General features: G+C 70.6%; 53 protein-coding genes and 3 pseudogenes (2 of these 56 running past the window's edge). 33 read left to right on the top strand and 23 right to left on the bottom strand.

The features are described from left to right. From AB0C27_RS28485 to AB0C27_RS28500, 4 genes and pseudogenes are all read left to right on the top strand, one after another. Positions 1-941, top strand: partial view of a LacI family DNA-binding transcriptional regulator gene (locus tag AB0C27_RS28485; protein ID WP_357849486.1) — the 3' portion only. The gene continues 76 nt to the left of window position 1, outside the view; only the last 941 of its 1,017 coding nucleotides appear in the window; the start codon falls outside the window, past its left edge; its stop codon occupies positions 939-941. A 583-nt stretch (positions 942-1,524) separates the two neighbouring features. Then, positions 1,525-2,109 (top strand): annotated as a pseudogene (locus AB0C27_RS28490) (LamG domain-containing protein); the annotation flags it as partial. 601 nt (positions 2,110-2,710) lie between these two features. Then, on the top strand, positions 2,711-4,795 hold the full coding sequence (locus AB0C27_RS28495) for a cellulosome protein (protein ID WP_357850279.1): 2,085 nt from the start codon (positions 2,711-2,713) through the stop codon (positions 4,793-4,795). Positions 4,796-4,859: 64 nt separating this feature from the next. Further along, a complete protein-coding gene (locus AB0C27_RS28500) occupies positions 4,860-5,375 on the top strand; it encodes a hypothetical protein (RefSeq protein ID WP_357849489.1) in 516 nt (171 codons plus the stop codon). A gap of 363 nt (positions 5,376-5,738) precedes the next feature. Here the strand turns inward: AB0C27_RS28500 and AB0C27_RS28505 are convergent, their stop codons facing one another. Genes AB0C27_RS28505 through AB0C27_RS28515 form a run of 3 tightly spaced genes read right to left on the bottom strand, consistent with a single transcriptional unit; the run spans position 5,739 to position 8,463 of the window. Further along, complete coding sequence (locus AB0C27_RS28505) at positions 5,739-6,710, bottom strand: pirin family protein (protein ID WP_357849492.1); 972 nt, start codon at positions 6,708-6,710, stop codon at positions 5,739-5,741. Beyond that, the gene (locus tag AB0C27_RS28510; RefSeq protein ID WP_357849495.1) at positions 6,707-7,384 is read right to left on the bottom strand and encodes an NADPH-dependent F420 reductase; all 678 of its coding nucleotides are present in this window, start codon (positions 7,382-7,384) and stop codon (positions 6,707-6,709) included. The genes AB0C27_RS28505 and AB0C27_RS28510 overlap by 4 nt, the downstream gene beginning before the upstream one ends. Beyond that, the gene (locus AB0C27_RS28515; RefSeq protein WP_357849498.1) at positions 7,381-8,463 is read right to left on the bottom strand and encodes an LLM class flavin-dependent oxidoreductase; all 1,083 of its coding nucleotides are present in this window, start codon (positions 8,461-8,463) and stop codon (positions 7,381-7,383) included. The genes AB0C27_RS28510 and AB0C27_RS28515 overlap by 4 nt, the downstream gene beginning before the upstream one ends. A 91-nt stretch (positions 8,464-8,554) precedes the next feature. Here AB0C27_RS28515 and AB0C27_RS28520 point away from each other — a divergent pair, with 91 nt between their 5' ends. Next, positions 8,555-9,025, top strand: a complete 471-nt coding sequence (locus tag AB0C27_RS28520; protein WP_357849501.1) for a MarR family transcriptional regulator — start codon at positions 8,555-8,557, stop codon at positions 9,023-9,025. A 17-nt stretch (positions 9,026-9,042) separates the two neighbouring features. Here AB0C27_RS28520 and AB0C27_RS28525 read toward each other — a convergent pair whose 3' ends face one another. Then, positions 9,043-9,801, bottom strand: a complete 759-nt coding sequence (locus AB0C27_RS28525; protein WP_357849503.1) for a CPBP family intramembrane glutamic endopeptidase — start codon at positions 9,799-9,801, stop codon at positions 9,043-9,045. A gap of 150 nt (positions 9,802-9,951) precedes the next feature. After that, positions 9,952-10,509 carry a hypothetical protein gene (locus AB0C27_RS28530; protein WP_357849506.1) on the bottom strand — a complete coding sequence of 186 codons (558 nt, stop codon included), beginning with the start codon at positions 10,507-10,509 and terminating at the stop codon, positions 9,952-9,954. 162 nt (positions 10,510-10,671) lie between these two features. Between AB0C27_RS28530 and AB0C27_RS28535 the strand changes: the two genes are divergently transcribed. Together AB0C27_RS28535 and AB0C27_RS28540 are read left to right on the top strand one after the other, a co-directional pair. After that, positions 10,672-11,919: a histidine kinase gene (locus AB0C27_RS28535; RefSeq protein ID WP_357849509.1), complete on the top strand. Its 1,248-nt coding sequence runs from the start codon at positions 10,672-10,674 to the stop codon at positions 11,917-11,919. Further along, positions 11,916-12,518 (top strand): response regulator transcription factor, encoded by a 603-nt coding sequence (locus AB0C27_RS28540; RefSeq protein ID WP_357849512.1) that lies wholly within the window; start codon positions 11,916-11,918, stop codon positions 12,516-12,518. The genes AB0C27_RS28535 and AB0C27_RS28540 overlap by 4 nt, the downstream gene beginning before the upstream one ends. 82 nt (positions 12,519-12,600) lie before the next feature. Here AB0C27_RS28540 and AB0C27_RS28545 read toward each other — a convergent pair whose 3' ends face one another. Continuing rightward, positions 12,601-12,756 (bottom strand): hypothetical protein, encoded by a 156-nt coding sequence (locus AB0C27_RS28545; RefSeq protein WP_357849515.1) that lies wholly within the window; start codon positions 12,754-12,756, stop codon positions 12,601-12,603. A gap of 429 nt (positions 12,757-13,185) precedes the next feature. Here AB0C27_RS28545 and AB0C27_RS28550 point away from each other — a divergent pair. Further along, positions 13,186-13,346, top strand: a pseudogene (locus AB0C27_RS28550) (IS5/IS1182 family transposase); the annotation flags it as partial. A gap of 453 nt (positions 13,347-13,799) precedes the next feature. Here the strand turns inward: AB0C27_RS28550 and AB0C27_RS28555 are convergent. The 3 genes from AB0C27_RS28555 to AB0C27_RS28565 form a co-directional block, all read right to left on the bottom strand. Beyond that, complete coding sequence (locus AB0C27_RS28555; protein ID WP_357849518.1) at positions 13,800-14,042, bottom strand: hypothetical protein; 243 nt, start codon at positions 14,040-14,042, stop codon at positions 13,800-13,802. A 432-nt stretch (positions 14,043-14,474) separates the two neighbouring features. Continuing rightward, positions 14,475-16,595 (bottom strand): GAF domain-containing SpoIIE family protein phosphatase, encoded by a 2,121-nt coding sequence (locus AB0C27_RS28560; RefSeq protein WP_357849521.1) that lies wholly within the window; start codon positions 16,593-16,595, stop codon positions 14,475-14,477. 777 nt (positions 16,596-17,372) lie between these two features. Continuing rightward, positions 17,373-18,284 carry an SDR family NAD(P)-dependent oxidoreductase gene (locus tag AB0C27_RS28565; RefSeq protein WP_357849524.1) on the bottom strand — a complete coding sequence of 304 codons (912 nt, stop codon included), beginning with the start codon at positions 18,282-18,284 and terminating at the stop codon, positions 17,373-17,375. A 60-nt stretch (positions 18,285-18,344) separates the two neighbouring features. Here AB0C27_RS28565 and AB0C27_RS28570 point away from each other — a divergent pair, with 60 nt between their 5' ends. Further along, positions 18,345-19,289, top strand: coding sequence for an AraC family transcriptional regulator (locus tag AB0C27_RS28570; RefSeq protein WP_357849527.1), 945 nt, complete (start codon positions 18,345-18,347; stop codon positions 19,287-19,289). Positions 19,290-19,467: 178 nt separating this feature from the next. On the opposite strand, the gene AB0C27_RS28575 is transcribed toward AB0C27_RS28570, so the two are convergent. Next, positions 19,468-19,644: a winged helix-turn-helix transcriptional regulator gene (locus AB0C27_RS28575; RefSeq protein ID WP_357849530.1), complete on the bottom strand. Its 177-nt coding sequence runs from the start codon at positions 19,642-19,644 to the stop codon at positions 19,468-19,470. Between the two features lie 155 nt (positions 19,645-19,799). Between AB0C27_RS28575 and AB0C27_RS28580 the strand changes: the two genes are divergently transcribed. The 12 genes from AB0C27_RS28580 to AB0C27_RS28635 all read left to right on the top strand — a co-directional run bounded on the left by AB0C27_RS28580 (position 19,800) and on the right by AB0C27_RS28635 (position 33,086). Further along, positions 19,800-20,759 carry an NADP-dependent oxidoreductase gene (locus AB0C27_RS28580; RefSeq protein WP_357849533.1) on the top strand — a complete coding sequence of 320 codons (960 nt, stop codon included), beginning with the start codon at positions 19,800-19,802 and terminating at the stop codon, positions 20,757-20,759. Between the two features lie 42 nt (positions 20,760-20,801). Further along, positions 20,802-21,566 (top strand): SDR family oxidoreductase, encoded by a 765-nt coding sequence (locus AB0C27_RS28585; RefSeq protein ID WP_357849536.1) that lies wholly within the window; start codon positions 20,802-20,804, stop codon positions 21,564-21,566. Positions 21,567-21,716: 150 nt separating this feature from the next. Continuing rightward, positions 21,717-22,061 carry a hypothetical protein gene (locus tag AB0C27_RS28590; protein WP_357849539.1) on the top strand — a complete coding sequence of 115 codons (345 nt, stop codon included), beginning with the start codon at positions 21,717-21,719 and terminating at the stop codon, positions 22,059-22,061. A gap of 35 nt (positions 22,062-22,096) precedes the next feature. Beyond that, positions 22,097-22,885: an alpha/beta fold hydrolase gene (locus AB0C27_RS28595; protein WP_357849541.1), complete on the top strand. Its 789-nt coding sequence runs from the start codon at positions 22,097-22,099 to the stop codon at positions 22,883-22,885. Positions 22,886-23,410: 525 nt separating this feature from the next. Then, positions 23,411-24,772, top strand: coding sequence for an MFS transporter (locus AB0C27_RS28600; protein ID WP_357849544.1), 1,362 nt, complete (start codon positions 23,411-23,413; stop codon positions 24,770-24,772). A gap of 81 nt (positions 24,773-24,853) precedes the next feature. Next, complete coding sequence (locus AB0C27_RS28605) at positions 24,854-26,494, top strand: AMP-binding protein (RefSeq protein WP_357849547.1); 1,641 nt, start codon at positions 24,854-24,856, stop codon at positions 26,492-26,494. Then, positions 26,491-27,270, top strand: coding sequence for a citryl-CoA lyase (locus tag AB0C27_RS28610; protein WP_357849550.1), 780 nt, complete (start codon positions 26,491-26,493; stop codon positions 27,268-27,270). The genes AB0C27_RS28605 and AB0C27_RS28610 overlap by 4 nt, the downstream gene beginning before the upstream one ends. 13 nt (positions 27,271-27,283) lie before the next feature. After that, complete coding sequence (locus AB0C27_RS28615; RefSeq protein ID WP_357849553.1) at positions 27,284-27,925, top strand: response regulator transcription factor; 642 nt, start codon at positions 27,284-27,286, stop codon at positions 27,923-27,925. After that, complete coding sequence (locus AB0C27_RS28620; RefSeq protein WP_357849555.1) at positions 27,922-29,784, top strand: GAF domain-containing protein; 1,863 nt, start codon at positions 27,922-27,924, stop codon at positions 29,782-29,784. Before AB0C27_RS28615 ends, AB0C27_RS28620 begins: the two co-directional genes overlap by 4 nt. Positions 29,785-29,845: 61 nt before the next feature. After that, the gene (locus tag AB0C27_RS28625; RefSeq protein ID WP_357849558.1) at positions 29,846-30,664 is read left to right on the top strand and encodes an enoyl-CoA hydratase/isomerase family protein; all 819 of its coding nucleotides are present in this window, start codon (positions 29,846-29,848) and stop codon (positions 30,662-30,664) included. Further along, positions 30,625-32,364 (top strand): class I adenylate-forming enzyme family protein, encoded by a 1,740-nt coding sequence (locus AB0C27_RS28630; RefSeq protein WP_357849561.1) that lies wholly within the window; start codon positions 30,625-30,627, stop codon positions 32,362-32,364. Before AB0C27_RS28625 ends, AB0C27_RS28630 begins: the two co-directional genes overlap by 40 nt. 8 nt (positions 32,365-32,372) lie before the next feature. Continuing rightward, on the top strand, positions 32,373-33,086 hold the full coding sequence (locus AB0C27_RS28635) for an enoyl-CoA hydratase/isomerase family protein (RefSeq protein WP_357849564.1): 714 nt from the start codon (positions 32,373-32,375) through the stop codon (positions 33,084-33,086). Here the strand turns inward: AB0C27_RS28635 and AB0C27_RS28640 are convergent. Continuing rightward, positions 33,060-33,413 carry a multicopper oxidase domain-containing protein gene (locus tag AB0C27_RS28640; protein WP_357849567.1) on the bottom strand — a complete coding sequence of 118 codons (354 nt, stop codon included), beginning with the start codon at positions 33,411-33,413 and terminating at the stop codon, positions 33,060-33,062. The two genes, AB0C27_RS28635 and AB0C27_RS28640, sit on opposite strands and share 27 nt — an antisense overlap. A gap of 333 nt (positions 33,414-33,746) precedes the next feature. On the opposite strand from AB0C27_RS28640, the pseudogene AB0C27_RS28645 reads away from it, so the two are divergent. From AB0C27_RS28645 to AB0C27_RS28655, 3 genes and pseudogenes are all read left to right on the top strand, one after another. Next, a pseudogene (locus AB0C27_RS28645) lies at positions 33,747-33,944 on the top strand (helix-turn-helix transcriptional regulator); the annotation flags it as partial. A gap of 459 nt (positions 33,945-34,403) precedes the next feature. Further along, positions 34,404-34,580, top strand: coding sequence for a hypothetical protein (locus AB0C27_RS28650; RefSeq protein ID WP_357849570.1), 177 nt, complete (start codon positions 34,404-34,406; stop codon positions 34,578-34,580). Between the two features lie 401 nt (positions 34,581-34,981). Next, a complete protein-coding gene (locus AB0C27_RS28655) occupies positions 34,982-36,637 on the top strand; it encodes an acetolactate synthase large subunit (RefSeq protein WP_357849573.1) in 1,656 nt (551 codons plus the stop codon). 65 nt (positions 36,638-36,702) lie between these two features. On the opposite strand, the gene AB0C27_RS28660 is transcribed toward AB0C27_RS28655, so the two are convergent. Continuing rightward, entirely contained in the window at positions 36,703-38,397 is a 1,695-nt protein-coding gene (locus AB0C27_RS28660) for a SulP family inorganic anion transporter (RefSeq protein WP_357849577.1), read from the bottom strand. Between the two features lie 219 nt (positions 38,398-38,616). Further along, a complete protein-coding gene (locus tag AB0C27_RS28665; protein WP_357849580.1) occupies positions 38,617-39,219 on the bottom strand; it encodes a helix-turn-helix domain-containing protein in 603 nt (200 codons plus the stop codon). 66 nt (positions 39,220-39,285) lie between these two features. On the opposite strand from AB0C27_RS28665, the gene AB0C27_RS28670 reads away from it, so the two are divergent. From AB0C27_RS28670 to AB0C27_RS28690, 5 genes are all read left to right on the top strand, one after another. Then, entirely contained in the window at positions 39,286-41,277 is a 1,992-nt protein-coding gene (locus AB0C27_RS28670) for an ATP-binding domain-containing protein (protein WP_357849584.1), read from the top strand. A gap of 84 nt (positions 41,278-41,361) precedes the next feature. Continuing rightward, positions 41,362-41,646 carry a hypothetical protein gene (locus AB0C27_RS28675; protein WP_357849586.1) on the top strand — a complete coding sequence of 95 codons (285 nt, stop codon included), beginning with the start codon at positions 41,362-41,364 and terminating at the stop codon, positions 41,644-41,646. 47 nt (positions 41,647-41,693) lie between these two features. After that, positions 41,694-42,290, top strand: a complete 597-nt coding sequence (locus AB0C27_RS28680) for a CoA pyrophosphatase (protein ID WP_357849589.1) — start codon at positions 41,694-41,696, stop codon at positions 42,288-42,290. Between the two features lie 377 nt (positions 42,291-42,667). After that, complete coding sequence (locus AB0C27_RS28685) at positions 42,668-43,327, top strand: lysophospholipid acyltransferase family protein (protein WP_357849592.1); 660 nt, start codon at positions 42,668-42,670, stop codon at positions 43,325-43,327. A gap of 49 nt (positions 43,328-43,376) precedes the next feature. Next, positions 43,377-44,978, top strand: coding sequence for a penicillin-binding transpeptidase domain-containing protein (locus AB0C27_RS28690; RefSeq protein ID WP_357849595.1), 1,602 nt, complete (start codon positions 43,377-43,379; stop codon positions 44,976-44,978). Here the strand turns inward: AB0C27_RS28690 and AB0C27_RS28695 are convergent. The 6 genes from AB0C27_RS28695 to AB0C27_RS28720 all read right to left on the bottom strand — a co-directional run bounded on the left by AB0C27_RS28695 (position 44,965) and on the right by AB0C27_RS28720 (position 49,654). After that, positions 44,965-45,936 (bottom strand): alpha/beta hydrolase, encoded by a 972-nt coding sequence (locus AB0C27_RS28695; protein ID WP_357849598.1) that lies wholly within the window; start codon positions 45,934-45,936, stop codon positions 44,965-44,967. The two genes, AB0C27_RS28690 and AB0C27_RS28695, sit on opposite strands and share 14 nt — an antisense overlap. Positions 45,937-46,106: 170 nt before the next feature. Continuing rightward, on the bottom strand, positions 46,107-46,754 hold the full coding sequence (locus tag AB0C27_RS28700) for a PadR family transcriptional regulator (RefSeq protein ID WP_357849601.1): 648 nt from the start codon (positions 46,752-46,754) through the stop codon (positions 46,107-46,109). Positions 46,755-46,851: 97 nt separating this feature from the next. Continuing rightward, complete coding sequence (locus tag AB0C27_RS28705) at positions 46,852-47,688, bottom strand: alpha/beta hydrolase (RefSeq protein ID WP_357849604.1); 837 nt, start codon at positions 47,686-47,688, stop codon at positions 46,852-46,854. Between the two features lie 159 nt (positions 47,689-47,847). Beyond that, positions 47,848-48,384: a hypothetical protein gene (locus AB0C27_RS28710; RefSeq protein ID WP_357849607.1), complete on the bottom strand. Its 537-nt coding sequence runs from the start codon at positions 48,382-48,384 to the stop codon at positions 47,848-47,850. A gap of 52 nt (positions 48,385-48,436) precedes the next feature. After that, positions 48,437-48,922: a DinB family protein gene (locus AB0C27_RS28715; RefSeq protein WP_357849611.1), complete on the bottom strand. Its 486-nt coding sequence runs from the start codon at positions 48,920-48,922 to the stop codon at positions 48,437-48,439. Between the two features lie 105 nt (positions 48,923-49,027). Beyond that, positions 49,028-49,654 (bottom strand): class I SAM-dependent methyltransferase, encoded by a 627-nt coding sequence (locus AB0C27_RS28720; RefSeq protein WP_357849614.1) that lies wholly within the window; start codon positions 49,652-49,654, stop codon positions 49,028-49,030. Between the two features lie 173 nt (positions 49,655-49,827). On the opposite strand from AB0C27_RS28720, the gene AB0C27_RS28725 reads away from it, so the two are divergent. Then, a complete protein-coding gene (locus tag AB0C27_RS28725) occupies positions 49,828-50,427 on the top strand; it encodes an XRE family transcriptional regulator (protein WP_357849617.1) in 600 nt (199 codons plus the stop codon). Between the two features lie 142 nt (positions 50,428-50,569). Here AB0C27_RS28725 and AB0C27_RS28730 read toward each other — a convergent pair whose 3' ends face one another. From AB0C27_RS28730 to AB0C27_RS28745, 4 genes are all read right to left on the bottom strand, one after another. Then, on the bottom strand, positions 50,570-51,040 hold the full coding sequence (locus AB0C27_RS28730; protein ID WP_357849619.1) for an OsmC family protein: 471 nt from the start codon (positions 51,038-51,040) through the stop codon (positions 50,570-50,572). Positions 51,041-51,395: 355 nt separating this feature from the next. Further along, the gene (locus AB0C27_RS28735) at positions 51,396-51,989 is read right to left on the bottom strand and encodes a hypothetical protein (RefSeq protein ID WP_357849622.1); all 594 of its coding nucleotides are present in this window, start codon (positions 51,987-51,989) and stop codon (positions 51,396-51,398) included. Between the two features lie 160 nt (positions 51,990-52,149). Then, positions 52,150-52,980: an alpha/beta hydrolase gene (locus AB0C27_RS28740; RefSeq protein WP_357849625.1), complete on the bottom strand. Its 831-nt coding sequence runs from the start codon at positions 52,978-52,980 to the stop codon at positions 52,150-52,152. A gap of 406 nt (positions 52,981-53,386) precedes the next feature. Next, complete coding sequence (locus tag AB0C27_RS28745) at positions 53,387-53,668, bottom strand: DUF3040 domain-containing protein (RefSeq protein WP_346112745.1); 282 nt, start codon at positions 53,666-53,668, stop codon at positions 53,387-53,389. Between the two features lie 134 nt (positions 53,669-53,802). Here AB0C27_RS28745 and AB0C27_RS28750 point away from each other — a divergent pair, with 134 nt between their 5' ends. The 3 genes from AB0C27_RS28750 to AB0C27_RS28760 all read left to right on the top strand — a co-directional run. Beyond that, positions 53,803-54,858 carry an Rv2578c family radical SAM protein gene (locus AB0C27_RS28750; RefSeq protein WP_357849629.1) on the top strand — a complete coding sequence of 352 codons (1,056 nt, stop codon included), beginning with the start codon at positions 53,803-53,805 and terminating at the stop codon, positions 54,856-54,858. A gap of 297 nt (positions 54,859-55,155) precedes the next feature. Beyond that, positions 55,156-55,278 carry a hypothetical protein gene (locus tag AB0C27_RS28755; RefSeq protein WP_357849632.1) on the top strand — a complete coding sequence of 41 codons (123 nt, stop codon included), beginning with the start codon at positions 55,156-55,158 and terminating at the stop codon, positions 55,276-55,278. A 337-nt stretch (positions 55,279-55,615) separates the two neighbouring features. Continuing rightward, a protein-coding gene (locus AB0C27_RS28760) for a PDZ domain-containing protein (protein ID WP_357849636.1) crosses the window boundary here: on the top strand, positions 55,616-56,306 show its 5' portion. Its footprint extends 2,420 nt past the window's final position; the window shows 691 of its 3,111 coding nt (coding positions 1-691); the start codon lies at positions 55,616-55,618; its stop codon lies off the right edge, out of view.

Genomic DNA, 56,306 nt, shown 5'->3' on the forward strand with positions numbered 1-56,306 from the left:
CGGTATCGGAGGAGACCAAGCGCCGCATCCAGACGGTCATCGACGAACTGGGCTACCGTCCCAACGCCTCCGCCCGGGCGCTGAAAGAGGGCCGCACCCGCACCATCGGCCTGGTCATTCCACCCGCCGGCCAGCGGCTGACCGACATGCAGCTCGGCTTCGTGGCCAGCGTGGTCGACGCCGCCGCGCGCGCCGATCTCGACGTCCTGCTCTCCCCCTCGGGCGGCGAACACGACCGCTCCTTCGAGCGCGTCGTCACGGGCCGGCGCGTCGACGGCGTCGTCCTCATGGAGATCCGGCTGGAGGACGAGCGCGTCACCCGGCTGCAGCACAGCGGGCTGCCGTTCGTCGGCATCGGCCGCACCAGCCGGCCCGAGGACATGTCCTGGGTGGACATCGACTACGAGACCCTCATCGCCAGGTGTGTCCATCACCTGGCCGACCTTGGTCATCGGCACGTGGCGCTGGTCAATCGCAGCGCCGAACTGGTCGCCGCCGGCTATGGGCCGGGTCATCGCGCGCAGGCGGGTTTCGAGCGCGCCGTCGCCGAACGTGGCCTGCACGGAGTTCAGGCATGCTGCGCGGACGACGCCCAGGCCGGGCAGTCCTGCCTGCGGCACCTCCTCGCCGAGCATCCGGAGCTCACCTCCGTGGCCACGATCAACGAGGCGGCGGTGTCCGGCATGTACCGCGCCCTGGCCGAAGCCGGCCTGAACGTGCCTCGCGACTTCTCCATCACCGGCGTTGCCGCACAACACTGGGCCGAGAACCTGCACCCGCCGCTCACCGCCGCCGACGTGCCCGCCGACGAGATGGGCGCCCGTGCCGTCGAGCTGCTCATCCAGCGGATCGCCGACCCCGCGACCGCTCACCGCCACCTGTTGCTCACCCCGCCGATCTCGCTGCGGGCCACGACCGGCCCAGCACGAGCAGGCGGCTGACCGCCGGAACCCCGACAGCGGCTGGATACGGGCCCAGGGCGCAGGCCGGGCTCGAGACTGTGGCGCGCACGCCGGCACGTTCGAAGAGCCTTCACGGCGCTTTGCCCCGAGTGACGAGCGCATGGCCGCGACATGTCGGCGGCGTTTCCGGCTCTTGACCACTGCGCCCGGAGCCGCTTATGGTCCAGTCGAATCGATTCGACCCCCTCCCGCACTCCCCGAATGGGAAAAGCGCATGGTCAAACCCTTGTCCCGGCGGGCACGGCCGCGCATGCCGCGCGCCATCCTCGCTTCCGCGATCGCCTTGACCACCATCCCGGCAGCCGCCATCCCAGCAGCCGCCTTACCGGCGGCCGCGCCGAACCTGGTCCTGCACTACGACTTCGAAGGAGACCTGTCGGGCGGCACCGTCACCGACCGCTCCCCCTCCGGCTTGGACGGCACGCTGGCCAATCCGGCGGCGGCGACCACCGCTGAGGGCGCCGACGGCACCCAGGCGTTGTCCCTGCCCGGCGGCGCGACCGGCTCCAGCACCGCTCCGTACGTGACGATCCCGAACGGGCTGTTCCGCGGCCGTCAGGCCATGACGATCTCGACCTGGCTGAAGTGGTCGGGCGGCCCCGACTTCCAGTGGGTCTACAACCTCGGCAAGGACGCCGGCACCGCCACCTTCGTCACCCCGTCCTTCGCCGGCGACGCCACCACCCGCTCGTCCATCAAGCCGGTCAACGGCAACGTCGAGGTGGGCGTGCCCGGCGCGCAGAAACTGCCGACCGGCCAGTGGGCCAACCTGGTCACCACGATCGACGGCAAGACCCTCACCTACTACGTCAACGGCGCCGCCATCGGCAGCACCACGGCCGAGATCGACCTGGCCGCGGTCATGCATGCCGACGGCAACACCACCTCCGGCTTCCTCGGCAAGCCGTTCTGGGGCGGGCACCCGTTCCTGGACGGCGAACTGGACGACTTCCGCGTCTACGACGCCGCCATGAACGCCGAGCAGGTCGCCGGCCTGGCCGGCGACCACCTGGCCACGATCACGAAGATCGACCAGACCTCCTTCGACGTCACCACCTACACCGAGGTCGCGCCGGAACTGCCGAAGAGCGCCAACGCGGAGTTCACCGACGGCATCCGCCGCGGCGTCCCCATCACCTGGCAGGCCGTCGACCCCGCTCAATACGCCAAACCCGGCCAGTTCACCATCCAGGGCACCGCGCACGGCACCGCCGTCGAGGCCACCGTGAAGGCGATCGACAACAACCTCACCATCGACCTCACCACCACCACCGGCGCCTTCCACGGCGGCGCGTCCGGCACTCTGTACGGCGTCTACGGCGAGGGCGTCCCCACCAGCAACCTGCTCGAAGGCATGAACCTGCGCACGGTCTCGACCAAGGCGCAAGACGGGCCGCAGCACCCGGGCGCCGACGCCCTGGAGGTGGTCAAGCCGCTGGCAGACAGCACCAACGGCGACGTGTACATCTACATGACCGACATCTACCGCGGTTTCCCCTACCAGTGGCCGGGCAGCACGCCCGAGGAACGGCTGAACGACTTCAAGGCCAAGATCGCCAAACAGGTCGACCAGGTCCTCAAGCTCGACCCGAAATACCAGGACAACATCGTCTTCGTGCCGTTCAACGAGCCCGAGGGCAACATGTTCGGCGACGGGCAGCGGCAGCTACAACGGCGTCAACTGGCTCAGCGACGCGCAGCACTACTTCAAGGCCTGGGACGAGGTCAACGCCCTGGTCAAGGGCAAGATGCCGAAGGCCAGGATCGCCGGCCCCAACTCCAGCGCCCTGTACGGCAAGGTGCAGGACTTCCTGCGGCACACCCACGACGCGGGCACCCTGCCAGAGGTCGTCACCTGGCACGAGTTGAGCGATCCCGCCAGCATCCGCACCAACGTCGCCAGGTACCGCGAATGGGAGCGCGCCATCCTCGGCGGCAAACAGTTGCCGATCAACCTCAACGAGTACGCGCACAACTACCACACCTCGGTGCCCGGCCAGATGATCCAGTGGGCCTCGGCCATCGAGGAGTCGAAGGTCGACGCCGACATCGCGTACTGGAACATCGACGGCAACCTGTCCGACTCCGCCGTCCAGGCCAACCGGGGCAACGGTCAGTGGTGGCTGCTCAACGCCTACGGCCAGATGACCGGCGACACCGTCAAGGTCACTCCTCCGCGGCCCGGCGTGAGCTACACCCTGCAAGGCGTCGCCACGCTGGACAAGCCCAAGGCGCAGGCGCGAGCCCTGTTCGGCGGCACATCCGGCAAGGCCGGCATCCGCTTCGACAACGTGGACGCCAAGCTGTTCGGACCCACCGTGCACGTGCTGATCCAGGAGATTCCGTGGACCGGCCAGATCGGCGACTCCCCCCAGCCCGACGTCGTCGCCGAACTCGACCTGCGGGTGAAGAACGGCTCGCTCACCTTCGGCTTCGGCCAGGCGCTGCCCCGGCTCAAGGAGTCCTCCGCCTATCAGATCATCCTCACGCCGGGCCGCAACGCGACCTCGTCGGCCGCGCCGTCCAAGCTCTGGCAGGCGGCATATGAAGCCGAGGACGCGGCGCACACCGGAGGCCCCTGGCGGCGTGAAGGGCCGCAGGGCTCGCCGTCCAACGTCGGTCAGTACTACACCTCCGGCGGCCACAATGTCGGCGGCTTCCACACTGGCTCCGACCTGGCCCTCGACTTCAAGGTCTCGGTCCCGAAGAACGGCACTTACGACCTGTCGGTCTTCGCCAACTCCCTCAACACCGCCGACGCCGTCAAGGAGCAAGGCCCCACCAACGTCTTCCTCCGCGTGGACGGCAAGGCCGAGCAGGAGCTCCGCCTTCCCCTCAGCTACCGCTGGCTGGCGTGGGACCACACCGATGCCCAGGTCCGGCTGACCAAGGGCGAGCACACCCTCACCCTGGCCGCCAAGAGCCTCGACGGCGCCCGCGCCACCAAGGGCGACGCCCTCGTTGACAAGATCGACCTCTCCCTCGCCAACCCCGCCGCGGCCGAGACGATCTACGAGGCCGAATACGCCACCCTCAAGGGCGCGAGCACCGACTACACCCGTAAGAAGGTTTCCGGCCCCGGCCACACGGAGATCGGCAAGAACCAGAGCGCCACCTTCTGGGTCTACTCCCCCGACGACGGCGAATCCACCCTCACCCTCGACACCCTCGGGGGCGGCCGCGCCTGGCTCGACGTCAACGGCCACCGCCTCACCGACGTCACCGCCCACACCAAGATCAAGACCGTCCTGTCCGGCGGCGTCAACCAGATCACCGTCACCGGCCAATCCGGCAAGCTTCGCCTGGACCGCCTGTCCGTCACCGACACCGACGGCGCTCTCAAGCCCACCTGGTACGAAGCCGAATCGGCCCGCGTCACCGGCAACGCGAAAATCACCGGCTACCCGCTGGCCGGCGGCGGCAAGGCGGTCACCGACATCGGCGGCGGCCCCGGCAACGCCAACACCCTCACCTTCGACGTCACCGCCCCCCAACACGGCACCTACGCGCTGACCGTCCGCTACTCCAACCCCGAGCAATCCCCGGCCTCCCACTACAACCCCGACCCGCTGGCCCGCCACGCCGAGATCTCCATCAACGGCGCCCAGCCTCAGCGTGCCTGGTTCCCGCACTCCTTCCACGCCGGCAACTTCTGGGAGCTGACCATCCCGGTCCAGCTCAAGAGGGGAGCCAACACCATCGCCTTCGCCTCGCACGAACTGCCGAGCTTCGACGGCGACTCCTACATCTCCGACGCCTTCCCCGACATCCTGCTGCGCTCGGCGTATGCCCCCATCGTGGACAAGATCGCGGTAACCCTGATCGCCAAGTGACCTTCACCTACGCGTGACTTGGATTCAGAGAGTCAAGGCGACGCATCGGGCGGGGGATCTGGTGATGCACCACCAGGTCCCCTGCCTGTGCGTCAGCAGCCGGCACTTCGCCACCCACATCGGCCCGCTGGCCGACCGACTCGGCGCGGTGCGACTGAGCGCCGACGACGCCGAGCACGTCACCGCCGCCGTCCACCAGGTCTTCGACGCGGCCGGACTGGCTGCCGGGCTGACCATCGGCCTCCAACGCCACACCCCGCAAGACCAGTGGGCGCACTACACCCTGCTCACCGACCCTGAGTGGGCACTCCTGGCTGGGGGCGCCAATGAGCGCAACACCTTCTACGAGTGCGCGCTTCGGCCCCGCCACGTCGGCCCGCACGTGGCGCACGTTCAGCTGGTGAGCACACCCCATCAGCCCGACCAGAACATATGGATCCGTTGGAACAGCCACATCCGGGAGATGGTCCCGCAGCTCTACTGCACGGCCGAGCACCCAAGCGAAGATCCCGCCGGCATCGATGATCCGCTGATGTGCATGCTCTTCGACGGGCATGCGGGGCAGCACGACTTCTCCTGAGCGCCCGGCATGGACGAGGCCCCTTTCGGCCGCGGGTATCGATAAGGGCCGCTCGATCATGCGTTGGTTGATGCGTTCGTCAGCCAGGTTGATCAGCTTTTGTTGCATGGCGGATGACGGGGCGCGGCTGGTGGTGATGTTGGGCATCTGCCAGTACGGGGGCCAGGTTGTCGGCCTGGTGCGGCGAGCTCAAGCGCGCGGTCGTGGCCGGGGGCTGGTCCGGGCATCGGGAGATCCTCCTGGGTCGAGACGGTCTGTTTCCACGCACAAGCGAACACCGTGCCCTGGGGGCACGCTCAAGCGAAGGTCCTGTCGGCCCCGCCAAGACCCGCGGCGATCAGACCCGGCCGGGACTCGCGGCGATCAGACCCGGCCGGGACCGGCGGCGGTGCGGCGCGGCGGGTTGCGGCGTGGCTTGATGATCACGTCCGGCACCGGCGGCGCGGGAAGGCGGTGCCCGTGGTAGCCCTCGACGCTTCCGAAGCGGCCGGAAGCGGCCTCCCAATCCCGGCGGGCCCGCAGGATCTCCTCGTGGTCGCGGACGACGAAGTTCCACCACATGACGATCTCCTCCTCGAACGGCGGGCCACCGAGCAGGACGGCGCGGGCCGGGCCGTCCGAGCGGTTCGTCACCGTCAGGGTGCCGGCACCCGGCGCCACGTAGCCGAGCTCCGCCGCGGGGACCGCGGTGCCGTCCAGGCGTACGTCACCGGCATCGACGAGCAGGCCGTGCTCGAATCCGGGGTCGATGGAGAGCGTGACCGTGGCGTACGGCTCGAGGTCGAGCTGCGCGCCCAGCAGGGGTGTGAACGTTCGCACCGGAGAGGTCTCGCCTTCCAGTGAGCCGAGGAAGACCCGCAGCTCGGCCCCGTCCAGCCGCACGGGCTCCGGTACGTAGTGCTGGAAGTCACGCCCGGCCTCCCGGTCCGCGTCGGGCAGGGCCACCCACAACTGGACACCGTGGAGGACTGTGGTGTCCGCGGTGGAGACCTCGGAGTGGGCGATGCCGTGGCCGCCGGTCATGAGATTGAGCTCTCCTGGCCGGATGAGCGAGTGGGTGCCGAGGCTGTCGCGGTGCTCGATGGTGCCGCTGAAGAGCCAGCTCACCGTCTGCAGCCCCGTGTGCGGATGCGGCGGCAAATCCATGCCGCCCGCCGGCACCTCGACCGGTCCGTAGTGATCGGCGAAGCACCAGGCGCCGATCAGCGTCCGGGCCCGCTGGGGAATCGTGCGCCGCACCCGCAGTGCCCGTGGTCCGCCCAGGGGCACGTCGCGGGCCGGGAGCACCTCGACCCCGGTGGCGCTTCCCGCCTGTGCCACTCGCGGATCGCTCACTTGGACCACTCCCCGATCGTGCGGTGCGCGGTTGTCTGGATCAGCAGCCGGAGCTCGGCGGCCTGGACGTTGGCGCCGAAGGCGGCGGTGCCCGGCTCGAGCCGGACGCCCTCGGCGAGGGGTCCGATGGGCAAGGGGTCGAAGCCCAGGTCGTCGACGAGCGCCGCGACCTCGGTGACGTCGGCGTCGCTGTCACCGGCGACCGCGATCGCCTTGCGGCCCGGTGTGCCGGCGGGCCGGCTCTCGTCCTCCAGGTCGTGGTACCCCATGTGGTTGAAGGCCTTGACGACGCGTGCGCCGTCGAGGAAGCGCCGCACCTCCTCGCTGGAGGAGACGCCGGGCACGAGCAACCGCTCGCGGGGCCCGTCGACCTCCCACCAGTGGTTCATGGCGTCGATGACGAGCTTGCCGCGCAGCTCGCCGGTTGGGAGCGCGCGGTACTTGCTGAGCGGGAGCGCGAGGATCACGACGTCGGCGTCCCGTACGGCCTCGACGGCTCGGACGGCGGTGGCGCCGGGCGTCAGGACCTCGATGGTGAGGGCGATCCTGGCGGGATCCCCCGACCCCGCGACGAGTACTCGATATCCGGCGGCGAGAGCGAGGCGGGCCAGGACCGTGCCCACCTTGCCGGCCCCGAGGACGCCGATCGTGCGTACGGCCGTGCGCCCCATCATCGGGCCGCCTCCACCGTGCCGGACACCGTGCTGGGCTGCTCGGCCAGCAGTTCGCGCACCATCGGGATCACCTTGGTGCCGTACAGCTCGACGGCGCGTAGCCGGTCGCCGGCCGCTACGGTGCCGGCGGCGGAGTAGATCAGGTCGAAACGCCCGACGTCGAGGGTGCGGATGGCACGGGCCATCCTGCGCGCGACCGTCTCGGGTGAACCGACGTAGAGGGAACCGTGCTCGACGTCGGCCTCGAATTCCGCACGCCGGAGAGGGGGCCAGCCGCGCAGGGCGCCGATGCGGTCGCGTATCTCCTTGTAGCCGGGCCAGAAGAGTCGCTTGGCCTCCTCGTCGGTCTCGGCGACGAAACCGGGCGAGTGCATCCCGACCGGGTAGGCGGTGGTCCCCAGCTGTTCCGTGGCGCGCCGGTACAGGTCGATGTACGGGGCGAAGCGGTCGGGCGCGCCGCCGATGATCGCGAGCATGAGCCGGAACCCGTACCGCGCGGTACGGATGACGGACTGGGGCGACCCGCCCACACCGACCCAGGTCGTCAGCCGCCCGGACTCCGTCTTGGGGAACACGTCGGCGTCCTTGAGCGCAGCGCGCGTGGTGCCCTCCCAGGTGACCGGTCCCTCGTCCAGCAACTTGTGGAACAGGTCGATCTTCTCCTCGAAGAGGATCTCGTAGTCAGCCAGGTCGTACCCGAACAGCGGGAACGACTCGGTGAACGACCCGCGGCCCAGGATCACCTCGGCGCGCCCGTTCGAGAGCGCGTCCACCGTGGCGAAACGCTGGAAGACGCGCACCGGGTCGTCGGAGGACAGGACCGTCACCCCCGAGGCGAGGTGGATGCGCTCGGTCCTGGTGGCGATGCCGGCCAGCACCGTCTCGGGAGTGGAGATCGAGTACTCGGGACGGTGGTGCTCACCGAGGCTGACGGCGTCCACGCCGACCTGGTCGGCGAGCACCGCCTCTTCCACGACAGCGCGGATCGCCTGAGCATGGGAGACGACCTTCCCCTGATCGTCGCGAGGCAGGTCGCCGAAGCTGTCTATACCGAACTGGACGGCGGCGCTGTCGGTCATGGGTTCGCTCCTTGGGAGATCCGCGTGCGATGGGATTGACGTGTCAATCCCCTAACGTATGTAGCTGACGTGTCAATTCCCAGGAGGTGCCATGGCTCAGAAGAAGCGCCGCACGATGCCCACGCGCGAGGAACTGCGCATCTGGCGCGACTACATCGAGACCGCCGAGACCTTGCGCACCCTCCTGGAGGGACGGCTCCAGAGCGAGTCGTCCTTGTCCTCCGCTGACTATCGAGTGCTGCTCGCACTGAGCGAGGCGGATCGAAAGACGTTGCGCTCCTCCGAGCTGGCCCAGCTGATCGGCTGGCAACGCAGCCGCCTGTCACACCACCTGGGGCGGATGGAGAAGCGGGGGCTCGTACGCCGGGCCCCGTGCCCCGACGACGTCCACGGCATCGATGTGCGGCTGACCGACCTCGGAGCGGAGTCGTTCCAGCGCGGCTCACGGCCGCACCTGCGTGACGTGCGCGAGCTTTTCGTCGACGCGCTCACCCCGGAACAGCTGGCACAGGTCGACGAGTTCACCGGGGCCCTACGCCGGCATCTCGACCTCGAGCCGTAGCACGCGCATCGCCTCCGTCAGCTCCCGGCGGGGATGGCGTCCTGGCTCGGCGCGCGCATGGGGGTGACCGCCGGCCCCTCGCGGCGGGTGCGGTACCAGACGACCGCGGTGATGACCGCCAGCAGCACGACCGGGATCAGGTGGAGGGCAGAGCCGGCACCGGACGAGCGGTCCGTCGAGGCGGCGAGGTCGGCGTGCAGCGCCAGCGCCAGCAGCAGCCCGAAGACGTTGTTGGCGGCGTGCAGGACGACTGCGGTCTCGATGCCGCCGGTGCGCCACGTGATGAGCGCGAACGCCACGCCGACAGCCAGGAACTGGAGGTTCAGCCAGACGTCGGTGGACAGGTGGATCGTGGCGAACAGGACGGCGGAGACCGCCCGTCTCCCCGCCGGGGATGGCTCCAGGGCGGCGAGAACCGTCAGGTAAATCGCCCAGACCGGTGCGAGGAAGAGGATCGCCCGGCCGAGGACCGCCGGCCGGAACGCCCCGGCGACGGAGTGCAGCCAGCCGCCCTTGACGCCGTACAACCAGCGCTGGATGAGCATGCTCCAGGGGATCAGCAGCGCGGTGGAGGCGAAGGTGGTGGCCATCGTGACCGGCGTGAACTCCGTACCGCCCGTCACGACGCTGTCCCGTCCGAGCAGGAGGTCGATCTGGCCCCCGAGCTGGGCGAAGGCAGCGCCGAAGCCCAGCAGGCCGGCGTGCAGCAGCACTATCGCGAGGATGCCACGGCCGATTCGGCGCTTCTCCCCCGCCAGCACCAGGTGATACGGCACGCCCTCAGGGATCGGTCTGGGTCGACCCTCCGGGCCGCCGGCGGACGAGGTCCCGGACAGATCAGGCATCGTGTGTCTCCTCAAGAAGGCGTACGCGGGGCGGGGAAATCCGCTGGATCGAGCGATCCGGCGCCGAACAGCGCGGGGTTCTCAGCCGACGGCGTTCATGACGCCACTGGCGATCAGCGCGGTGAGCGTGGTCCAGGCGATGATCGCGAGGGCCTGCCAGATCAGGACGCGGGTCTTGCCGACGCCGGAGGCGACGAGCATGGTGGCCGTGAAGTGGGTGGGCAGCAGCAGGGGTCCGAGCATGCTGACGCCCGGTACGCCGTAACGCTCGTAAGCCTGCTGGAACTTCGCGCGGCGCGCGGTGCGGCGGGAGCCGTCGGAGCGTTCGTCCGGCACCGCTGCCAGGGCGGGGTCGCCGGCGGCCGGCATGCCGGCGCGCGTCAGTGCCCTTTTGCGGCGGCCCGTCAAGACGGCGTCGCGCGCACCGGAGCTGAGCAGCACGAGCACGAGCACGGCGAGGAAGTTGCCGGCCATCGCGGCGATCGCGGCGACGAGCGGCGGGATGCCGCCGACGATGCCGATCAGGACGCCGACCTCGCCCTCGATGAAGGGGATGGCGGCCGCGGCCGCGACGATGAGCGGCTGGAGGACGTCCGGCACCTGCCCGACGAGGTCCTGGAAGGTGTCGATGAGACTCATGGGTGTGCTCCTGTCAGCGTCGGGGTGGGCGTTCGGGGTGGCCCCCGCCCTGACTCCAGTCCATCGCCCCGGAACGCGGCTCAGAAGTGCCTCGCTGTCACCGCCTTCCGGCGTCTACGCACGCCTCATCCATGACATGTGTCATGCCGGTAGCCTGGGCGGGTGAGCAGCCGAATCGAGTCCGCGGCCGCCGTGTCGGCGGCAGCGGAGACTCGCACCGCGCTACGGCTCACCCGGAGCATCAGCGCGACCTGGTGGTATGTCGCCCTGGTGATCGTGCTCTTCGAGCCGGTCCTCGTCCTGCTCGTGGTGACCGCCCTCGTCAGGGGCGGGTCCGGCGACCTGACGGCCGCCGCCGTCGGCGGCGGCGGGCTGCTGTGGTGGCTGGCGACGCTGCGCCCGCTGCTCGACTACCGGCATCGGACGGTCGGCACACCGCTGGTGAGCTGGCGGCGTCACCTCGCGCCGCTCCTGATCGCGGCTGCCTACGGTCTCGCGGCCGGGCTCGTCACCGGCGTCTGGGTGGTGGGCGTCCTGCCCGTGATCCAGGTGCTCATGCTGCTGAACTGGCCGCCGGGGGTACGCCTTCGGGTGGCGCTGGCGGCGACCGCCCTGCTCGCCGCGCTGGCAGTGATCGACGGCCGCCTCATCCTGGGCCCGCGCGCCGACACCTACGGGCTCCAGCTGATCTTCCTGTCCGTATTCCTTCCGGCCATGACCGTCTCCTCGCTGTGGTGGTGGGACGTGCTCGTCGCCCTCGACCGGGCCCGCGCCTCGGAGGCGAAGCTCGCCGCGACCCAGGAACGGCTACGGCTCGCGACGGACGTCCACGACCTGCAGGGGCACCACCTCCAGGTCGTCGCCCTCCAGCTCGAACTCGCCGAGCGACTCATACCCCGCGACCCCGAAGTGGGCATGGAACAGCTACGCGCCGCGCGCGCCGGCGTCGACGACGCCCGGCAGGGCACCCGTGACCTGGCCACCCGCTTCCGCGCCGTCCCGCTGAGCGACGAGCTCGCCAACGCCGTCGACCTGCTGCGCGCCGCGGGCGCGAAAGCCGAGGCCATCGTTGATCAGGACGCGTCGCTGGCGCCGGCGTCCGCCATCGGACCCGTCATCCGGGAGACCACGACGAACGTGCTGCGCCACGGCGGAGGCCGGTGGGCCCGCCTCTCCCTCACCCGCTCCGACCGGTCGTGGCGCTACGAGATCTCCAACGACGTCGCCGACAGCGCGCCGGAGAGCACGGGCGGCGGTTCCGGCCTGGAGGGACTCGCGCGACGCGCGGCCGAGGCAGGCGGAGACCTCGTGGCCCGGCGCGAGGGCGAGACCTTCACCGTGGTCGTCACGGTCCCTGCCGAAGAAGTCCCTGCCGAAAGAGTCCCCGCCGAAGGAGAGGTCGCCGGATGATCCGCGTGCTGATCGCCGACGACGAGGGCATGATCCGCTCCGCACTGGCCGCGCTGTTGCGCCTGGAACCGGACATCGACGTCGTCGCCGAGTGCGCCGACGGCGCCGAAGCGGCCGCCGCCGCCGAGCGCCTCAAGCCCGACGTCTGTCTGCTCGACCTCGAGATGCCGCACCTGGACGGCGTCCAGGTCATCGAGAGGCTCAACCGCACCCTGGCCACCCGGTGCGTGATCGTCACCCGCCACGCCCGGCCCGGTGTCCTGCGCCGGGCACTGGTCTCCGGAGCCGCCGGGTTCCTGCCCAAGTCCCGCTCCGCCGACGAGGTCGCGGCCGTCATCCGCCGCGTCGCCGCCGGCGGCCGGTACGTCGACCCCGAGATCGCCGCCGACGCGCTGAGCGACGAACGCCCACCACTGACCGACCGCGAGCTCGACGTGCTCCGCGCCGGCCGGCACGGCGAGACCACCGGACAAATCGCCCGCACCCTGTCTCTCGCCCCCGGCACCGTCCGCAACCACATCTCCGCCGTGCTGGGCAAGCTCGCCGTCGACACCCGCCGGCAGGCCGTACTGCTCGCGGAAGACCGCGGCTGGATCTGACCGGCCCCGCGGCTCCTCCCGAGAGATCCCCGTCGTGCCGGGATGCCGCTCGCGCACGCGGGCGGCACCCTGGAGCACTGCGTCAGACGAGCTTGCGGTAGATCCGGGACGGGGCCGCCTGGGCTGCGCCCTCCCGGCCGAACTCCTGGAAGACCCGGGAGGTCATCTCCATGGCCTTGGCGGAGTAGGCGGAGTAGAACTCCTCGCCGAACTCCAGAGCCCCACGTCCGCGGACCATCCGCGGACCATCCGTGGGCCGTCTGTGGGCCGTCTGTGGGCCGTTTGAGAGCCGACGTCAGCACATGAGTGCCAACGCCTGCCACCAGAGTCTCCCCAGCTCAATGGCACCATGGAATGGACGGCGGCCTCCCAGAGGTTGCAGGACAAGCAGTCGTTCATGGAAGAAGGCGTTCTCCATGATCACATCAACCCACCTGGAGTTTCCGTCACACATGACCGGCACGGGCCGTCTGCGGGCCGTCTGCCACGAGTCCTTCTATGGGACGGGGCCGGCTCAGGGCGACTGCGATCGTCTTTCGCATCCGCTGCCTCGAAGGAGGGGCCCTGGCAGACCTGCTACGAGCGGTTCAAACGCTGAGAAAAGGACGGCACCTGGGCCTGGCTGCTGGAAGAGATGCAGGTCAAGGACGATGCGATCGGCCAGGTCGAGTTCACCGTCAGCATCGACTCCACCATCGCCCGCGCCCACCAGCACGCCGCCGGAGCCCGTAAAAGAGGGACGACGGCGGGACGATCGATACGAAGTAATCGCAAAACCGGCATGCGCCCGGACGATCCCGCGAAGGACTGACCACCAAGCCGCACCTGCTCGCCGAGGCCCGCGGCCTCCCGCTGGTGCCGCACCTGACCGGCGGCAACATCGTGAACTGCACCGCTTTCGAAGCCGTACTGGCCACGTTCCGGCTGCCCACCCGGCCGGCGGCCGACCGCGCCGGCTTTCTCGCAGCCACGGCTACAACCGGGAGCCTCGCCCTCACCGCATGCGCGACGCCGCGCAGTACTACGTCGGCTGCTCTTGATCCCATAAGCAGGCTGATGAGGGGCAGGGGGCCGTTTGCTTTCTTCCCCTCGCCGTTCCACGGCTGGCACCCGCTTGGACCGATGCTCCCAGCCACAACTACCCGCACCGTTCAAGCGGCCGCCGGCTCACGTCGCAGGCGCGCAGGCCGCCGCGCTCAGCACCGGCGCCGCAACGGCCGCTGCGCCCGTGGCCTGCTTCACCTAAATCGCGGGTCGCCGACGCTGTCGGTCTCCTGACGCTCAACAGCCGGGGTTACGCCCGAGGACGAACGGCATCGACACGATGATCCCCGCCGGAAGCTTCACCGCCGTCGTCGGCCCGTCGGGCGCGGGCAAGAGCACGAGGCGGCCGTCGCCGACGCCGTCACCGAACTGGCCCGCGACCGCACCGTCATCGTCGTCGCCCACCGCCTGTCCACCGTGGTCGCCGCCGACCGCATCCTCGTCCTCGACCGCGGCCGCATCACCGAGCACGGCGACCACGACGCCCTCCTCGCCACCGGTGGCACGTACGCCCGCTTCTGGGACGAACGCGTCCGTGCCCGCGGCTGGCAACTCCGCAGACCCCGGAAGGAACTCGCATGACCTCCGCCGGCATCGGCGCCGTCTTCGACAGCGCCACCACCCCAGTACGCCGAGATCTCACCGCTGCGGGACCTGCGGGCCGGGCGGCACTTGACCGTGTTCTGAAGGGTCTTTGATGTAATCAGCCCCGTCTTGTCCAGGTTCTCACCTTTCCGAACTGCGAGCCGGCCGATCGGTGGCATGCCGGTGACCGCCACCCCGGATCGTGCTGCCGCGCCACTGGGGTCGCCGGTGGCCGGCCGGGGGCGGTAGAGGGCTGCCGGGCGAACAGCTCGGCGAGCGGCGGCAGAGCGCGCCGTGGTGCGTTCGGCGGTCAGGCGGGCGTGATCATCATGGCGGCGGAGTGGTTCGCAGGAGGAGAAGGGCGATGTCGTCGGTACGCTGCTGGTTCGTGGTGTGCTCGATGAGCGCATTGGCCAGGGCGGGCAGAGACTGTCCGGGCACGGGGGTGAAGCGGGCGGCCAGGGCGGCGATGGAGTCGCCCAGGTCCAGGCCGGGCTTCTCGACGAGGCCGTCGGTGTAGAGGACCATGACCGCGCCGGGCGGGATGTTCACGTCCGTGGTGCCGTACTCGGCGTCGGGGTCGATGCCGAGCAGCAGGCCGTCAGGGGTGTCGATGATCTCGGCCGGGCCCGCGGGCAGGCCGAGCACCGGCGGCAGGTGGCCCGCGCTGGCCAGGCAGGCGGTGCGCCGGCGCAGGTCGAAGCTGACGTACAGGCAACTCGTGAAGCGGTCCGGCGCCAGTTCGGTGAGCAGCCGGTTGGTGTGCGTCAGCACCTGACCTGGGTCGGCACCGGCGGTGGCGTGGGCGCGGATGGCGGTGCGTACCTGGCCCATGAGCGCGGAGGCCGTCATGTCGTGGCCCTGGACGTCGCCGATCACCGCTCCGGCCAGGGTGTCGCCGAGGCGGATCAAGTCGTAGAAGTCGCCGCCGATGCCCATGCCGGGGGTGGCGGGCAGGTAGCGGGCGGCCACGTCCAGGCCGGGGAAGTCGGGGAGGTGTCGCGGTAGCTGACCCGCCTGCAGGGACTCGGCGAGCTTGTGCTTGTTGTCGTAGAGCCAGGCGCGTTCGAACGCCTGGGTGATCAGCCCGCCGAGGGCGGTGACAAGGGATCGCTCGCTGTCGCTGAACTGACGGGGACGATCATAGGCGAGCACACACGTGCCGATGGACCGGCCCATGGCGACCAGCGGCAGGAGCGCCCAGGCGCCCATGTCGTCGATGCAGATGGCGTCGGGGTAGGTCCGCTGGAACTCCTCCCAGGTCGGGTAGAACGCAGCTCTGCCCTCGTCGTAGCCGCGCGCCCAGCCGACCGCTTCGACCATCCGCTGCCCGTGGAACCCCTCCAGGCCGCGGCTGCTGTAGCCGCGCGACCCGACCACGTGCATCCGCCCGCCGTCCCAGGTCAAGACGGCCATGGCCTGGGCCTCACAGGCCGGCATGACGTGGTCGGCCACCAGGTTCACCATGTCCTGAGCGCTCGTCGCCCGGGCGAGGCACGTCGCCAGGTGGAGCACGTCGTGCAGCCCGATCACCCGATGACGCCAGTCGGCGTCCGCAGAAGCGATCTCGGGCGTGCCGGCGGGCGTGATCCGTACGGTGACGCCAGGCAGTCGCGGATAGCACTGGAACGACAACCACCGGCCGTCGGGACGGCGGGCGGTGAACTGCGCGGCCTGGTGGCTGACGACCGCGGCCCGGTAGCGGTCCTCACAGAGGGGATCGTCCAGCCAGGGCAACGCCTTGCACAAGCGCTTGCCGATCATCTCGGACGGTTGCGCGGCGAGCAATTCGGCGGCCGTGGCGGTGACGAGGGTGACTCGCGCGTGCGCGTCCAGGTGACAGTGGCCTTCGGGCAGGGACTCGAGACATGCCAAGGCTGTCAGGCCGGTGACCGGGTCCGGCCGCTGAGCGGGAACCGGGTCCAGGATACGAGGCGGAGAGCCGGCGACGAGCGGCCGGCCGCTCTCGCTCGCCTGGCGGAGCAGGCGCCCCATCTTGTCGCAGATGTCGTCGATGATGTCGAGCCGGTGCCGGCTGAGCCTGGACTCGCCCGCCGGAGGCCATCCCATGACGATTCCGCCCCAGACGACACCCCCGGCGCAGAGCGGCGAGGCCGCCAGCGCGAAGTGGTACGGCACCGACAAGGCCGCCGCCGGGAACTCGCGCGCCAGGGCCACCCGGTCGCTGAGCCAGACCAGCCTCTGCTCACGCACCGACACCGCGACCGGCGTGCGGTCGTGCACTCTGACCCTGGCCCAGGTCCGGGCGATGGTGGCGGGAAGACCGATCGTCGTCTGCATCTGCAGCAGATGGCCGCCCGCGGCCAGGACGTACACGATGCCGATGTGCGCTCCGGCGCTGAACACGGCTTCGATGAGCAGGTCGTCCAGACGAGACGACGTCGCCGCCGCCCCCGGGAACGCGGCGCTACGCCGTGGCCGCGCCATGGCCTGTACAGCTTCCGCACCGACCCCACGAGCGTTCCAACCACCCCATATCGGCAGAATACGCCCATAGGGGTGGACAGTCGGGTACCGCCAAGGGCTCCGCCCCACCAGGCACGCGCGTCGGGGGGCGGGCGGGACAAGCCGCAACGGTAGCGGCGGCCCGGCTCGGTGTCGTCGTAGCCGGCGAGGATGTGCGCCCGGCAGGACCGTCAGCCGTGCGCAGCAGATCTTCCGCCGGCGCGGCGGCGGCGCAGGACGACGCCGGTGCCACCGGCTTCACAGCCTTTCGCGGCAGGTTCCAGCACGCCGGCCGGCGGGGTGCCGACAAGGCGCCATCGTGCGTCATGGACCTGGCAGCCGCCGGGCGCGGCGTGCCGCCATCCCACCGTGCCCTGTCGGCCGGCAGGCGGCAACCGGAGCTTTCCCGCGGACACCGGTGGCGGCTTCACCCACCCTCCGGGCCGCTCATGGGTGCCGCGGCCCCGTCGCGGGAGGAGCCTGCGCCACCTCCTTCGCCGGCGAGCACCACGGCCGGGATCCCGGCTTACGCGATTCTGTGCCGGTGTCGCGGACAGAGGCAAAAGCGCATGTCCATCGTGATCACCGCTGGGCAGCGCGGGGACTCCCCGTAGTTCGAGATTGTCCTGGGCCGTAGAGGGTGCCCCGGCTGGGGCCGGGCAGACCGCGCACCCGGCCGAGGCGGGTGCGCGGTGTGGAACCGTCCGTTGAACGCCATGCCCGGCTGTCAATCTCCGAAGTCGCCGGTCGAGCCGGACATCAGCCGGCCGCCAGCGCCTCATGCGCGTAATTCCAGAGGCGGTCCGCGGCGACCGGGTCGACCGACCAGGCGGCGACGCCGTCGGTCACGCCCGGGCCGCCCGGCACCACCTCGGCCTCCTGGTTATCTGAGGAGAAGTAGCGGCCGGTCACGCCGTCCAGCAGAGGGGACGCGGCGAGCAGCACCGAAGTGGCGGCGCCCTGCTCCGGGGTCTTGTAGTAGTCCGGGGTCACCAGGTTGCCCTCGTCGTCCATCGCGCCCGCTGCGCGCATGGTGGCCTCGTCGAGGTGTCGCTGCAGTCTGGTGTGGATGTAGCCGGGCTCGAGCGCGTTCGCGGTGACACCGTCGGTGGCCCAGCGCCGGGCGATGCCGACCGCGAGCAGCACGTCGGCCGCTTTCGATTGCGCGTATGCGACCCACGGGTCGTACGGACGGCGCTCGAAGTGCGGATCGTCGAAGTCGAACGGCGCCCCCAGTTGCGCGCCGGAACTCACCATGACCACCCGCGCGTCGCCGGCCTGCCGCAGGTTCTCGTGCAGGCCTGCGATCAGTGCGAAATGCCCGAGGAAGTTCGTCGCCAGTTGTAGTTCCCAGCCGTTGGCGGCGAGCAGGCGTGTGGGCAAGGCCATGATCCCGGCGTTCGCGACGATCGCGTGCACCGGACCGGTCCAACCGGCCACGAATGCGCGCACCGAGCCTAGATCGCTCAAGTCCAGAGCCTGCTGGTCACCGACGGGGTTGCGGGTTGCGACGGTGACCTCTGCCCCAGCACCTCGCAGAGCCAGCACAGTCTCCGCACCGATTCCGGAGGCTCCGCCGGTGACGATGATCCGCCGCCCGGTGAGATCGACGCCGGTCAGGATCTCGGCGGCCGTGGTCCGCACGTTGTACGGGGTGCTCATGCGTTTCATGGCCACAACGCTAAGGCGACGCGGTTGGACTTGGAATGCGTCTGAGTCCACCATAGTTGAGTGAACGTCCACCACTCCGATCCCCTTGAAGACGTCCTCACCCTCATCGGCACGACCGGCCGCTTGTCCGTCAGGCTGGTGGCGGGCGGGCGATGGGCGCTATCGTTCGATCCCCCGGCGGGCGTCAAGTTCAACGCCGTACGCCGCGGCCGCTGCGTGCTCACCGTCGACGGCGTGCCTGAGCCGATCGAGCTGGCGGAAGGCGACTGCTTCCTGCTCACCCAGCCGCGCGCCTTCACCCTGGCCTGCGAGGCGGGGGTGCGGCCGGTTCCGGCGGGCCCGGTGTTCTCGGCGGCCGCCGACGGCGTGGCACGCGTGGGGACCGGCGAGGACGTGGTCTTCATCGGCGGCCGGTTCGACTTTGGCCGGCGCGCCCAGGAACTGCTGATCGGCGTGCTGCCGCCGGTGATCCACGTGCCCGGCCGCACCGCCGAGGCCGCAACCGTACACTGGGCGCTCGAGCAGATCGACGCCGAGCTGCGCGAGCGGCCGCTCGCTTCGACGCTGGTCACCGAGCATCTCGCCCTGGTCATGCTGATCCACCTCCTGCGCCTGCACCTGGCCCTCGCCAGGCCGGGCGAGACGTCCGGCTGGCTGGCCGGGCTCGCCGACCCGATCGTGGCCCCGGCGCTGCGGGCCATGCACGCCCGGCCGGCCCAGGCCTGGACGGTGTCCCAGCTGGCCGGCATCGCGGCGGTCTCGCGGTCGACGCTGGCCTCCCGGTTCAAGCGGGTCGTCGGACAGGGCCCGCTGGAGTACCTGACCGGCTGGCGGATCGAACTGGCCGCCGACCGCCTGCGCCGCGGTGACGAGACGGTGGCGTCGATCGCCTGCCAGGTCGGCTACGGATCGGTGAGCGCGATGAGCAACGCGTTCAAGCGGATCACCGGTGTGTCCCCGCGCGATTACCGCCAACGGACCAGCGACGTCTCCGTCGGCATCTGAAGAGATTCCGCTGCCCGCCGGCGATCCGGGCGGCTGCGCCACGCACGTGACGGCCTATCCGCTGGAGTGCCCGCCGGGCCGGCTCCCGGGGAACGCCAGCCGTGCCTGCCACCAGAGGCTCGGTGGGAGCCTGGTCGCCTTGAGCGGACGACCTGAAGCAGGCCGAGCCCGCGCGGGGTCAGCGCGTAGTCGACTCGCGGGGGTCGGTGTCGTGGACGGTCCGCGTCGCCAGGCCGTCCCGCTCCGGTGCCCGGAGTGTGGCGCTGAGCATGCGCTGGGCGATGGGTTCGCTCATCCGGCCCAGCTCGTTGAACCGCCGGGTGGTGTCGTCCGGTTCTGCGATCGGACGCCCCATTGCTCCAGCGTATGGGGGGTGCCAGGTTCCCCTGGAGCGGTTCTCGCGGTGATACCTGGGCACCTTGAAGTGCTCTCTTGTCTCTCCCCCGCATCGATGCGATGGTACGAATCGCGTACCAGGTGACTAAAGAGAACCATTAAGGAGCTGCGCATATGCGCGCGGTCGGTTTTTACGACTTCGGGGGACCCGACGTGCTGCGGATCGTCGACCTGCCGGAACCCCATGCCGGACCCGGTGAGGTCCGGGTGCGAGTGCACGCGGCCGCGGTGAACCCGGCGGACACCCTCATCCGTGCCGGCGTGCACGCGGCGGCGTTCGCCGGCGTGCCGGCCCCGTACGTCCCCGGCATGGACATCGCCGGCGTGATCGACGAGATCGGGCCGGGAACGGACATCGAGCTGGCCCCGGGGGAGCCGGTGATGGCGATGGTGATGCCGATCGGCCCGGCCGCGGGCGGCTACGCCGAGTACGTGGTGTTGCCGGCCGGCTGGGTCGTCCGGGCGCCTGCGGGCATCGAGCACGCGGCCGCGGCGACGTTGCCGATGAACGGGCTCACCGCGCTGCGGGCCCTCGACCAGCTGGCGCTCGCCCCCGGCTCGGTCCTCGCCGTCACCGGCGCGGCCGGGGCGCTCGGCGGCTACCTGGTCCAGCTGGGCGGGCACGCGGGGCTGACCGTGGTCGCCGATGCCGCGCCCGCCGACGAGGCCCTGGTCCGGGCGTCCGGCGCGGCCGACGTCGTGGCCAGGGGAGCCGGCGTCGCCGAACGCATCCGGGCCCGGTATCCGGACGGCGTCGACGCGGTCGCCGACGCGGCGCTGGTGGGGCCGCGACTTCTCGACGCTGTCCGTGACGGTGGCGCGTACGTCCGCTTCCGTGGCAGCGACGAGCCCGGCGGCCACGAGATCGACGGCCAGGGCCGGATCGTCGTGCGGACCACGTTCGTCCCCGACTACGCGGGCCGGACGGACAAGCTGCGCCAGATCCGCCGGCTCGCCGAGGCGGGCGTGCTCATCCCGCGCGTCGCGACGACCCTGCCCGCCGCCGAGGCGGCCGGGGCGCACCGGCGGCTGGAGGCCGGCGGCGTGCGCGGCCGGCTCGTACTGAGCTTCTGACATACCGACAAGCACCGGCAAGAACCGACATAGGGGGCAATCATGTCCGCACGTTTCGCAGACAAGGTCATTCTGATCACCGGCTCCACCTCCGGCATGGGCAGAGCCGCCGCCGAGCGGCTCGCGGCCGAGGGCGCGAAACTCGTCCTGGCCGCGCGCGGCAAGGAAGCCGGCGACGCGCTGGTGGCCGGCCTGCGCGCGGCCGGGGGCGAGGCCACCTTCGTCCCGGCCGACGTGACGGTGGAGGCTGAGGCGGCGGAGCTCGTCCGGCAGGCGGTCGAGCGTTACGGCCGGCTCGACGGTGCGTTCAACAACGTCGGCGCCGCCACCGCGATGGGCCCGGTGACCGGCATCGACAGCGACGCCTGGCATGCCGACCTGGCGCTCAACCTCGGCAGCGTCTTCTTCGCCCTGAAGCACCAGATCCCCGCGCTGCACGCGGCCGGCGGCGGCGCGATCGTGAACAACGCCTCCAATCTCGGTGTCACCGGGGCGGCGGGCATGGCCTCCTACAGCGCCGCCAAGCACGGCGTGGTCGGGCTCACCCGATCGGCGGCGCTCGACACGGCCGCGGCCGGCGTACGAATCAACGCCCTGATCACCGGTGGCGTGGACACCCCGCTGCTGCGGGCCAACCTGGGCCCGCAGCCGGAGGAGGCCCTGCGCACGGCCGCGGCCATGCACCCGCTCGGGCGGATCGCCCAGCCGGACGAGATCGCGGCGTTCGTGGCGTTCCTGCTGAGCGACGAGGCCAGGTTCATCACCGGAGCCGCCCTCGCGATCGACGGTGGCCTGACCGCCGCCTGACGAGAGATCCCATCGTCGCGACACGTGGGCGAACAGGCGCTCCCGCGCCTCTTCGCCCACGATGCGGCTCCGGCTTGAGGCGTGTCCCTGGCAACGGAGAGCGGGTCCCCGGCGGACGGCGGGTGAGCGGCCGTTGGTCGTCCAACTCCGGTGCGCCGTACGCGACCTGGGGCGGCAGTCGGCGCTCTGCTCAAAGACGAACGCGGTGAGGTCGCTGACCAGTCCCTGGCGCTGATCCCAGCCGCCGGCCTCACCGTGCAGGACACCTGGCACGCTGCTTCCACGCCGCTGTCGTTCACCATCCATGGCCGGCACTCGGACTCCGTCGGCTTCCAGACGCAGATCGCCGAGGCCGGCCCCTTGCAGCACATCCGGCGGGACGCCGACACCGCGCCCCGCCATGCCGGCCTGGTCCCCGCCGTCGGCGTGGAGGTCTACGGCAAGGCCTTGCTCGACGTGGACGACCGCCCCCCGTGTCGCCCTACGACTCCATGACCTGGGGCGACACAGAATCCAACCAGAGGTGTGATGTGAAGATAGAACGATATGTGGTCAACGGGGTATTCGTGGAACACGCCGCGCCCGATGGCACGACCACGCAACCGCCCATCGTGTTCGTGCACGGCGGCAGTCACGGCAGCTGGCTGTGGGAAGACTGGCTGCCCTACTTCGCCGGCCTGGGCCGGCACTGTTACGCCTTCAGCTGGTTCAACCACACCGGTTCGCGGCAGCTCCCGACCGAGGAGTTCGTCCAGCGGAGCATGCTGGACGCGACGCAGGAACTGGACATCGTCATCTCCCACATCGGCGACGCTCCGGTGCTCGTGGCGCACAGCATGGGCACGGCGGTGGCACAGAAGTACTCCGAGGACCACCCGGTCCTGGCCCAGGTGCTCCTCGCGCCTGTGCCCTGCACAAGGAGCAGCGGAGAGGCGATAGCGCTGCCGGTGGACTTGTCGGTGCCGTTCCCGCCCATGCCGTACGAGATGGCGGTGGAGTGGTTCTTCGCCGGGTGCGCAGAGCACGACGCCCGCCGCTACCACGGGCTGATGCCCGACGAGTCTCCGAAGGCCGTGTGGGAAGCCGCGCAGCGCGGAGCGGCCATCGAGCTCGACCGCACCAGAGTGAGTGGTCCCCTGCTGATGATCGCCGGCGGTGAGGATGTCGTGTCTCCCGCGCACCTGGTGCGGAAGCACGCCGCACACTTCGGCGCCGATTACCTCTTCTTCGCCGACCGTGCCCACAGCCTGGTCCTCGAGCCGCGATGGCGTGATGTGGCCGGCCGCGTCAGCTCCTGGCTCAGCCGCTCCGCCTGGTGAAGCGCTGTCACCCACCAGGCGGCACCCGGACTCACGGCAGCGCGACGACAGCGACCGAGAAGGTCGAGACGGCCGCCTGGCACGACATCCCCTCCGTCTACATCATCACCGAGCAGGACCAGGCCATCCCCCCACCTTGCAGGAGCGGATGGCAGTCCAGGCCAACGAGACTCGCCGGCTTGCCGGCGGCCACTCTCCGTTCTTGTCCCAGCCGCGCCGCCTGGCCTCCCTCATCGACGACATCGCACGATCCGGGACGAGCTGAGCTGGGTCAGCGCCGCTTCCGCCGCGGACGCATAGTCCTGGAGATGGCCCGCGGCGGCAGGGGCGACCGGCCAGGCCGCGATGCTGATCATGACGGCCGGGGTGATGTTCCTCGCCGTCGCGCGCCGTGCCGCCTTGGTTCTCCCGAGGCCACGGCCGCCAGAACTGTAAGTTTCGCCAGTTCGCGCAGCGTCTTTTGTCGGTCACAGTGGTTTCGTCCAACCGCCTGCGTGCTTGCGAGCACCGCCCAAGGAGGCTTCTGTGGTGAAACCCAGTCACCCTGGCGATGTACCGTCGGCCGATTCCGCTCCGGCCGGCACCAGGGCCACGCTTCGCCGTGTCGCGGGCGCGTCCGTGATCGGGTCCACTCTCGAGTGGTACGACTTCTTCCTCTACGCCACCGCCTCTGCACTTGTGCTCGGGCAGGTTTTCTTCCCCACGGCTGACCCCGTCGTGAGCACACTGCTCTCGTTTGCGACGTTCGGCGTCGGCTTCGCCGCCCGCCCGATCGGGTCGATCATCTTCGGTGCCATCGGTGACCGGGCCGGCCGCAAGCCCGCCCTGGTCGCGACGCTGCTCCTGATGGGCGTCAGCACCACGCTCATCGGCCTGGTCCCCGGGTATGACACGATCGGCGTTGTCGCGCCCCTGCTACTCGTGCTCCTGCGTCTCGCACAGGGGCTCGGCGCCGGCGCCGAGCTCGCCGGTGCGACGATCTTCGCCGCGGAGTTCTCTCCCCCGCACCGGCGCGGACTCTTCGGTTCGATCGCGACAATCGGCACCTATTCCGGCACCGTGCTCTCCTCGGTGATCTTCGCGCTGTTCGCGCTCATGCCAGCGGATGCCTTTCTCGCCTGGGGCTGGCGGGTCCCCTTCCTGGTGAGCATCATCGTGGTCGGCGTGGGCATCTACATCCGTCTGCAACTCGAAGAAACCCCCGAGTTCAAGCAGGTCGAGAGGCGCGACGACGTGGCCAGGGTGCCGCTCGTCTCAGTCTTCCGTCACGAGTGGCGGAGCTTTCTCCTGGTGATCGGGATCGTCGCGGGCGCGTTCACCGCGACCTACGCCTATCAGACCTACTCGCTGTCGTACATGAAGAACAACCTCGGCATCACCTCGTCGATCGGCACGCTCGCCATCGCGATCGCGGCCTTCGTCGCGATGCTCATGGTGCCGCTGATGGGTGCGCTCTCGGATCGGATCGGCCGGCGTCCCGTGCTCATCGCCGGATCAGCGATCTCCGCGCTGTTCGCTTTCCCCTTTTTCATGCTCCTCAACACCGGCGAGAGCACGCTCATCATCCTCGCCATGATCGGCGGCATCGGGATCGGTGTGCCCACCATCCTCGGCGTGCAGGGTGTCCTCCTCACGGAGCTGTTCTCGACCCGCAACCGCTTCACCGGCTTCTCGGTCAGTCGGGAAATCGGCGCGATCGTGTTCGCCGGCGCCACGCCGTTCGTCGCGGCGAGCCTGGTCGGCGCAGCGGGTGGCGAGTCCTGGCCCGTGTCGCTCTACGTAATCGGCGCCTGCTTGATCACCCTGATCACGGGCCTCGTGATGCGCGAACCCGCGCCCGTGCGCGAGCAACTGACGCCGCCGGCACCGGGCGCGACGAATGGCTGAGATCGGATCCAGTGGGGCGGGACCCGGCCGGGTCACGCACCGCCGTTCCCTCGACGCCCTGCCGACGAAAGGACGACCTAGATGACGGTCGCGGAGCTGCCGCACAGCCTGGACTTGGAAGGGATGCTGGCCCTGCCTGCGCTGCTGCGCCGACGCGCGGCGGAGAAGCCGCACGCCGTGTTCCTGCGGCAGGTGGACGGCGACGACCTCGACTACGCCGGGCTGGAGCGGCGCGTGCGAGGATGGATGCGGGCCCTTGCGGCCGCGGGAGTGCGGCCGGGCGATCGCGTCGCGACCCTCCTGCCCCCCTCCTTCGACGCCGTCGCCGTGTGGATGGCCGCCGCGCGCCTCGCCGCGGTGGAGACGCCGCTGAACACGGCCCTGCGCGGGTCGCTCCTGTCATACGTCCTGGGCGACGCCGAGCCCCGCTGCGTGGTCGCGGCGCCCGGGCTTGTCGGCCCGCTGCGAGAGCTCGCCTCACGCGGGAAGCAGGCGCCTCCCGTCCTGCTCGCCGCGGGCGTGCCGGTGCAGGCCCCGCCATCCGGCGAGGGGTTCGACCTGCGCGCGCCGGACTTCAACGCGGACGAGCCCGCGATCGACCACGACCCGCGCCCTTATGAAGCCGCGACGATCGTGTACACGTCCGGTACCAGCGGACGGTCGAAGGGCGTCGTGGTCCCTTGGGCTCAGCAGTACGCGACCGCCCGCTGGCTGATGCCTCTCGACGGCCGCGTCGGTGACGTCTGGTACGGCCCGTGGGCGATGTTCCACGTGTCCGGGAAGGTCGGTCTGTACTCGAGCGCTCTGCTCGACGGCCAGCTCGTCCTGCGTGACGGCTTCAGCGCGTCAAGCTTCTGGGACGACGTCCGCCGCTTCGGGGTCACCTCGACCATGATCGTCGCTTCCACTGTCGCCTACCTGACAAACCGACCTGCGGATCCGTCCGACCGTGATCACACGTTGCGGAACGTCTGCGCGGCGCCCCTGCCCGAGGACACTGACTCCTTCGAGCAGCGCTTCGGGGTCAGGCTGTCCACGCTCTACAACATGACCGAGGTCGCCTCCCCGATCGTGACGGGCTGGTCGGACGCCCCCACCGGAAGCTGCGGCCGGGCCCGAGAGGGTGTGGAGGCACGCGTAGTCGATGAAAACGGCGATGACGTCGCGGACGGCGAGGCGGGTGAACTCGTGCTGCGGATGACGGTCCCGCACGAGATCATGACCGGGTACTGGCGCGCACCGGAGGCGACCGTCGAGGCCTGGCGTGATCTCTGGTTCCACACCGGCGACGCTGTGCGGCGCGACGCCGACGGCTGGTTCTACTTCCTCGACCGGCTCAAGGACACGATCCGGCGCGGCGGCGAGAACATCTCGTCCGTGGAGCTGGAGGCGCTCGTCAACGAGCACCCGCTTGTGCGCGAGTCCGCCGCCGTAGGCGTGCCGAACGCGCACGGGGACCGCGACGTCAAGCTCTTCGTCGTCGGCGAGCCCGGTCTCGACGTCGCGGAGCTTGCCACCGACCTCGACGACCGCCTACCCCGGTACATGCGACCGGCATGCATCGCCCTTCTTCCCTCACTGCCGAAGACGCACACCGCGCGGATCCGCAAAGCCCAGCTCCGCGACCTCGACGACGCACCGGACTGGGTGCGTCCCCGGCGCACGCCGCGCACGATGCCCCACGACCCACAGCGACCACCCGCAGAGGAGATGACCACATGAGCGCCTACCAGACCATGGGGCGCCCCGACCGCGACTCAGTGACCGTGCGCGGACGCGATTTGAGCACGGAGCTGATCGGGCGGATCGGGTTCACCGAGATGATCGCCCTGGAGCTGAGTGCGCGCCTGCCCAACGATCGCGAGCGTGCCATTCTGGACGCCGTGCTGGTCGCGCTCGCCGAACACGGCCTCACGCCGACGGCGGTCGTCGCCCGGCTCACCGACCTCGGCGCGCCGGGCGCCCTCCAGGGCGCGGTCGCGGCCGGTCTGCTGGGGGCCGGCGATCGATTCCTGGGCGCGCTGGACGGCTGCGGCCACATCCTGCAGGAGTGGCCCGCCGATGTCAGCACCGCCGAGCACGCGAGAGCCGTGGCCGCCCGGGAGAGAGCGGCAGGAAGAAGAATGCCGGGGCTCGGGCATCCGACCCACACCCAGGGCGACCCCCGCACGTCCGCGCTTTACGCCGTCGCCGACGCCCACGCTCTGCCCACTGTCATGCGCGACCGGCTCGACGCCCTGCGCGGAGCGGCGGAGGCCGCATCCGGGCGCGTCCTCCCGATCAACGTCGACGGTGCGAGCGCGGCGCTACTCTCCGAGATCGGCATACCGTGGCGTATCCTGCGCGGTATCGCGCTCGTGGCGCGGACAGCCGGGCTCGTCGGGCACCTCTGGGACGAGGCCCGTCACCCGAGCGCGATGGCGATCTGGGGGGCTGCCGAAGAGGTGGTGCCCTACCGCGCCCCCGGCCCCGCGGAACCGGGGACCGCCTATCGATGATGGAGTGGAGTCCATGGAGGCAGCAGAGCCGATCGTCATTCTGATCGTCGACGACCACGAGGTCGTGCGGGACGGCCTGATCGCCACGCTCTCCGCTCCGGACCGCCGGGTCGTGGGCGCCGCCGAGGCCGGAGCGGCCACCGAGCTCGTCCGGAGCGAGCGGCCGGCCGTCGCGGTCGTCGACCTGCGCCTGCCGGGCGTGCCGGGCAACGAGCTCATCGCCCGGCTGCGCGAACTCGATCCCGCCCTGCGCATCGTGGTACTGAGCACCTATCTGAGCGAGCAGAGCGTGCGCGCCGCATACGAGGCGGGCGCGGACGCCTATGTCGCGAAGTCCGCCGGAACCGACGAACTGCGCGGAGCCCTCGACCGCGTGCTGGCCGGCGAGTCGAGGTCGGAGACGCCGGCGGCACTCGTGCGCCGGCTACGTGGGGACGACGAGCCCCGTCCGCGTCTGAGCGCGCAGCAGGAACGCGTGCTCTTGCTCGCCGCGGGCGGGGCGACCGACAAGGAGATCGCGGCGGCACTCCACATCACGGAGTCGACGGCCCGCTTCCACCTGCAACGGGTGAAGGACCTCCTTGGCGTACGCTCGAAGACGCAGGTCATCGCCGAGGCGATCCGCCTGGAGCTCATCCCCCCAGGGCGGCTGTGACCGGCGCACCTGACGCGCCCGCGTCGCGACGGACACCGGACGGGGAGCGGGCGGCCCAGCTCGACGAGCTCTGCCGCACGGTCTCCGTCGTGACAGGCTGCGATGCCGTCCTGCTCACCGTATGGGAGGGCCCCGCGTGCGGGGTCGGAACCCGGGGACTGTCCGCCGATCACGGACGGATGCTGGCCGGCCTCGTCAGCCCCGAGATCGATGCCGAGCCGATGAGCCGGGCGCGACCGCGAGACGGCGCGGAGAGCTCCTTCAAAGCGCGGCTCGCCGAACTGAGCTTCGCCTCGTCCGCCCGAGTGCCGATCACCCGTGAGGGACGGGTGATCGGCCTGCTGCTGGTGCTCGGCAAAGGTCACGCCCGGCCCGACGCCGGGCTCCTGACCGCGCTCGCCCGGGTGTGCGAGTCGGCCATCGAGTATGAACGCAGGCCACCAGAGCCTCCCGAGCCCACCGAGCTTGACGCGCTGGCGCTGTCGACGGACTCCTTCGCCGAGCTGATCGCGGCGATCGGCCACGTGGTGTCACGACGGTTCGGCCCGGTGGGGGCCGGGCTGTCCGTCTTCGACGACGACACAAGGCTGCTCCTGACGGCGGACGGATCGTTCGGGTTGCCGCCCTCCGTGACCCGCCGGTACTGGATCGACCCCGACGACCTGCACAGCAACGCCGCCCGGGTGTTCGAACTGCGCCAGCCGTTCACCAGCAACCGCGTGATCGGCGATCCGGCGATCATCCAGAGCTACCCGCGGGCGTTCGGCATCCGGACCATGATGGCGCTGCCGCTTGTCATCGCCGACCGGTCGATCGGTGTACTGATGATCGTGAACAAACCCGGCGGTTTCGCCTCAGCCGATCTCGCCGCGGTGACGCCCGCGCTGCCGCGCATCTCGATCGCGGTGGAGCTCACCCGCCTCGCCCAGCGGCGCCGGTTCGCGTACGAGGCGGAGCGGCTGGCGGCCGAGCTGCGGATGGCACTGATCGGCGGCCGTCTCGGTGACGCGGCGGCAAGGGAGGTGCTCGAACGGACGAGGGAGCTGACGGCCGCCGACCACGTGATACTACGGCGCGGAAGCGGATCCGGCGCTCCGGCCCCGGGCGCCGTCGTGCTGCCCTGCGGCACCGAGAAGGGGCATCCGATGACGCTGGAGGCGGCCCGGGCCGCGCGTCCGTTCGGGAACACCGAAACGGAGCTCCTGACGGAGCTGGCTCGGGTGGTACGCGAGTCCGAGGCACTCCGCCGCGTGAGGCACCAGGAGGAGGAGCTCGTGCAGCACCGGGAACGGCAACGCATCGCCGACGACCTGCACGACGACGTCTCGCAGCTCCTTTTCGCCGCCCAGCTCGCGCTCACCGCGCCGACGCCCGACGTCGGACGGGTGAGCAGGCTCATCCGCCAGGCGGAGGCCGCGCTGCGGGACGCGATCTTCGTGCTGGAGTCCCCGCCCGTCCCGCTCTCCATGGAGCTCGCGCGGCTGGTGCGGGACGTCCATGGGCAGTGGTCGCTGGACGTGCTCCTCGACCTGGGACCCGGCCTTGACGACGCGGTCTCGCCGCAGGCGGCCCGCGAGCTGCTGCGCGCCGCCCGCGAATGCGTCGCGAACGCCGCCAAGCACGCGCGCGCAACCCGCGTCGAACTCCGCCTGCGGATCGACGAGGACGGCGAGGCGGCCGAGCTCGTGATCGCCGATGACGGCGTCGGCCTGCCTGGCGCCGACCCTGGGACACCCACCGGGGGACACGGCCTGCGTTCGCTGCGGCGACGAGTGACCGACGTCGGCGGCGAGATCCGGGTCGGCACCGGCGAGGGCGGCACGATGGTGATCGTGCGCCTGCCGATCGCCGAGCACTGACGCGCCGGGCTGGCACTAATGCCAGTTGCGACCTCAGCCGGGGGCATCCGAGTGTAGAGGCATGACACATGTCGAGGTGAAAACGGCATCACGCAAGATCGACCTGGGCACGCTCACCGTCCGCATGGACGTCCGCGAGCATGTCGCAACGATCACGCTCAACAGGCCGGAGCGGCTCAACGCTCTGACATTCGAGCTGCTGGACGGTCTCGAACGGGCCTGGCGCCACGCCTCGGAAGACGAGGACGTCCGAGTCGTGGTCTTCACGGGGGAAGGTCGCGCGTTCTGCGCCGGCGCGGATATCGACGACTACCTCTCTGCGCCTGTGCCCGTTGGGCGGCTTCTGTCGCCGTACGCGGATCTGCGCCCAGATCGCGGCCTGGAGCTGCGCAAACCCGTCGTCGCAGCGGTGGACGGCGTCTGCTACGGCGGCGGCCTCACCCTGCTGCTCGCCGCCGACATCCGCTTCGCGTCCGTCCGCTCGCGCTTCGCGACCCCGGAGACCGGCTGGGGCGTGCTCGCCTGCTACGGCGGCACCCAGCGGCTGATCCGGCAGATCCCGCACGCGGTGGCCATGTCCATGCTCCTCGGCGGCGAGGTGCTCGACGCCGAGGCCGCTCACAGGTACGGCCTCGTCTCGCACCTGGTGGAAGGGGATGCCCGAACGGAGGCCGAGGCGTACGCCAGGCGCATCGCCGCCCGGGCTCCCCTTGCCACGCAGTCCACGAAGGAGCTCGCGCTTCGGGCATACGACACTTCCATCGCGGACGGCGTGCGCCTGGAGGACATCATGGTGCGGCTACTGCAGGACAGCGAGGACGCGAAAGAGGGAATCGCGGCGTGGCAGGAAAAGCGCGAGCCGCGCTTCCGGGGGCGCTGATGTGCGGCCCGTCGAATGCGACCGCGGCGAGCCCGCCTCCGGACACGGCGATCGAGCCCGCCCTGGCGAAGCTCGGCGTCCGGCCCGAGTTCGCCGAGGGTGAGCCGGAGCAGGCGGCCGCGCTGGGTCTGCGACCGCTGCCACGGCTCTCCTACCCGCAGGTGCTCGCGCTCGCCGAGCTCCGGTTCGGCGAGGACCATGTGCTGGCCGAGTTCCCCGACGAGAACGCCTCGCTCACCGTCGGCCGGCTGCGGGAGCTGTCGGATCTTTTCGCGGCCGGGCTCCGGGCCCGGGGCCTGGGACGGGGCGACTCGATCGCGATCTGGTCACCTCCCGCCCCGGTGTGGCCGGTCGCGATGTTCGGCGCGGCAAGCCTCGGCGTGCGCGTGTGCGGCCTCAATACGCGCTACCGTGCCGAGGAGCTGAGCCAGGCGCTCGGCCTGCTCGATCCGGCCGTCGTCCTCGTGGCCACGGGGTTTCTCCGCATCGACAGTGCGAGCCTGGTCGCGGAGGCGGCGGGCCCCGCCCGGCGCCACCGTATCGTCACGGCCCCGGTCGGCTCCGAACTCGGCGGCCTGCGGGTGCCGGGCCCGGCCGATGCGGCGTCCGGTCCCCACGAGGGGGCGGTGCACCATAGGGAGCCCGCCCTCGTGCAGTTCACCTCCGGGAGCACCGCGGCACCCAAGGGCGTGCTCATCACCCAGTCGGGATCGGTCGCCGCGGCACACTACGGCGCTGAATGCCTGTCCATAAGGCCGGGCGACCGCATGTACTCCCCGCTGCCGTTCTTCCATATCGGCGGGACCGTCTCGACCGCTCTCGCCGCGGTGACGAGCGGATGCACGATGGTGATCCCGCGGCGGTTCGACCCGGCCGACGCGCTGACGGCGCTCGCGGGCGGATGCACGGCCTTCCAGGGCCACGGGGCTCTGTGGCGGATCCTGCTCGACACCCACCGCGAAAACCCGCGGCCCCTTCCCCGTCTGCGGACCGGCTGGGCCAGCGGCGACGCCGCCTTCCTCGCCGAACTGCGGCACGAGCTGGGTGTGACGGGACTGGTCAACATGTTCGGATCCAGCGAGGCCGGGACGATCGCGTGCACACTCGCGAGCGATTCCGCCGAGATACGGCTCGGGACTCTCGGTCACCCGACGCCGGGAACGCGGGTGCGCGTGCTCGATCCGCTGTCGGGCGAGCCGGTCGCGCCCGGTGAGGTCGGAGAGCTCACTCTCGCCGGGCCCATGATCATGCTCGGATACCTGGGCGGCGAACAGGTCGGCGAGGACGGCATCCGGACCGGCGACCTGGTGAGTTTCGATGGAGATGTGCTGCGGTACGCGGGGCGCGCCGACGACCGGCTCAAGCCCGGTGGCGAGAACGTGTCCCCGGCCGAGGTGGAGGAGTTCATCCGGCGCGATCCGGCGGTGGCGGAGGTCGTGGTGGTCGGAGTGCCGGACCACCGTCTTGGCGAGGTGCCGGCCGCCTTGGTGCGGTTCCGGAACCGGGCGGGGCTCGATCCCGCGGCCGCCGAGAAGCAGGTCGCGGAGCGCTGTCGTGCCGGACTCGCCGGGTTCAAGGTTCCCCGCCACGTGCTCGTGGTCGATGCGATGCCGACGCTCGACAGCGGGAAGGTGGATCGCCGCCGGATCCGGGCCGAGTTCATCGAGCGATTCGACCTGACGGCAGGAGGGCGGGGATGAGCACCACGATGGACGACGCCGACGTGCTCTTCGAGGTGAGCGGCTCGGTGGCCACGATCACCCTGGCGCGTGCCGCGCGGCGAAATGCGATCGGCTCGGCTTTCGCCGCCCGGATCGCGGACGCGTTCGCCCGCGCGGCCGGTGCGGGCGCCCGTATCACGATCCTGCGTTCGGCGGGGCCGGTCTTCTGCGCCGGCGTCGATCTCACCGAGCCGGTCCGGCTGGACGCGGGCTCGCCCGAACTCGTCGTCGCGGAGGCGCTCCTCGGAAGCGGCCTCTACGTCGTGACGGCGGTCGAGGGGCCGGTTCTGGCGGGAGGCCTCCTCCTGATCGCGCTGAGCCCCGTTGTGATCGCGAGCGAGTCGGCGTCCCTGTGGTTGCCCGAGCGATCGATCGGTATCTTCCCGAGCCGCGTGCTCGCCTATCTTGAGGAGATCGTGCCCGCGCGCCGCGCACACGGGCTCGGCCTCACGGAGGAGCGCCTCGACGCCCGCCACGCGCAGGAGCTGGGCCTGGTGACCGAGGTGGTCGGCGACGGGGAGATGGAGACGCGGCTCGCCGCGACGACGGCAGAACTCACCGAAGCGAGCCCCGCGTTCCTCGCGGCGGCACGCGACACCTGGGCCGCGCGCTTCCGTTCCGCGTCGTTCCGTGAGCGACGCGACGCCTACGATCGCATCCTCGCGGACAACCTCTCAGGGACGCAGCTCCTCCCACGTTGAGCCGGCGCATCCGACCTCGAAGAAGCCCATCCAGCCGAGCTCGGTGAACTCCGGCTGGTGGGCGTGGAACATGAAGCGGCCCCGGTGCCCGAAGCGCGGCTCCAGGATGCCGCGCCGGCCCTGGCAGAGCATCACCCTGTCGGTGCGCTCGACCGGCCGCAGCGACGTGCCGGTGGGATACCGGTCGAAGACGTTGCCGTGCACGTGAAAGGAGTTGACGAGGTCGTATTCCAGGACGTTGACGAGATAGGTCCGGCGACCGGCCCTGTTTCGGGTCGATGAGCAGCACGCCGTACCGGCCTGCGCCGGGTTTGACCGGCTGCCCATCCCGGAACCGGTGAGCCTTGATTTCTGAACTTCCCGAACAAGCCCTGCACGCGTCGGTCGGGCAGGGTCATCAGTTCGCCCATCGCGTGGAAGGGCATGCGCCTCCTGGCCGCCTCCTGCAGCACGGCCGCGGGGTTCGAACCCATGCGATGGCGCAGCGGGACCGGAGTCAATGGAGAAGAAAGCTGGCCCCGCGGCCCCCTCCAGTGTCCGCGGAGCCGGCTTTCCTCTTCGCCCACCCTCGCTGAGAAGGCGATGACCTGGAAGGATCTGGCGTTCCAGGGAACATCTTTCCCAGGAAATGTGGCCGCAGGAGTGCCATCATGGGCTGACATGGACGGTGGTGCGATCTCCTCCCCGCGCGGGCCGCTGGCCGATTTCCTGACCGCCCGGCGCGCGGTGGTCACCGCCGCCGACCATGGCCTGCCCGAACCGGGCTATCTCCGCCGGGTCGCCGGCCTGCGGCGCGAGGAAGTGGCTCACCTGGCCGGCATCAGCACCGACTACTACAGCCGTCTGGAACAGGGCCGGGTCCGGACCGCCTCCCGCAAGCCCGGCTTGCCAGGACCGGGCACGACGGCGCAGAGTCGGCCCGTCCGGGAACGGGGCAGCCCACGGTCGGGGCCGAGCGTGATCAGGAGCAGCACACGTTGCGTCGGGACCGCCGCCGCATGATCCGCAGACGACCTACTTCTCCCGCACAGACGAAAAGGGGCGGTAGGCCAGAAGCGCATGGATACCGCCTTGACCAGTCTGGGACGCAGACCAAGGACTCCCCGCACGGAGCAATGGCCATTCCTGTCCCGGGAGACCGAGCCGGTCAGCGGGTACGGACGAGATGAGCAGTGACAGCGCAGTTTGGGCTACGACGGCCGTCGGCGACGCCGCGGCCGGGGTCCGGTAAGCCTGGGTAGCGGTGTCGGCACATCCCAGTCGATAACTCGCAGGCCGGCGGCTGTGATGTCCTGCTCGCTGACACCAAGGAGCTGGATGGGAGTCTTGCCGCCATCACGCGCGAGCCACACCACCCGCCACCACTCCGGCCGGTGGCATCGGCCCTCAGCGCACGGGATCGAACTGTTCAACCTCGCAGCGGTGCCGGTCACCCGCTACCTCTACCGAGGCAACAAGATCCCCACACCCTGGACACTGCCCAGCCACTCCTGACGGCAGACACCGTGGAGAGCCCGTTACCGAGAAATCGGTACGGCGGGTTCGGCGAGCGGTCTGGGGAAACGGACCGGGAGCAATTCCGACACCGCGCCCCAGGCCGACTCGACCAGGTTGCCAACCTCCTCGTCAAGGAATGGCCACAGAGCGGCCACACTGCGGCGTTCTGCTGTGCCTCCAATGTCTTCGTGCAGCTGGTGCGACAACCCTCGCAGGAGGGGAGAGCCCCCGTCCGCGGACCATCCATGGGCCGTCTGTGGGCCGTTTGAGAGCCGACGTCAGCACATGAGTGCCAACGCCTGCCAACAGGGTTTCCGCAGCTCGGTGGCACTATGGAATGAACGGCGACCTCGCGGCGGTTGCAGGGAAGCAGTCGTTCATGGAAGAAGGCGTTTCGCATGTCAGCGCAGGCCCGTGCGGCCCGGCTCATCGTGCAGGCTCTGGAGGCGGAAGGCGTCGAGTACGTCTTCGGCATCCCGGGCGAGGAGAACATTCATTTCGTCGACGCGCTCAGCGACTCCCCCATCCGCTACGTCCTCGTACGTCACGAGCAGGGCGCGGCGTTCATGGCGGAGATGTACGGCAGGCTGACCGGTAAGGCGGGGGTGGCCTCGGCCACGCTCGGGCCTGGCGCGATCAATCTGCAGTTGGGCGTGGCCGACGCCACCACCAACAGCACCCCGGTCGTGGCGATCACGGCGCAGGTCGGGCTCGATCGCATCTACAAGGAGTCGCACCAGGTGGTGGATCTGGTGTCGTTGTTCCGGCCGATCACGAAGTGGTCGGAGCTGGCGCCGTCGGCGCAGGCGTTGCCGGAGCTGATCCGTAAGGCGTTCAAGACGGCGCAGACCGAGCGGCCGGGCGCGGTTTATCTGGCCATTCCGGAGGATGTGGAGTCGGCGCCGCTGCCGGAGGGGCTGCGGCCGCTGCCGGTGAACGTGGTGCGGCCGCAGGATCCGTCTCCCTCGCAGATCGCTCGGGCGGCCGAGGTGCTGGCGGGGGCTCGCCGGCCGATCGTGCTGGCCGGGCACGGTGCCAGCCGGGCCGGGGCTTCCGAGGCGCTGGTGCGTTTCTCCGAGCGGCTCGGGCTGCCGGTGGCGACGACGTTCAACGGCAAGGGCGTCTTCCCGGACGATCATCCGCACGCGCTGGGCGCGGTCGGGTTCATGCGGCACGACTATGTGAACTTCGGGTTCGACGAGGCGGATGTGCTCATCACCGTCGGGTACGAGTTGCAGGAGTTCGATCCGGTCAAGATCAACCCGAAGCGGGACAAGAAGATCGTTCATATGCATCAGTTCCCGGCTGAGGTGGACGACCATTACCCGGTCGCCGTCGGTGTGCAGGGGGACATCTCGCGTTCGCTGGACGCGCTGGCCGGTGCCGTGGACCGGCGCTTCGAGCTGAACGGGACCGGGGAGCGGATCCGCCGCATGCTGCGGGAGGAGCTGGAGCAGGGGCGCGAGGAGGGCGGGTTCCCGCTGTCGCCGCGCCGGGTGGTGACCGACATCCGCGAGGCCATGGGGCGCGAGGACATCGTGCTGGCCGACACGGGCGCGGTGAAGATGTGGATGGCCCGCATGTATCCCACCTACGAGCCCAACACGATGCTGGTCTCCAACGGGCTGTCGTCCATGGGGTTCTCGGTGCCGGGCGCGCTGGCCGCCAAGCTGGCCTTTCCCGGGCGCAAGGTGCTGGCGGCGACGGGTGACGGGGCGTTCCTGATGAACTCGCAGGAGCTGGAGACGGCGGTGCGCGAGCGGATCCCGTTCGTGGTGCTGGTGTGGGTGGACGGCGCGTACGGGCTGATCGAGTGGAAGATGGATCTGGAGCTCGGCCGCAATTCGCAGGTGGCCTTCGGCAACCCCGACTTCGTCAAGTACGCCGAGAGCTTCGGGGCACGCGGGTATCGGGTCACGAGCGCGGACGAGTTGCTGCCGACGTTGCGTAAGGCGCTGGACGATGACGTGGTGTCGGTGGTCGCGGTGCCGGTCGACTACTCCGCGAATCTGCAGTTGACCGACAAGCTGGGTGAGCTCACCGGCCCCTTCTGAGCCCCTTCTGAGCCCCCTTTGGAGTGGCCCGCGCGGCGCGGACGGTGCGGCGCCGCGCGAGCCGGTCAGCCGGCCAGGCGGGGGACGATGCCGGAGGCGTGCAGCCGTTCGCGGGCGGCTTCGATGGCCGCGCCCGTGGTGGCGAACACCTGTCCGGCCTGGACCAGCCGGGCGATCACCCCGAGTGCCTCCAGCGGCTGGTGGCCGTCGTCGGGGATGCCGGAGACGTACACGAGGATCCCGCGTTTCTCCAGGCGCGCGATGGCGTCGCCCAGGGCGCGGGCGCCGCTGGCGTCGATGGTGGTGACGCGGCGCAGGCGTAGCACCACGACGGACACGCCGGTCACGTCCGACAGCTCCCGCAGGAAGCGGTGGGCGGCGGCGAAGAACAGCGGCCCGTCGAGCCGGAAGGTGACGATGTGCTCGGCGAGCAGCGCGTGCTCGTCCTCGGTGTGCTGCGGCTGCAGGTCGTGGCGCAGCGGCTCCTGATCGAGGCGGACGTTGCGGGCGATCGCCCGCAACGCCAGCGCTCCGGCCACCACCAGGCCGAGGATGACGGCCAGGACGGTGTCGAGGGTGAGGGTGGCGACGGCGGTCAGGACGAGCACCAGGCCGTCGCCGCGGGTGCTGCGGAACATGGCGCGTACGGCGTCCATCTCCACCATCCGCACGGCCGTGGCCAGCAGCACGCCGGCGAGCGCGGCGAGGGGGATCTTGGCGACGAGGCCGGCGGCCAGGTAGACGATGGCGCCCAGGATCAGGGCGTGGGCCAGCGCCGCGAGCCGGGAGTGAGCGCCTGAGCGCACGTTGACGGCGGTGCGCACGATGGCGCCGGTGCCGGGCATGCCGCCGAACATCGGTGTGACGAGGTTGGCGATGCCCTGTCCGAACAGCTCCCTGTCGGGGTCGTGCCGGTGGTGTCCGGTCATGTTGTCGGCGACGGCGGCCGACAGGAGCGACTCCAGCGCCGCCAGCGCGGCCACGGCGACGGCCGGGGCGAGCAGCGACGGCAGCACCTGGAGGTCGAGGAACGCCAGCGACGGCGCGGGCAGCCCGGCGGGCAGGTGGCCGATCCTGGCCAGCGGCAGCCCGGCCAGCTCCACGACGAGGGTGACGGCGGCCACGACGACGAGCGAGAGCGGCAGCGCCGGCCGTACGCTCGCCACCACCAGCAGCACCGCCGCGACGGTCAGCGTGGTGGACATGGCCCACCAGTGCGGCCTGGACAGGAAGTCCATGACGGCGTGCCAGGCCACGACGGCGATTTTGTCGCTGTCGTGGGCGGGGACCCCGAGCGCGTGCGGGAGTTGCTGCAGCGCGATGACGCCGGCCATGCCGACGGTGAAGCCGGCGACGACGGGCGCCGGCACCAGGGCCATGTAGCGGCCGGCGCGCGCCAGGGCCAGCCCGACGAGGAGCAGCCCGGCGAGCAGGCCGACGGTCAGGACGCCGGTGGCGCCGTGGGCGCTCATGATCGGCATGAGCACGACGGTCATGGCGCCGCTGGTGCCCGACACCTGCAGGGCCGAGCCGCCGAACAGCGCGGCGAGCGCTCCGGCGACCACGGCGGTGGCCAGGCCGGAGGTGGCGCCGAGGCCGGAGGAGATGCCGAAGCCGAGCGCCAGCGGCAGGGCGACGATCGCCACCGTGAGGCCGGCCAGCAGGTCGTCACTGGGACGGTCGCGCATGGCGGCCAGCGCGGCGCGTTCGGGCAGCACGCTTCGGAAGCGGCCCCAGCTCGCGGCGAGCACCGCACTCACGTTGTGTCACCGTTCGAGCCGATCCTGTGACTGCATGCACGCATGAAAGGTTCGCCCATGATCACTCCTTCTGGGTAAAGACAACCCCACCTTGTCCCCAATTGCATAACTTTGCAATTGGTGAAGAGATCGTCAGCGTATCAACTGCACCCCGTCTCACCTGGCCAAACTGGGCGGGGAAAGGTGTTCGCCAGGCGTGAAAACGCCCGCTGGGTAAAGTCAGGCGGACAACATCGCGAAGGCCCGTCCGGCCGCGCGCACCGCCTCCGGCTCCACCTCGGCCATCGGGCGGCCGTCGGCGAGCATCGACCAGTTGCGCCGGGCCAGCACCCGTTGCGTGGCCATCACCTGGCCGGCCAGCAGTGCCGCGGTCAGGCGGTCATGGGATCCCTCCAGCGCCTCCGCCAGGGCCTCCTCGTCGCGGGCCATGTGCTGGTGCAGCCGCGCCAGCAGGCTCGGCGCGGTGGAGAACACCAGGCGGTGGTACGCCACCACGTCAGGATGGTCGTTGAGCCCCGTGACGGGGTCGTGCGCGGCCAGCCGGTCGAGGAAGTGGCGGAGCAGCGCCTCCAGCGGGCTCAGCCCGGACTCCCGCTCGCGCACCACCCGGGCCGACTCCCCGAGATGGTCGGCGATGCGGTGCAGGACCAGGTCCTCCTTGGACGCGAAGTACTTGAACAGCGTCGGCTTCGAGACTCCCGCCGCCGCCGCGATCTCCGTCACGGGCACCTCGTCGAAGCCGCGCTCCAGGAACAGCCGGATGGCCGCCTCCGAGATCGACTCGTGCACCCGCCGCCGCTGCAGCTCCCGCAGTCCCGTCATGGACGCACTCTATCAAAGTGTTAACCTGGTCAATCTATTAACCCGGTTAACGTTTTTGGAGGTGTGATGGGAACGCTCGACGAGGAGCGCGAGCACGTCGAACGCTGCCGGGCCGGCCTGCGCAGGATGCTGGACGGCGCACGGGACAACGTGATCGTCGGTGAGACCGTGGCCGGCGACCGCTACAGCGCCGAACGCCTGGGACGCCACCTCAAGAGCCTGGCCAAGGAGCTGAGCGTGGAGCCCGACGGCCCGCCGTTCTTCGGCCGGCTCGACTTCGGCGCGGACTCGGCCGAGCACGGCGGGCGCGCGTACCACATCGGCAGGCGGCACATCAGCGGCGAGCGCGGCGGCCCGCCCGAGGTGATCGACTGGCGCGCGCCGGTCGCGCGGGCGTTCTACCGGGCCAGCGCCCGCGACCCCCTCGGTGTCGCCGTACGCCGGCGTTTCGGCTGGTCGGACGGCACGCTGACGAGCTTCGAGGACGAACGGCTCGCGCGCGGCGAGGAGGGCGGGGGCACGCTGCTCGCCGCCGAGATCGAGCGGCCCCGCGTCGGCCCGATGCGCGACATCGTCGCCACGATCCAGCCCGAGCAGGACGATCTCGTACGCGCCGAGCTGGACACCTCGATCTGCGTCCAGGGCGCGCCCGGCACCGGCAAGACCGCCGTCGGCCTGCACCGGGCCGCCTACCTGCTCTACGCGCACCGCCGCCGCCTCGGCCGGGACGGCGTGCTGGTGCTGGGCCCGAACCGGGCCTTCCTCGGCTACATCTCCGCCGTCCTGCCCGCGCTCGGGGAGGTGGACGTCGAGCAGACCACGCTGGAACGGCTGCTCGCGACGGTCCCCGTCACGGCCGAGGACACGGAGGAGGCGGCCGTGGTCAAGCACGACGTACGCATGGCACGGGTGCTGCGCCGGGCCCTGTACGGCCGCGTGCGCAAGCCGGTCGAGCCGGTCGCGATCGCCGACGGCTCCTACCGCTGGCGCGTGCCCGAGGACGAGCTGCGCCGCATCGTGGACGACACCCGGCGCGAGTCCCTCCCCTACGGCGTCGGCCGCGAACGCGTCAGGGCCCGCGTGGTGGCGGCCGTGCGCCGCCAGGCCGAGTCGCGCGGCGCGACGGCGAACGCCGCCTGGCTGCGCCGGATCGGCCGCGGCGTCACCGCGTGGCTGGACGGCGTCTGGCCCGCCGTCAAACCGCAGGAGATCCTGTACGAGGTGCTGCGCGGCCCCTCGGGCGACGCCCCCGACCCGGCGCGCGGCGTGCTGACCGAGGCCGAACGCGCGGCCGTCACCTGGGCCAGGCCGCCCCGCGGCGTCAAGAGCGCCCGGTGGACGGCGGCCGACCTGGTCCTGCTGGACGAGCTCGCCGGTCTGATCGAGCGTCCGCGCGGCTACGGGCACGTCATCGTGGACGAGGCCCAGGACCTGTCGCCCATGGAGTGCCGGGCCGTGGCCAGGCGCAGCGAACACGGCTCGCTGACCGTGCTGGGCGACCTGGCGCAGGGCACCACGCCGTGGGCCGCCACCTCGTGGGCGCCGCGCATGGAGCTGCTGGGCAAGCCGGACGGCGAGGTGATCGCGCTCACGACCGGCTTCCGGGTGCCGGCGGCGGTGGTGGAGCTGGCCAACACGCTGCTGACGGCGCTGGAGGTGCAGGTGCCGGCGACGCGCTCGTACCGGTCGGACGGCCGGCTGCGGGTGACGCGCGCCGCCGGGCTGGGCGAGGGGGTGGTCGCGGCGGTGCGCGACGCGCTCACGTTCGAGGGCTCGGTCGGGGTGATCGCGGCCGACGCCGAGGTGGAGGCGCTGACGTCCGCGCTGTGGAACGACGGCCTGGACGTGAGCGGCCGGCTCAGCGTCGTGCCCGCCTCGCTGTGCAAGGGCCTGGAGTACGACCACGTCGTCCTGGCCGAGCCGGCCGCCATCGCCGAGGCGGAGCGGCGCGGACTCAACCGCCTGTACGTGGCCCTCACCCGTGCCGTCTCCCGCCTCGACGTCGTGCACGCCCGGCCGCTGCCGCCGGAGCTCGCCCTGCCCGCGGCAGCCGCCTGAAATGGGCAGATGCCGGGTACGCGTGGCTCGACAGGGCCTGCCGTTCGGTGTGTGATGTGGTTCACCCTCAGGAAGGAGCCGCCCGTGACCGCTTCGCAGGACCCGCCCCCAGGCGACGATCCCGGCCGGCCGCCACCGCCGGCTCCCGCGCGCCGGCCTCGGGTGAGCGACCAGGTCCTGTCGATCATCGGGTTCGTCTGCGCCGTGGTGGCCGTCCTGTACGTCCCGGTGCTGTTCGGCCTGGCGGGCGTCGTGCTGGGCATCGTCGGCCACACCCGCGGCGAGCCCCTGGGCCGCTGGGCGGCCATCGCCGCGGGCGCGGCCATGCTGGCCGGGACGATGCTCAGCATCCTGCTGGTCCCGCGCTGACGTACGGCTCCAGGGCCGTCCGTGCGGCCCCGTGCGATCCTTGAGGGGTGCTTTCGCCCATCGACGCGCTGCGCGAGCAGGTCACCGCCCGGTTGTCCGCCTTCGACCGCCGGCAGGTCCCGCCGGCCGGGGGCGTGCGCCGCGCCGCCGTCACCGTGTGCGTGCTGGAGGACGCCGGAGGCGGCCCGTACGTCATCGTGATCAGGCGCGCCGCCAGGGGCCGCAACCCCGGGCAGTGGGCGCTGCCCGGCGGGCGGGCCGACGACGGCGAGCAGCCCGTGGCGGCGGCGCTGCGCGAGCTGGCCGAGGAGACCGGCGTCACCGGCGTCGAGGTGGCCGGGCTGCTCGACGACTTCGTCACCGACTCGGGGTTCGTGATCACGCCGGTGGTGGCGTTCGGCGGCCGGCAGGAGCCGGTGCCCGATCCGCGCGAGGTGGCCTCGGTGCACGCGGTGCCGCTGGAACGCTTCCTGGCGCCGGGGGTGCCGCGCTGGAAGGGGAAGCTGCTGCAGATGCCGCTGGGGCCCTCCATCGTGATCCACGCGCCGACGGGGGCGATCCTGTGGCAGTTCGCCGAGGTGGCGTTGCGGGGGCGCGAGCAGCGGGTCTTCGACGTGGCCCAGCCCCACTGGACCAGGACCTGAGGGTGGCCCAGCCGTACTGGGCAGGGGGCCTGATGCGCGGCTCAGCCGCACTGGAGCGAGGGCCTGATGCTCGGCTCAGCCGCCTGGAGCGAGGGCCTGAGGGCCCGCGACCTGTCGAAACCACGCTCAAAGCGGAAGCCGCGATTACCTTTCCTGCCGGACGGTGTGCTTAACTCAAGATTGCCGATGTGGTCTGTGTCCCCCGGGCCGCAAATTACCGCCTTCACGGAATACCGTTCGGCTGGAGCCGTGTTGTGCACCTCGCCGAGGAGGCGACCGCCACATCGGCCTAAAAGCTTTCCCAGGCGTCCCGCCGCACCGGCGGGACGCCTGCTTTATTGTGGGGTGGCCGCCCGCCCGATGATCAGGAGAGCTCGTTGCTGTACGAAGTGGTCAAGTTCGCCTCCGCGCCGCTCGCCAACGCGATGTGCCGTCCGCACATCTCCGGCGCGGCGCACGTGCCGCGGACCGGCCCCGCGATCCTGGCCGTCAACCACCTCTCGATCCTCGACTCGTTCCTGCTGCCCGCGCTGCTGCCCCGCCACGTGACGTTCACGGCCAAGAACGAGTACTTCTCCGGCAACCCCGTCTCCGGCTTCTTCATGCGGCTGGGCGGCAGCCTGCCGATCGACCGCGAGAGCGCGCACGCCGCGCAGGCCATGCTCGACGACGCCGCCGCGCTGCTGGAGCGGGGTGAGCTGTTCGGCATCCACCCGGAGGGCACCCGCTCCCCCGACGGCCGCCTCTATCGTGGCAAGATCGGGGTGGCCTGGCTGGCGCTGAAGACCGGCGCGCCGGTGCTGCCGGTGGCGCTCAGCGGCACCGAGAAGGTGCTGCCCGTGGGCGCGAAGGTGCCCAGGCCCGCCCCCATCGGCATCACGATCGGGGCGCCGATGCGGTTCGAGGGCGACCACACCAAGGCGCGCGACCGGCGGCGGGTGACCGACGAGATCATGATGGCCATCCAGCGGCTGTCGGGGCAGGAATACGTGCCGACCTACGCGGCCAGTTACAAGGCATCCAATGGCATGTCATAGCACGACGCCGGGCTCGGACGCCTGGGGTCGGGAAACAGGGGGCTGATCAGTGGCACGGGGTCGTACCATCGCGATCGTTTCCGGCGCCACCGTGCTCGCGGTGGGGGCCGCGGCCGGCGGGGCGTACTACGTGCTGCACACCAGGGGCACCCCGGCCGAGACCGCGCAGCGCTTCGCCGCGGCCTGGCAGGCCGGCGACAAGAGCGCCATGACCCGCGAGCTGGCCACGCCGCAGCAGCTGGGCGCCTACGACCAGCAGCGCAGCGCGCTCGCGGTCGAGTCGGCCGCGATCAAGCTGGGCCGGGTCACCGAGGGCGACGACCGCGCCACCGTCCCCTACACCGCCACGCTCAACCTGAAGAACCTCGGCGAGTGGACCTACGAGGGCGAGATCGGCCTGGTGGTGGCCGACCGCACCTGGAAGGTCGACTGGAAGCCCACGACGCTGCACCCGTCGATGACGCAGGGAGCGGCGTTCTCGCTCAAGACCAGCTGGCCGGACCGCGCCAAGATCACCGACGCCTCCGGCGAGCGCATCGACACCAGCACGGTCGGCGGGTCGGTACAGCAGCTCGTCGGCTACCTCGACAAGGCCACCAAGAAGGACGTGGCCAAGCTGGGCTCGGCCTACAAGGTCGGGCAGGCGGTGGGGCGCGGCGGGTTGCAGGAGACCTTCCAGAAGCGGCTGGCCGGCCGGCCCGCGACCGAGATCCGGCTCGGCGACAAGACGCTGAAGACCATCGAGGGCGCCGAGGGCGAGCCGGTCGAGACCACGCTCGACCCCGAGGCGCAGGCCGCCGCCGTGACCGCGATCAAGACCGTCAAGAAGCCCGCCTCGCTGGTCGCGATCCGGGCTTCGACGGGCGGGATCCTGACCGTGGTCAACAACGTGGGCGGGTTCAACCGGGCGCTCGACGGCCGCTACCCGCCGGGCTCGACGTTCAAGGCGGTCACCGCGATCGGGCTGCTGGCGGCCGGGATGTCACCCGAGGACAAGGTGACCTGCCCCATGTACGCCAACGTCGGCGGGCTCAAGATCCGCAACTCCGACAAGGAGGAGTTCGGCAGCCTGTCGTTCCTCGACTCCTTCGCCCACTCGTGCAACACGACCTTCGCGCCGCTGGCCGAGCAGAAGCTGGGGACCGACAAGCTGCTCGAAGCTGCCGAAAGCGTCGGCTTCAACCAGCCGCTCAACATCGGCGTGCCCGCCGCCAAACCCAGCTTCCCCAAGGCCACGTCGGACGCCGAGCTGGCCGCCGAGGCGTTCGGGCAGGCCAGGATCACGGCCAGCCCGCTGACGATGGCCTCCGTCGCCGCGGCCATCGCCGACGGCACCTGGCGTCCGCCGACACTGGTGCCCTCGATCAAGCAGAAGGCCACCGAACGCGAGCTGCCCGACGGGGTGAAGTCCGGGCTGCACACGATGATGTCGGCCGTGGTCACCAAGGGCACCGCCAAGTCGGCGGGGCTGCCCGCGGGCACTCACGGCAAGACGGGGACGGCGGAGTACGGGACCGGCGAGAAGCTGGAGTCGCACGCCTGGTTCATGGGGTTCAAGGGGGATGTGGCGTTCGCCGTGGTCGTGGAGGGCGGGGGCGGCGGCGGGGCCGTCGCCGCCCCGGTGGCGGCCACGTTCCTCAAGCATCTGTGAGGCTGGAGCCCTCCGGGTCGGCGGCGTCCAGGTTTGCGGCATCCGGAGCGGTGGCGTTCGGTTTTGCGGCACCTGGGTCGTTTGCGTCCGGGTTGGCGGCGTCCGGATTTGCGGCTTTCAGGAGGAAGCGGCGGATTTCGGTGGCCACCCGGTCGGGGTGGCCGCGCTGGGCGGCGTTGGAGGTGGCGCTGTGGTCGAGGCCCTCCATCAGCACGCGGCGGGCGCGCGGCAGGACCCGCTCCAGCCCCGCGAGTGCCGAACGCAGGTAGGCGGGGCTTCTGGTGCCGCCGAGCAGCAGCACCTCGGCCCGTACCGGACGGTACACCGCCAGGTCTCCTGCGGCCCGCGCGGCCAGCTCCAGGTCCTGGCGCAGCGTCGGCGCCAGCTGCCCGAACGACTGCCCGTCCTGACGCTTCAGCATCAGGGTGGTGAGCAGCTCCAGCACCGGACGGGGCAGGGCCTGGAAGATCGGCGGGCCCAGCCGGGCGGCCTTCATGCCGGTGACGAGCGCGGCCGCGGTCTTGCCTGCGGCCAGCTCGCGGTCCAGGCGCGGCAGGCAGTCTGACGGGAAAGCGTTCGCGTCCTCGAACAGCGGGGGCTCGAAGACGACGGCCTTGCGTATGTCCGAACGTTCGAGCAGGGTGCGCAGCGTGATGATCGCGCCTGAGCTGACGCCGGCCACGTACGGCGCTTGCGTGGCGTCGAGCAGCGCCTCCAGGTCCTCGATCTCGCTCCGCAGGCCGTAATCGGGGCCGGCCGGGCCGCTGCGGCCCCGCCCTCGGCGGTCGGGGAGGTAGCAGGTGAAGGCGTCGGACAGGGCCTGGGCCAGCTCGATCTGGCTGTGTCCTGTCTGCATGGCGCCGTGCAGGATCACCAGGCCGGGGCCGTGCCCGACCTCGTGGTAGGCGATCTCGGTGCCGTCGGCGGACGTGACGGTGCCGATGGTGGTCGTGGTCATGGGGCTCCCATCGTTTCTCGTTTCCGTACGGAAGGTCCGTACGGTCTGCACGCGAAGGAAGCCCGGCTATCGTGGGATCTGCCATCTCGTGGGCCGGGGCTCCGCTTCGCGGGTCTTTCGGTCGGCGAGGTCTCCCGGCGGTGGTGTTGCCGCACCTCCGCCGGGCTTTTTCACTCTTCTGTCGCTCCCCTTTCCGCGAGTTCGGCGAGGCCGGGCGGCATGCGGCCGGTCCGGTGAAAGTCGCGCCAGGCGTCCAGGCCGGGGAAAGTGCCTTCGGCCAGCTCCACCAGCAGCGAACGCACCCAGCCGGCCTGCGCCTCCAGCATCGCCAGCGCGTACTCGGACTCGACGAGGAACAACCTGGGCAACTCGCCCCGCTGCTCCTCCAGCGCCCGCCGGTCGGCCTCGATCCGCTCCTCCAGCGACCCGAGCCGGCGCCGCAGCAGCTCCGTCACCTCGTCGGGGGTCAATCCGCCCATCACCGACAGGCCGGCCTCGAACGAGGACGGCTCCCGCTTGGGGGTGGACAGCAGCTCGCGGGTCCAGTCCTCGGCCTCCCGGCGGCCCGCCTCGGTGACGCGGTAGACGGTCCGCTCGGGACGGGCGCCCTGCCGTCCGCTCTCGACCGCCTCCAGCAGGCCGTGTTTGTCGAGGTTGCGGACGACCGTGTAGAGGGTGCCCCATTTGATGGGCATGTCCTGGTCCTTGCCACGGGCACGCAGGATGGAGGCCATCTCGTACGGGTGCATCGGGCGCTGGACGGCGACGGTGAGCACGGCCAGAGCCAGCAGGTTACTCACCGGGCGCCGTTTGGCCATGCCGCACCTTCCCTTACTCCGTATACTCGTGTGCGAGTATACGGCGGCGAGTATTCGGCCGGCAAGGGTTGTTCGTGGCTCTGCGATTCCGGCGCCTTCAGCCGGACCAGAACCGGTCGAGTTCCGCGCAGATGAAGTCGGTCCGCTCCTGGAACACCCAGTGACCGCACTGCTCGATGACGCCGCCGTACGCGTTCGCCGCGATGGCCCTGGCGCTGTCGACACAGTGGGCGCCGAACGACGACCGGCCGCCCCACGCCATCATCGGCACGGTGAGTTTGTCGGTCGTCAGCCGCTTCGTCTGCTCGGCCGCCTCCGGTATGGAGCCGTACAGGTTGAGACTCGCGCGCAGGTTGCCGGGCTGGCGCATCTGCGTCACGTACGCCTGGATCTCCGATTCGGGCATCGCGGTCGGGTCGTAGGCGAAATCGCGGAAGAAGTGCCGCAGGTACTGCTCCTCGCGGCCCTCGACGAGGAAGCGGGTGACGTCCATGTTCATGTGCAGGACGAGGTGCCAGTACGCCACGCGGGGATCCACGTAGCCCGGGTAATCGAGGCCGAAGAACGGCGTCTCGATCGCCGACAGCGACAGGGCACGATCGGCCGCCAGATAGGCGAGGGCGACGGAAGCCGGCCCGCCGAGGTCATGGCTCAGGATGTGGAAACGCTCCGCGTGCTCGGCGTCGGCCAGGCCCAGCAGGTCGGCCGCGATCGTCATGGGGTCGTAGCCGCTGAACGGCTTGTCGCTGTCGGCGAAACCCCGCAGGTCCGGGACGATGAAACGGTACTTGTGGCCCAGCCGCTCGATGACGACCAGGTACTCGCGGTGCGTCTCCGGCCAGCCGTGCAGGCACAGAACGGCCGGCCCGGAACCGGCGGTGACGTAGTGCAGCCGGACCCCGTTGGTCTCCGCCCGCTGGTGTTTCACGTCCATCAGAACCCCCCGTCCTGACATTTCCCACCCCGTCCCATGCACGGGCAAGGATCAGGCAACCGCTGCGCATGCACGCGCTCGGCGTTACGAACCGGCTTCGCCTGGTTCCCTGGCGGCTCGGCGTACGGCATAAGCGGCGGCCAGAAGTGAGAGGCCGAGTCAGATGGACGGGAGGTCCCGGCCGTTCACGGGAAGCGCGTCGAAAACGACGACCAGGAAACGCTCGCTGCCCAGCACCCTGCCGAAAGCGTTCGCCAGGACGTTGACGCATCCACCGGCGACCAGAAATGCGGTCACGGCGCGAGCGAACCGCCGTCCGCGCCATTTTCCCGTCAGCGCCACCAGCAGTGCGGGAAAGGCGAACAGCAGCAGCGCGGACTCGATGACCGTCAGCCAGAACACCGGCGAATTCCCGCGCACGATCATCGAGGCGAGCGCGCCGATCCCCAGGCCGGCGTCCGGGTTCGCGATGTCGCAGGAACCTGGTGTCGTCCTGGCCCAGCCGCACGGGGAATACATCGTCGGCAACAGAGCTGACACAGCAGCGGCTAATCGCCATAAGACTGCTCGCATATTTCCCGCCTCTCGGAAGTGATCGTCAGACGGAAAGGGAGTATGCCATGCGGGAAGAACAGCGATTGGGCCGGATTTCAGCGGGCCGGCCTGGCGGACGGCGCTCAGGAAGAGCAACGCCACGACCGCTGCTTGAGACCTCGGACTTCCGGTCTGGAAATGCTGCTGGGGTCGGTCAGCGGCCGGTCGCGCCGTCGATCAGTTCGCGCAGGATGTCCGCGTGGCCGGCGTGGCGGCCGGTCTCCTCGATCAGGTGGGTGAGCGCCCAGCGGACGCTCGGCCCCGGACGGCCCGGCCTGGGCAGCGGGGCGCCGAGGTCGGTGCAGCCGTCGAGGACGTCGTTCGCGCGCTCGACCGTCTCCCGGTAGCGGCCGACGACGTCGGCGACGCTGTCCGCCGGCACGGCGTGGAACGTCGCCTGCCAGCCGGTGACCTCCTCCCCGAGGAAGGTGGCGCGTTCGACGAAGGTGAGGTGGTTGAGCAGGCCGAGCAGGTTCGTACCGGAGGGTACGGCGGGGGTGCGGACCTGGGGTTCAGGGGCGCCGTCGACCTTCGCGGCGATCGACGCGCGCAGGTAGTCGAGGAAGCCGCGCAGGACCTCGATCTCGGTGCCTCCGGTACGGGGTGGCGGAGTGTCGCGGCGGCGGGAGGCGGTGGGCATGGTGATCCCCTTCGTACGGGAACGGCTCCGGCGCGGGCCAGGCCGTGCGGGGTCGTCGCGAGCTCGGACCGGCACATGGTCGGACTCGGACCGACATGTGGATGGTCAAGCTGTGCGGCGGATGAGGAGGACGTGGTCGGTGACCTCGGCGGTGCGGCCGCCGGGTCCGGTCGCGATTCGGCGGGGCGCGTCGGCGCGCTCGACCGTCCACGCCGCCGGGTCCAGGCCGATGCCTGCGGCGATCTCCTGCGGGGACGGATAGTGAGCGTCGGGGTCTTGCTTCCATGACCACGGCATGCTCGAACCGTGATCGACCACCAGCAATCGCCCGCCCGTACGCAGCGCGTGCGCAGCCGTACGCAGGATGGCCGGGCGGTCCACGTCGAACGGGGTGTGCAGGTAGTGGGCGCAGATCAGGTCGAACTCGCCCTGCGGGAACGACTCGTGCAAGGCATGCCGTTCCGTGACGATCCGGTCGTCCAGGCCGGATGAGCGGGCGAGGCCGGCGAGCCGCTCGACCGCGACGGCCGAGATGTCGACGGCGGTGACGTGCCACCCCTGGCGGGCGAGCCACAGCGCGTCACCGCCGTCGCCACAGCCGAGGTCCAGCGCGTCGCCGGGCGGCAGATCGGCGACCGTCTCGGCGAGGCGGTCGTTCGGGCGCGGGGCGGTGGCCGCGGGCCGGGCCGCGTAGAAGCCGTCCCAGAACGTGGTCATGTCGGTGGTGCTCATCGAAACTCCCTCTGCTGCCGGGTGGCTGCGCTCATCAGGACGTTCACGATCCGAATGCCGCCCCAGGCCGGAACGCGTGTCAGGCCGTAAGGCGCCTCAGATCGGAACTCGCTCAGTCTCCCCAGACCTGCCCGATCTGGCACGCGTTCTTGCGGTTCTGGCAAGATGGCCTCGTGGACGGCGCGACGGAGGAGGTGCTCGGCGCGGTGGGGCCGCGGCTGCGGGCGCTGCGCCGTGCGCGCGGGATCACCCTGGCCGACCTTGCGGCGACGACGGGAGTCTCGGAGAGCACGCTGTCCCGGCTGGAGAGTGGGCAGCGCCGGGCGACGCTGGAGTTGCTGCTGCCGCTGGCCCGCACCTACGACGTCCCGCTGGACGACCTCGTCGGCGCCCCGCGCACGGGTGACCCCCGGATCCATCTGAAGCCGATCCGGCAGTACGGGATGATCTTCGTTCCGCTGTCCCGGCGACCCGGCAGCACGCAGGCGTTCAAGATGATCATCCCCGCCCGCCCCGAACCGCTCGAACCGACGCCGCAGACGCACGAGGGCTTCGAATGGCTGTACGTGCTCAACGGCCACCTGCGGCTGGTGCTCGGCGAGCGCGACCTGACGATGACGGCTGGCGAGATCGCCGAGTTCGACACGTCGCTGCCGCACTGGCTGGGGAGCGCGGACGGCGGCGCGGTGGAGCTGCTGGTCCTGTTCGGCCTGCAAGGGGTACGCGCGCACGTACGCGCCCGGCCTCGGCAGTCGTCCCACGACGAGAGCTAGACGCGGCGGGAACCGGACGCAGCCGAAACCGGGCACGGCGGAACCAGACACCGCCGGAACGAGACGCGGCGAAGGCGGCGGGCGAGACGGCGGCGCGAGAACGAGCGGCTCAGGCCAGGTCGTCGCCTGGCCCAGACCGCGGTCAGGCGGCCGTTTGGACGGTCGGCTCGTGGCGGACCGGGAAGTTGACCGAGGCGGCAATGTAGCAGGACTTGTGGGCGTCGGCGTGCAGCGCGAGGGCGGTTTCGGTCATCTCGGGCGCGGCCACCGTGACCATCGGGTGGAGCACCACCTCGGTGAAGTGGCCGCCGTCCGCGGTCTCGGCCATCGTGCCGGTCGCTGTGTCGGCGTACGCGGTGACGACCACCCCGGCCATGGCGCACTTGTGCAGGTACCAGAGCATGTGGCACTGGGAGAGCGAGCCGAGCAGCAACTGCTCGGGGTTCCAGCGGGCCGGGTCGCCACGGAAGGCGGGGTCAGCGCTGCCCGGGATGGTGGGCGGGCCCTCGGCCGACAGCTCGTGCTCGCGGCCGTAGTCGCGGTAGCCGCTGGTGCCCGTGCCTTTGTCGCCGGTCCAGGTCACGACGGTCTGGTACGTATGCTGGCGGCTCATCGACGATCTTCCTCACTGTCTGGGTCCCCCTGGTGGGGCTCCAGATCACGTTAGCGAAACGGGCCTGGCATCCTGTCAGCCGGGCATAGCGCGGCCGGCCCAGCAATCGGGTACACGGCTGCAGCCCCGTCCGGCCCTTGTGGACGCCCTGCTCCGCGGCCGGGCACTGCCGCTGACGACGCCGTTCGGGCAAGGGGTCGAGCACGATATCCCATCAGCGGCCAAGACCCCTGACCACCGGTGAGGGCACGGTCTGACCCCAGGGCTCGGGCATCGGTCCAGCGGACGAAAGTACTCACTCGCCAGCGGCCACCAGGCACCGGGTCTGCCCGATCAGCGGACCCCGTAGCTCCGACTAGCTGACCGGATTGTCGAGGACGGTCACTGTCGTCTGCTCGCCGTCCAGCCAGTCGATCTCGATGCCGACCCCGGTGGCTGCCTCGATGAAGGCGAGCGCCGTGGCGCGTCTGCCGTCGAAGTCCTCGCGGTCGAGGGCGTCGAGCATGACGTGGAAGTCGGCGAAGACGTCCGGCGCGGGCTCTTCGTCGATCCGTTCGCCGAGAACGTAGTTCCAGATCGACGCCTGGATCCTGCCGCCGGCCGCGCAACGGATCGTCGATGTGCCGTTGACCTGCCATGACGTGGTCCACACGCGGGCGTCCTCGCTGAGCGTGCGCAGCAGTTCGTCGGACGGCGGGTCGCCGTACGTGCACTCCAGGAACCCGTACCCGCCGTCGCCCTCGAAGACGAAGAGCAGGGTGAGGTCCTCGTTCAGAGCCAGCTCCATGGGGTGGTCCACGGTGAGTTCCTCCGGGTCGCGCCCTCCGTTCATCCGCCACAGGAGGTCGTCCGGCGTCATCTCGTCGTCGAAGGGCTGCACCACCGTCCAGCAGGCGCCGTCCGTGAGCCACTGGTGCCGTTTGAAGAGAGCGCGGTAGTGATCAAGCACATGATCATCATGGGGCATCAGCAGGCCGGGAGGAATGGTCCGGCTGCGCTTTCCGCACCCTGCTGCTGGTCGTCACGGCTGGTCGGCACTGCAACTCGTCGCCACAGCTCGCCGCCACAGGCCGTCACCACAAGTTGCCCCAACAGGCCGTCACCGGGTGTCAGAGCCGGCTGCGCAACCAATCCAGGCCGGATTCGGCGTGGGTGACGATGGTGAAGTGGCTGTCGCCCTCGCAAAGCCGCAGTTCGGCGTTCGGGCAGTGGGTCGCGAGCCACTTTCCGTGGGTGGCGGGGATGATGCGGTCCTCGGTGCCGTGCAGCAGGAGGGTCGGGGCCTCGATGGCGGCGGGGTCGCAGCCCCAGGCGTGGGTGTAGGAGACGTCGTCGTCGATCTGGCCGTACGGGCCGGCGTCGAGGGCCGGTTCCGAGACCTTGCCCAGCCATCCCCACGGGCCCTCGAACAACGCCAGGTCCGCGGCGGTGAACTCGCAGTCGTAGGGGAATGCGGACGTCGCCAGTGCCGTGCGCACGTCGCGGCCCGCCGCCGCCGTGCCCAGCGCGGCCACCCCGGACGGGACCATTCCCGCGAACCAGTCGAGCCCCTCCACGCCGTACGGGGCGATGCCGGCCAGGGTCAGCACCGCTTGGACTCGGCTGCCCAGCGACGCGGCGCATCCCAGGGCGTAGGTTCCGCCGCCGGAGTAGCCGGCGACGGCGAACCGGTCGAGACCGAGGGCGTCGGCGACCGCCGCGGTGTCGCGGGCGATCGACGCCACGCTGCGGCCGGGGTCGGGGCTGGAGCCGCCGTAGCCCGGTCGGTCGAAGGACACCCATCGCAGGCCGAGCCTGTCGGCCGCGGCGAAGAGCGGCTCCGGCGGGGCGCCCAGGTTCGGCGTGCCGTGGTGCCATACGACGGGCAGCCGTCCGTTCTCCGCGGCGTCGTAGACGTGCAGCGTGCGGCCGTCGCCCATCGTGAGGTCCCGTTCGATCATCTTCGGGACTTTACCCCTGCTCACGCTGGGGTTCCCAGTGCCGGGTCACCACCGCTGAGGTACTCGGTGGCGGGTCACCGCCCGCGAGGTGACGGCCCCCCGCCACCGTGGTCCCGCCACCGTGGTCCCCCCACCAACAGGGAGCCTCGCCAGGGTCGGCAGGAGGTCGATCAGGGCGCCCGGCCCACCGCGACGGTTTCCCCTGGCACCTGGCCGTGGGCAACGGGCTTGCCAGGACGTCTGCGACGGCCCTGCTCGGACACCCGGTCGGCTGCGAATGCCTCCCCCGGGCCGGCTTGTCCCGGGCGTGGGTGGTGCGCTGCGGGACGTGGGGCATCGCCTCATGGGCGTGATCTTCGGGTGGGTCGGGCCGGCCGTTCTCACGTCGGTGCCGGCTGGGGTGCGGTCAGAAGGAGACTGCCAAGGCCAGGGCCGTGGCGGCCTCGTGGCTGAGAACCATGACCAAGAGTGTGGCGACCAATGTAGCGATGAGCAACCAACTGATGACAATGATGACCGTCGAGCGGCGTGGCCGGTGCCTCGGACCCGGCTGCCCCTTCGACCTCTCCTCGCTGCGGCGAACCCGCTCGTTGAACGACTCCAGTCGTGCGACGAGTCGGGGATCGTCGTCGACGAGGTGCTGCTCGATCTGGGCCAGCATTCGCTCCTCGTCCTGCGACCAGGCCATGGGTGCACCTCCGGAACGCAAGCTCTGTGGCGTCTTTCTGCCCAACCCTGAAGATCATTAGCCCCCGCCTGACCCAGTAATTGCCACCTCTTTTCGGTTTGCGATCATGCTCGAACCTTTGTTCTAATCATGGCATGCGCTGGGACAACCTGCGCCTGGCCGGGTCCGGCCGGGACGATCCGGCCGTGCCGCTCTTCGCTCGCGGCGCGGTGACCCGAACGTTCGACACGCCCGAATTCAGTGGGATGACCTTCTATGAGATCCGGGCCCGATCCATCATCAACCGCGTCCCCGCGGCCAGCCGGGTTCCGTTCGAGTACACGATCAACCCGTACCGGGGTTGCTCTCATAAGTGCATTTACTGTTTTGCCCGAAAAACGCACGAATATCTAGATTTGGATTCCGGGGCGGACTTCGACTCCAAAATCGTGGTGAAGGTCAACGCCGCCGAGCTGGCTCGCAAGGAGCTGGCCTCGCCTCGCTGGGGCGGGCACCACGTGGCCATGGGCACCAACGTCGACTGCTACCAGCGCGCCGAGGGGCGATATCAGCTGATGCGCGGCATCCTGGCCGCGTTGCGCGACGCCGCCAACCCGTTCTCCATCCTCACCAAGGGCACGCTGATCCTGCGCGACCTCGACCTGCTCACCGAGGCCGCCGACGTGACCGACGTCAGCGCCGACGTCTCGGTCGGGTTCGTGGATCCGGAGTTGTGGCGCGCCGTCGAGCCGGGCACGCCCAATCCGCGCCGCCGCCTGGAGACGTGTGCGACGCTCAACGACAACGGCATCGCCTGCGGGGTCCTGATGGCCCCGATCCTTCCCTATCTGACCGACTCCCCCGCCCAGCTCGACCGTACAGTCAAGGAGATCGCCGAGGCGGGCGCCACCCACCTCGTCCCGATCGTGCTGCACCTGCGGCCGGGGGCCAGGGAGTGGTGGCTGAGCTGGCTCTCGCGCGAGCACCCGCGCCTGGTGCCGCGCTATCTGGAGTTGTACGGGCGGGGCTCCTACGCGCCCAAGGCCTACCAGCAGCGGGTGACGGGCCTGGCCAGGGAGCTGGCCGAACGCCATGGGGTCGGCCGGTCCGTCCCGGCGATGGCCCGCCGCGCACCGTCCCGCCGCCGCCCTCCGATCACCCCCGAGGGCCCTGTGGTCCCACCCGAGCCGGAGCAGTTGCGCCTGCTCTGATCCCGTCCCCGCCTGACCCGAGGCACGCGGGGACGGTCAGAGATCGAGGCAACCGCACGCGGTGGCAGCCGGGGATGGAGACAACCGCATGTAGTGACGGGTGGGTGCGGACACGGCCGCATGTGGTGACGGCCGGGTGCGGGGACGGTCGCATGGCGACGATGGACGGGTGAGCCCGTGCGGGAAAGGGTTATTGAGGAGACGAGTAGGTGGTATGTCGGGTTTCGTCGTTTGATGGGTATTAACGGCCGTGGTGCACCAATACGGTGCATCTCATCCATTCGGGGGGAGATTTCCATGGCTGACACGAAGAAGAAACCCGCTTCCAAGTCCGGCAAGTCGAAGAAGCAGGCCATCAAGACCAGCCGGCAGGTCAAGGAGACGAAGCGGGACAGCCAGAAGACGTCCGGCGAGGAGTGACCATCCGGGCAGCCTGCCGATGGCTGCCGGGCCGGTGACCTGATCGGACGGCCGGGGTGGACGCCATAGTGACTGCCCGGCCAGACCTGATCAGAGGGCCTGGGCGGACGCCACGGTGTCTGTCTGGCCGGATCTGATCGGACGGCCGGGCCGGCGCCACGGTGACCGTCCGGCCGGATCTGATCGGACGGTCCGGGCGGTCACCGGGTGAGGCTGCTCGGCTGGAGATGATCGGACGGCCGGGGCAGTCGCTCGCCGAGGCTGCCCGGCCGGTGACCTGATCGGACGGCCGTGGCCCAGGGCGGCCCGGCCGTCCGATCGACCGTGGAGCTGCTCCATGTCGGCTTACCTGCGCTTCCCCGCCGTCTTCCAGGACGTGGTGGTCTTCGCCGCCGAGGACGACCTGTGGATGGTCTCCGCCCTGGGCGGGCGGGCCTTCCGGCTGACCGCGGGGCTGGCCGAGGCCGGCTATCCGCGCATCTCGCCGCGCGGCGACCAGCTCGCGTTCGTGGGACGCGAGGAGGGGCCCGAAGAGGTGTACGTGATGCCGTCCGGCGGCGGCGCGGCCCGCCGGGTGACGTTCCACGGCGCCCGCTGCACGGTGACCGGCTGGGATCCGGAAGGCCGCATTCTGTACGCCAGCGACCAGTCACAACCGTTCGAAGGCCGCAAATGGCTGCACCGGGTGAGGCCGGGCGGGGTGCCGGAGCGGCTGCCGTACGGGCCGGCGAACTCGATCGCGTACGGCCCGGGCGACATGATCGTGCTCGGCCGCAACACCGCGGACCCGGCGCGGTGGAAGCGCTACCGCGGCGGGACGGTGGGCGACCTGTGGATCGATCCGCGCGGCGACGGCGAGTTCCGGCGGCTGATCAGGTTGCCGGGCAACCTGGCCTCGCCCTGCTGGAGCGGCGGCCGGGTGTACTTCATCTCCGACCACGAGGGCGTCGGCAACGTCTACTCGTGCGACCCCACCGGCGGCGACCTGCACCGGCTCACCCACCATGACGACTACTACGCCAGGAACC

Source organism: Nonomuraea sp. NPDC048882 (assembly GCF_040649755.1).
GTDB classification, from domain to species: Bacteria; Actinomycetota; Actinomycetes; order Streptosporangiales; family Streptosporangiaceae; genus Nonomuraea; species Nonomuraea maheshkhaliensis.

What these genes read in the sequence shown, in the direction of transcription:
- AB0C27_RS28750 (WP_357849629.1), top strand. Translation starts at nt 53,803, where the DNA reads ATGCGCTGGGACAACCTGCGCCTGGCCGGGTCCGGCCGGGACGATCCG.
- AB0C27_RS28695 (WP_357849598.1), bottom strand. Translation starts at nt 45,936, where the DNA reads ATGACCACGACCACCATCGGCACCGTCACGTCCGCCGACGGCACCGAG.
- AB0C27_RS28560 (WP_357849521.1), bottom strand. Translation starts at nt 16,595, where the DNA reads ATGGCGCGGCCACGGCGTAGCGCCGCGTTCCCGGGGGCGGCGGCGACG.
- AB0C27_RS28510 (WP_357849495.1), bottom strand. Translation starts at nt 7,384, where the DNA reads ATGATGGGGCGCACGGCCGTACGCACGATCGGCGTCCTCGGGGCCGGC.
- AB0C27_RS28615 (WP_357849553.1), top strand. Translation starts at nt 27,284, where the DNA reads ATGGAGGCAGCAGAGCCGATCGTCATTCTGATCGTCGACGACCACGAG.
- AB0C27_RS28500 (WP_357849489.1), top strand. Translation starts at nt 4,860, where the DNA reads ATGCACCACCAGGTCCCCTGCCTGTGCGTCAGCAGCCGGCACTTCGCC.
- AB0C27_RS28515 (WP_357849498.1), bottom strand. Translation starts at nt 8,463, where the DNA reads ATGACCGACAGCGCCGCCGTCCAGTTCGGTATAGACAGCTTCGGCGAC.
- AB0C27_RS28580 (WP_357849533.1), top strand. Translation starts at nt 19,800, where the DNA reads ATGCGCGCGGTCGGTTTTTACGACTTCGGGGGACCCGACGTGCTGCGG.
- AB0C27_RS28705 (WP_357849604.1), bottom strand. Translation starts at nt 47,688, where the DNA reads ATGGACGTGAAACACCAGCGGGCGGAGACCAACGGGGTCCGGCTGCAC.
- AB0C27_RS28720 (WP_357849614.1), bottom strand. Translation starts at nt 49,654, where the DNA reads ATGAGCACCACCGACATGACCACGTTCTGGGACGGCTTCTACGCGGCC.
- AB0C27_RS28655 (WP_357849573.1), top strand. Translation starts at nt 34,982, where the DNA reads ATGTCAGCGCAGGCCCGTGCGGCCCGGCTCATCGTGCAGGCTCTGGAG.
- AB0C27_RS28730 (WP_357849619.1), bottom strand. Translation starts at nt 51,040, where the DNA reads ATGAGCCGCCAGCATACGTACCAGACCGTCGTGACCTGGACCGGCGAC.
- AB0C27_RS28640 (WP_357849567.1), bottom strand. Translation starts at nt 33,413, where the DNA reads ATGGGCAGCCGGTCAAACCCGGCGCAGGCCGGTACGGCGTGCTGCTCA.
- AB0C27_RS28495 (WP_357850279.1), top strand. Translation starts at nt 2,711, where the DNA reads ATGCCGAAGGCCAGGATCGCCGGCCCCAACTCCAGCGCCCTGTACGGC.
- AB0C27_RS28585 (WP_357849536.1), top strand. Translation starts at nt 20,802, where the DNA reads ATGTCCGCACGTTTCGCAGACAAGGTCATTCTGATCACCGGCTCCACC.
- AB0C27_RS28670 (WP_357849584.1), top strand. Translation starts at nt 39,286, where the DNA reads ATGGGAACGCTCGACGAGGAGCGCGAGCACGTCGAACGCTGCCGGGCC.
- AB0C27_RS28715 (WP_357849611.1), bottom strand. Translation starts at nt 48,922, where the DNA reads ATGCCCACCGCCTCCCGCCGCCGCGACACTCCGCCACCCCGTACCGGA.
- AB0C27_RS28610 (WP_357849550.1), top strand. Translation starts at nt 26,491, where the DNA reads ATGAGCGCCTACCAGACCATGGGGCGCCCCGACCGCGACTCAGTGACC.
- AB0C27_RS28575 (WP_357849530.1), bottom strand. Translation starts at nt 19,644, where the DNA reads ATGGGGCGTCCGATCGCAGAACCGGACGACACCACCCGGCGGTTCAAC.
- AB0C27_RS28650 (WP_357849570.1), top strand. Translation starts at nt 34,404, where the DNA reads ATGGGAGTCTTGCCGCCATCACGCGCGAGCCACACCACCCGCCACCAC.
- AB0C27_RS28540 (WP_357849512.1), top strand. Translation starts at nt 11,916, where the DNA reads ATGATCCGCGTGCTGATCGCCGACGACGAGGGCATGATCCGCTCCGCA.
- AB0C27_RS28605 (WP_357849547.1), top strand. Translation starts at nt 24,854, where the DNA reads ATGACGGTCGCGGAGCTGCCGCACAGCCTGGACTTGGAAGGGATGCTG.
- AB0C27_RS28745 (WP_346112745.1), bottom strand. Translation starts at nt 53,668, where the DNA reads ATGGCCTGGTCGCAGGACGAGGAGCGAATGCTGGCCCAGATCGAGCAG.
- AB0C27_RS28530 (WP_357849506.1), bottom strand. Translation starts at nt 10,509, where the DNA reads ATGAGTCTCATCGACACCTTCCAGGACCTCGTCGGGCAGGTGCCGGAC.
- AB0C27_RS28700 (WP_357849601.1), bottom strand. Translation starts at nt 46,754, where the DNA reads ATGGCCAAACGGCGCCCGGTGAGTAACCTGCTGGCTCTGGCCGTGCTC.
- AB0C27_RS28520 (WP_357849501.1), top strand. Translation starts at nt 8,555, where the DNA reads ATGGCTCAGAAGAAGCGCCGCACGATGCCCACGCGCGAGGAACTGCGC.
- AB0C27_RS28665 (WP_357849580.1), bottom strand. Translation starts at nt 39,219, where the DNA reads ATGACGGGACTGCGGGAGCTGCAGCGGCGGCGGGTGCACGAGTCGATC.
- AB0C27_RS28565 (WP_357849524.1), bottom strand. Translation starts at nt 18,284, where the DNA reads ATGAAACGCATGAGCACCCCGTACAACGTGCGGACCACGGCCGCCGAG.
- AB0C27_RS28740 (WP_357849625.1), bottom strand. Translation starts at nt 52,980, where the DNA reads ATGATCGAACGGGACCTCACGATGGGCGACGGCCGCACGCTGCACGTC.
- AB0C27_RS28545 (WP_357849515.1), bottom strand. Translation starts at nt 12,756, where the DNA reads ATGGTCCGCGGACGTGGGGCTCTGGAGTTCGGCGAGGAGTTCTACTCC.
- AB0C27_RS28755 (WP_357849632.1), top strand. Translation starts at nt 55,156, where the DNA reads ATGGCTGACACGAAGAAGAAACCCGCTTCCAAGTCCGGCAAGTCGAAG.
- AB0C27_RS28635 (WP_357849564.1), top strand. Translation starts at nt 32,373, where the DNA reads ATGGACGACGCCGACGTGCTCTTCGAGGTGAGCGGCTCGGTGGCCACG.
- AB0C27_RS28625 (WP_357849558.1), top strand. Translation starts at nt 29,846, where the DNA reads ATGACACATGTCGAGGTGAAAACGGCATCACGCAAGATCGACCTGGGC.